This window comes from Shewanella sp. SM55 (assembly GCF_025654025.1).
GTDB lineage: Bacteria > Pseudomonadota > Gammaproteobacteria > Enterobacterales > Shewanellaceae > Shewanella > Shewanella oncorhynchi.
The window spans coordinates 55558-111797 of record NZ_JAKKRS010000015.1; the positions used below are offsets into that span (position 1 = coordinate 55558).

A 56240-nucleotide genomic window follows, 5' to 3' on the forward strand; every position below is an offset into this window, starting at 1 on the left:
CGCGCACCATTTCGGTGTTGAAAATAATAGGGCGCTGTTTCATGCTTCACCTCTGTTCCACTCGTGCTCAGGGCTTGCATCCCAGTGACAATAATCAATGAAGTTTTCAAAGGGATCGCCGTACTCTAAATAGCGCTGATAACGCTGTTGTGCCTTTGTCTGTTTGCGGATCTTGCCAATGCCACCGTATTCAACCTCCCAAGTTGGGTGGCAATGACGAATAACGCCTGGCTTATCGTCGTCAAAATTAACGCCAAGGTGATGGCCGCAATTTTTGATTATCACGCCAGCGCGGCCATTCACTTTAACTAAGCGGCCTATTTCGGCTGGAACAGCGTAATGCTGTTTGATGTAGTCAAATTGACTCATGCTGATTTCCTTATCTTTTAACCAAGAAACGGTGCAGACCTTTGGCGGCACGAATGGCGACAGTGCGGTCGGTGGTAAACTTGCCACCGGGCAACATCCAACCTTCCTTAAACGCGACAATATGGCCAACGCCGATTTTGATATCGCTGTGTAGCGGTTTGTCATCAATTAACATGCTGCTTTCCTTCTCTCGTCATCACACACCGCAGTTCTAAGCTGCGGCTTCGCCGTTAAACACCACCAGATTGATGATGGGTTTCTTGGTTTTGGGGTTCACCTTGTCCGAGAGCTTGTGATAGCGAATATGCACATCGCGGTGGGCTTCTTGGGTCATGGCTAACACGATATATTGCTGGCACAGCGCGGGCTCGATAACGAATGCGACAGGCGTTGTGGCTTCATGGTTTCAAACAAGTGCTGCGCCATATCATTCAACTTAGCTTGATACTCGTCGGGGCTTAGTTGACGGCGGTTAGGGTGCGCGCCCACAGAGGTGCTGCACTTTTTGGCCGCTTGATTTTTCGCTAAGGTCATGGACACGCCGTAAACAAAAAACATAGATACCTCCCCACTGAGCCGCTGATTACGCTAAGTTGATTTGATCTTGCTTGGCGGCGTCGCGTTGCTTGTCGAGGTATTCGGCAAGGTCGGTGACATTGACCATCCAAGGCGCTTTGTTGCTGTTACTGGTGCGAAAGGCGGCTAAGGGCAAGCGGCCGGCTTTGGCATAGTTGGCCGCGGTACGGGGTTCGAGGCCAAAATACTCTTTGCTGATTTCATCCAGTGGCACTATCACTTTGTTGAACTGGGCCATAAGCAAAAACGCGGTGTTGATGCCTTTCATGTTGGTTGCTCCGCTTGGGTGAGTTGCAGCGGATGCACGTTAGTGGCCGCCTGTTCGTTACGCCACACCATCACCTTGCCGTACAAACCTTGTTGGGGCTCGGTAAAGCGCAGGCAGAAGTTGAGCCCAAGTTCGCCTGTATGGCGAATGAACTGGCGGTAAAACGCAGGGCTGGGGTGGTGATAGGCAAAATGCTTTACCAGTTCGGCGCATCGGTATTGCACCCGTGGGCAATCCATCGGGTCGGTGTGGCCCTTGGCCAGCGCCATCAAGCAGGCAAAACGTATCGCAACCAGTAGACGAAACTCATCGCGTTGCTTAGGTGTGGTGTGAACTTTCGCTAGAATCATTTCCCTGTCCTCGGTAGTGGGTTAAGTTTTCTTAAATTTAATTTAGGATAACTTAAGTTTGAGGTCAAGGTTAAACTTAGGAAAACTTAAATTATTTTTGGGTGTTTTTGTTTTGATGGTTTTTTGAAGTTATTGAATGATGCAAAACCTAATCAGTCGAAGATTAGCAAACGGAACTAAATTACTTTATCACTGTACAAAGTTAGCATTCTCGGTGTTTATTTGAGCAAGTATATGCGAATGGTATGTGTGAACTTAAAAAGCATTTGTGGCTACGAGGTGTTGTTGAACTGAAAACTAGCCACAAAAAATAACTGTATAGATCCACTTATATCTGGTTATTTTTCGCGTCAGTGACTACAATCGTAAAATTATTGCTAAGTAGTCACTATTTATCTTGCTGCTGGCTGTGCTTAAAAGCTATAGGGTTTTACAATGAATTCAGAACAAATCGTTAACATTGCAAGGTTGTCTCTTGAAGGGAAAGAATCTGATGTGAGGTTATATGTTGCAAAATTAGTTAGAACCATGAGAAAAACTGAACCGGAAACAGCTATTGCATTAGAGAATCTTCTTAAAGTCGCACCATCAAGAAGTTCATCAGTGTTACGCAAGGCATCACCAATACATGGTGATATGAGTATTCCATCAACTGATGAAAATTTGACTCTATTAAAATCTTTCGAAGGTATATCCGTAGAAGAGCCATTGCTTGACCAAGCAATGAGTAGTTGTTTAGAGCAAGTAATATCAGAAAGACAGCATTCTAGTGCATTGTTAGAAAAAGGATTAAGACCTACAAGCTCTTTGATTTTTCAAGGGCCGCCAGGTGTAGGTAAAACTATAACTGCACGATGGTTATCTTCAAAACTGAATCTACCATTTTATGTACTCGACTTAACATCTGTTATGAGTAGTTTTTTGGGGAAAACAGGTAATAATTTGAGAGCTGTTATCGAATTTGCTAAAACACATCCTTGTGTATTGTTGTTGGACGAAATCGATGCTATCGCAAAAAAAAGAAGCGATGAAGCTGATGTCGGAGAACTTAAACGCTTAGTTACAATCATGCTTCAAGAGCTTGAAAATTGGCCTTCAGATGGCCTTTTAATTGCGGCAACAAATCATCCAGAATTAGTCGATCCCGCTCTCTGGAGGCGTTTTGATATGGAAATATCATTTGAAAACCCTAATGACGAGCATGTTAGGCTAGCTGTGAATAAGTTTTTAGGTCAAGACTTGAGTGATTTTGGTCAATGGGTAGAGCTTTTAGTTGATAGCCTTAAGGGGACGTCGTACAGTAACATCAAGAGGACAGTTTTGAAGCTGCGTAAACTTAAATTGATAAATCCTAAGTCATTTGAGGAAAACGCATTAAATTATTTGTTGCCTGATGTCACAAAAATAACTCGTACAGAGCGCATTAGTTTAGCTTTAAAATTAGTATCAGACTTTGGAATTCCAAAACAAAAAGCGGCGAAGTTAACCCAAGTTAGTAGGGATACGATTAGAAAAAAAATCAATGAAGTAACTATATAAGATAAAGGAATATCCAATGACTAAAAAGAAAAACTATCTAATAGGAAAGGCAGAAGCTTTAACTAAGACAACTCCGCCTCCCAAAATGAAGATGGATAAAGTTAGTTTATACACTTGGGAAGAGGTTGTTAGTCGTTTACAACATCAATTCATTAACGTTAGTAATGAATTAAAAATGTTGAATGATGATTTATGCCCCAAAGATTACTCTGTAACTAAGCTAACGTTACATCCTTCGTTTATCTCAAAAGGTCATTTTCCTAAAGCTTTGTTTCGTCAAATGGGGGTGCATTCGATAGGAAGTAAGGCCACAGAAGTAACTCCTGATAAGTGGACCAAAAAAGGTGCACCAAAGGCTTCACCATCAACTTCAATCTACATTGCAGGGAAAAGAGAGCAATTAGCTAGCTTTGCAGAACAGATCAGTAGCATGACATTAGCAACTCCGGGGGCAGATGACCTTATTAGAATTTGGAGTTTAGAAAATATAAAGCCAGAGACTAAAATTAAAAAGGGAATTGGTGAGGTAAAAAAATTTTTTGAAGCAGGTATTCAACTAATTCCTGATAGCCCATCTGAGTTTGTGAAGTCTTCATTTACGAAGTATGCGAAAAAATTAGGTTTCGAAGTAAATGAAGAACTCTCAATTGAGGTTTCAAATTTGTGGTTTGTACCTATTACAGGTAGTTCTGAACAACTCAGTAAATTGGCTGAACACTCATTCATTCGAGTTATTAGACCGATACCTCAACTTCGCTCTTTTCAACCATTAGTGCGTGGTTTACCTATAGCTTCCAATGCAATACTTCCAACGGATCCACCTTATGCTTCAGACGTGCGAGTCGCAATTTTGGACGGCGGATTACCTAAGTCGCATGCACTTATGCCGTGGGTAAATGACTACAAAATATCAGATTTAGCCGCAAGTGATCATTTAGGTGGAGCAGAACATGGATTAGGTGTTACCTCTGCTTTTTTATTTGGTCCATTATATCAAGGGCAGGCAGCATCAAGACCTTATTCATATGTAGACCATCATCGTATACTAGATAGCTTAATCTCAACTGAGGATCCATTAGAGCTATATAGGACGTTAGCACATATAGAAGAGATTTTACTTTCAAGACAGTATGAGTTTATTAATATTAGTTTGGGGCCTGACTTGCCGATTGATGACGATGAAATTCATCCTTGGACATCATTAATAGATACATATTTGGCAGATGGGGACACCTTTTTAACTATTGCGGCTGGCAATAATGGGGAGAATGACAGCATCACGATGCTAAATCGTGTTCAGGTTCCTTCTGATTGTGTTAATGCAATTGCAGTTGGTTCAGCAACAACAACTAACGCAAATTGGAATAGGGCATCTTATAGTGCGGTAGGTCCTGGTCGTTCGCCTGGAAGAGTAAAGCCAGATTTATTAGCATTTGGTGGTTCCCCTACAGATTACTTTCATGTAGTAAATGATTCTAATCCACCGAAGTTAATTCCTCAGTGTGGTACTAGTTTTTCTGCTCCATACCTACTACGTAAAGCTGTTGGCATAAGGGCTATGCTTGGTTATAGCATTTCTTCTCTAGCGATAAAGGCGTTACTTATCAATAATGCGCAAACAGATAAATATGCTCAATGTGATGTTGGTTGGGGGAAAGTGCCTGAAGATATCAATCAGTTGATAGAATCTCCTGACGGAGTTGCTAAGATTTTATATCAAGGTGAGCTTTCGCCAGGGAAATATTTACGAGTGCCATTACCGCTTCCTTCATCGGGAATTCAAGGAAAAGTCAACATAAAGGCTACATGCTGTTTCTCGACGTCGGTCGATCCACAAGATACTTCAATGTATACGAAAGCTGGAGTAGAAATTATATGGAAGCCAAAGTTTGGAGGGAAGGCTGAGGCATTTTTTCAACAAGTTAAAACTGCAAATGAGTCAGAGTTAAGGCGTGATGCAGCTAAATGGGAGTCTACCTTACATAAAAGTAAGGTTAAATTTGGTAATAAATTAGAGTCACCAGCATTTGAAATTCATTATATGGCAAGAGATGGCGGTGGAAATATCAGTGGCTCTAAAGCTCCAATAATAAAGTATGCTTTTGTAGTTACACTTGAAGCACCTAAACATAAAGAAATATTTACTGATATTCTAGAGGCTTATTCAGAGATCTTAACTGAAATTGAACCAAGAATAATCATTCCAGTACCAGTGCCAGTTACTGTATAAAAGTTGTAATAGATAAAAGTGGATAGCATTTAATGATATCTACTTTTATCTGATTTATTGGGGAGTTTTGAATGTTCTATTTAAATAAGTACAGAATACCAGAACACTTTGCCAATCACTTTAATGTTTTTAAGTTGTTCGTTATTGATGTGCTCGTCTGGCCACTCATCCGTGTTGTAGCTGCGTAGACGCAGGCCACCACCGGGGAGTTTGTAGAGCATTTTGACCCGCATCATGCCATCGTGGTTAATGGCGTACATTTTACCGTCGATGATCTCGGTGGCTGAGGTATCTACACCCACTGTTGAACCGTGGGGTAATACTGGCTCCATGCTGTTGCCATTCACTTTGACACAGGCCGCATGATCTGTGTTTACACCTTGACGCTTCAGGCTACTTTTGGCAAAGCGTAGCTTAGGGCCTTTATACTCAACACCTTCTGCAATACCTTCGCCTGCTGAGAGTTCGATATCCACGTAAAAGGGGATTTCGACTTCATCCTCACCCAGTGGACTATCGTTGTCCCATAGATCAAAACCGCCTGCCCATTCAGCATTCGATTCTGGTTTCTTCGTGTTTTTACTATCGCCAAACATCAACCAGTCGGGTGAGCACTGAAGTGCTTGAGCCAACTTGTAGAGGTTTTCACCTTTTGGAGATGTATCACCTGATTCCCATTGTGAAATGGTAACGCTTGAAACTCCGACTTTTTTACTAAGTTGGAGTTGAGTCAGGTTGATTATCTTTCTTCGCTCTTTAGAGCGTTCACCGAGTGTTTTCATATAAGTTATCTTAAATCAATTTGACTTAGGTTTTATTTATACCGATACTTAGGAAAACTTAAGTTTAGGGTGGTAAAAATGAAAACTCAGCTTGCCGTCGAATATTTTAAAGGGAAATCGAAACTAGCGAATGCACTAGGTATTAATCCAGCTTCCGTTTCTCAATGGGGTGAAGACGTTCCCGAACTCCGCGCTTATCAAATCGAGCGCCTAACCGATGGCGCACTCAAAGTTAACCCCGTCGTTGTTTTAGATAATCCTGAGCCGGCGAGTGTGGCTTAGGTTCACTTTAGGTTGAAGGAGGACAGTACACATGAAAACCCATTCACGTAAAAATGACAGCCGTTTGAATTTGTTGATGAAAACGATTCATCGGGTGTTGGAGCTACCCAAGATGACACGCTTTGCGCTGGCGATAGATTTTGTTGCGGCGGTTGAGCGCCTTGGGCTGAGTGAGGTGTTGGCGGCGGAGGGCATTAGCTTTGCGAGCACGCAAGACGTGCACAACGATGCGCGGATTAATGCCCAAAAGCTGTTCCGTTGGCTTGGCCAGTACGAGGGCCAACACCCGCAGGTTGATCGCTTGTTTCATGTTGAGCAAGCACTGGTGGCGGCACTGCCTGAGCATTTGCGGGTGCAGTATCTCAACGATGTATTTGGTTGCACTGGGGTGACGGTGATTGCTGACCGCATGAATGACGGCCATGTGTTGCATGTGGCCGATATGGCGGCGTCGCTCACCAAAGAGAACGCCGAGGCGCAAGTGGCGGTGATCCATTTGGGTCCGGCACCGAAGCGCGAGCAGTTAGTGGCGGCGCACCGTGAGTTAAAAGAGTCGGCGGCAACCACGCAAGCGAGCATGGCGGCGTTAGAGCTGGCGTATCCGTATTTAGCGAGTCATGGCGGTAAGGCGGGTTGTTGATGACGGTACACGAACACGCATCGATTACTTATCGAGAATAAGAAAGCCCGCAAAAGTTTGGCGACAGGCGCGGGCTTAATACCTAAGAGAGGCGATTACATGTTACGTATACATGATGATTTCGTCAATTTTGTGCTGGCTGTCGCGCAGTTAGGCGGTGGCTTATGAGCATGGAATTGATGGTAAAAGCGATGAAGGCCAAGGTGGGTAATCCACTGCGTAAGCTGGTGTTGATTAAGCTGGCCGACAACGCGAACGATAATGGTGAATGTTGGCCGAGCCATCAGCATATTGCTGACCAGTGCGAGATTGGTCATAGCACAGTGAGAAAGCATATTGCGGCCTTGGTTGATATGGGCTTTGTGACGATTAAAAATCGTAAGGGACCTAAGGGAAATTTAACCAATATTTACACGATTTCAATCTGCTACGAGGTAGCACCCCCTGTGCTAGCAGATAGCACCGAAGGGGTGCCACCAGATAGCATAGATATGCCACCAGATAGCACACCCCCTGTGCCACCAGATAGCACCGGAATCTATCACTCTTTTGAACCTATCAAGGAATCTTTAAAAGATAGTTGTCCAGCAACGAGTGCTAAGTCGGTTTTCAATGCGTTTTTCAAAGCGTATCCCGCCCATCGCAAAGGCGGCTCGGATTCGGCTGCGTGGAAAGCGTGGAAGGGTGAAAAGCTGACCGACGCCGATTGCGTGTTGGCGGTGACTTGGTTGAAGGACGCTGCGGCGCTGGATGCGAGTTGGGGCTTTAGCGCTAACGGCCAGTTTGTGCTCGGTATTACCAAGTTTATCCGTGAACGCCATTGGCTAACGCCGTTGCCAAGACCGATGGCAACAGCGGTTGGGCAAGTGGATTGGCGCCATGCGGTGTATGACCCTGAGGACCCCTTGATATGACTGCCAAGCAAAATGCGAGCATGAAATCACTGCAGACCTTAATCCGCCAGCCGCTGGTTGGGCAGGGCGAACGGGTGATGCAACCTGAGCCCACGGCAATGGATATGGCGATTGTGGACAGCGTGTTTAGCAAGTTACGGGTGTTGTTCCCTGTGAGTGCGCCGCGGCCGGAGGATGAAGCAACCCACAAAGGTGAGTGGCTTAAAACCTTGGCGGCGCAAGGGATTGCGAGCCGCGAACAAGTGCAAGCGGGGCTGAATCGCGCGAGACGCGAGCAGGGCGATAGGCAGTTTTGGCCGACACCACGCCAGTTTGCTTTGTGGTGCCAACCCACTGCCTGTGATTTGGGGCTGCCTAAGTTAGAGGCGGCATTCAAGGAGGCAACCCGCCATTACCATCACCCCGACAAGCATACGTGGAGCCATGATGTGGTGCGCTTAGCGGTGCGCGAGACGGGCAGTTGGATGTTTGCGACTGGGCTTGAAAAGGACGTGTTGATGACCTTTGAGCGCAATTACACAGTGTTATGCAGGCGCTTTAGCCGTGGCGAGTTGACCGATGTGGAATTGCCAAAGGCATTACCTGAAACGGTGACGCGGCCCACTGAGGCGGCAAAGGCGAAATCGATTATTGCTAATTTACGGGCAAACCTTGGGCTTAAGGGGGCAAACGATGGCTGCTAGCGGGGTTGAGATTGGTAAGTTGAACGATGCCGCGCTGCGCCGTTGGTTACGTGGCGGTTTGACGCGGGATTTTAGGGACCCGCAGTTTCCTGAGCTGCGTTTACGGGCTACGGCGGATAGGACGAAGGCGAGTGTGCATTTGGTGATTAATGAGGGCGATAAGACGGTTTGGAAGAAGCAAGGCGTGTGGCCGAGCATGTGCATTAAGACGTTTTTAGCGGATTTACCTGTGATGCTGGCTAAGCGCAGTGCGGGCGCGGATGTGTTGCGCGGTGAGTTTGCGACTGTGACTGATTTGCTGTTGTGGTATGGGGATTATTTGGATGGTAATACGACGTTAAGCCCGAGCTGGCGCGATAACTGTAGGTCGATTATGCGTAAGCAGTTGTTGCCTAAGTTGGGGGATGTGGCCTTGGCTGAGTTGTCGTTTTTGGTGGTGGATAGTGCGTTGGTGAAGCTGATGCTGAATGAGGGTTATGCGCCGCATTATATTCGTTTGAGTGTGAATGTGCTTAAGCGGGCGTTGAGTTTGGCGGCGGATTTTAGGTTGTTATTGCTTAATCCTCTGATGGGGTATCGAGTGACGATGAGTTTAACCTTATCACCTAAGCCTGATACGCGCTTGATGGAGTCGGACTTAGGGCCGTTGTTTATCGCTTTGCGGGATGCATTTATGCCGGTGGCGATGTTGTTTATGTTGATGCTGATGTTTGGCACGCGCATTGGTGAAACCCGTTTGGCACGATGGGAGCATTTTGCGGGTGAGTTTTGGTTTATTCCTGCGGCGAACGCGAAGAACCGCCAAGAGCACCGGCTACCGTTAACGCCTACGGCTAAGGCGTTGATCCAACATTATTTACAGTGGCAACTTAAAAATGTGGGTAAGCGGGCGTTTTTGTTTGCGGGTGATGTTGGTGCTATTAGCCAGCGCACTGCGCATTATTGGAGTGAGACGATTCGGTTTAAGGAGTTTACCTCGCATGATTTGCGTAAGCTGTGCCGGACGATTATCCAAGACATGGGCGTGGATACTATGGTGGGTGAGCGGTTGCTTAATCATGCCTTGCCTGTGCTTTTGCGTACCTATGTTCATTCGACGTTGGATAAGGGTATGTTGAGTGCGCTTGATGCGTATCACGCGCATTTAATTTCGCTCGGTTTTAGTGAGGTTGCGCCCGAGATAATCCCTAGATCGTCTGCGAATGTTGGGAGTGCTCAAACCCTTGGTGCGAGTGGGTGGCTGTGATGATCGTTGCATCAGCCTTACAAGAGTATGCAATGGCACAAAATAAGGTGGTTTTATGAGTCATCCAGCTGCAAAAATTCTAAAAACAGGCAGGGCGATTAAGGGACTTTCTCAGGACGAAGTGGCGGCGTTTTACGGGATAAGCCGCCGAACGTATCAGCGATGGGAGAATGGCAAGAGTAACGTGCCTTATAACCACCTGCGCTCAATAGTGGATGATGTATTCCATTTATCGATAGACCAGATCACGGAGGTGGCTAATGCGAGTATGTGATGCGCAAGAGCAGGTTATTAACATGAAAGCCCTTCGTGCTGGGCTCAATGCCTGGGGGCGTTATTGGGCGTTCCAAGAACTCGGGAAAGGTTTCACTAATCGCAGTGCTTGCGATAAGTTAGGTGAGGTGCAGGTTTATGGATGTGCGTTGGTTAGGGAGTTGAGCGTTCCTAAGCAGGTGGTCCAGTTCGATAGGATGATTGAGCGGTTATCGCCAAACTGTATTCGGGCGATTCGCACCTGTTACGTGTGCAAAGGCCAGTGGGCATTGATGGGGTTCGATAGCAAGAAGTCGTATGTGTATTGGTTGAGAAGAGCAGAGATTCAATTAGCAAAGTGAGGTGGGTGATGGAGCAATTCTTTTTGTTTGGTGATTTAGAAACGGGTGGACTTAACGGCCGCTTAGACAATGGGATGCTGGGTATGGAGTATTACCCTATCTTTGAGCTGGCCTTTATCGTGACTGATAGTGAGTTAAACCAAGTGGGTGAAGCGCTGCACATTGTTGTGCATCAAGACGATGAACACATTGCAAGGTCACATGAGTGGGCGATAGATGTGCATACCAAGAGTGGGTTGTTAGCTGCTGTTCGTGCCTCATCAGTATCGTTAGCACAGGCTGAGCAGATGGTACTCGAACACCTGAAAGCACTGGGAATACCTAAGCATGACCGTAAAGCTAAGACTGGCGTGGTGTTTGCGGGTAACTCAATCATGTTTGATCGTTCGTTTATCATGTGCCAAATGCCTGAGCTTCATGAGTACATGCATTACAGGCAGCTAGACATATCAGCACTAGGGCTCGCAGCTAGAGCTTGGGCGCCTGAGGTTGAGCGTAATGCGATTAAGGCTAAGCAGTATCAGCATGAAGCCTTAGCCGATATTCGGGAGTCGATAGCGGAACTCAAGTACTATCGCGACGAGTTGTTTGGTTGTGAAATATCATCTTTGTCAATAGGTTAGGCGCGGTCTTTTCAAATGAGAATGGCTATCATCAGAGCTAGATGCGACCTATTATCATCACGGGTCCTTCCGGCTCGATTCACTGCGGGGGCGGTGACGCGCAATGCTTCACTACATATGAGAATTTTGGGGAGGTTGGTTGTTGTTTTATGAGCATTGATTAATGCTAAAAAAAAGCTCTCTTAATTTAGATTGTTATTTACTGATTTTAAAGGATTAACCTACAATGTAGTTGGTAAGGATTTAGCGCTTCGATCTATGATCGAATACCACAACTTTTAGATCTTTTGAGGTGGACTAGATCGTAGTTCAGTAAGATTTGATTGGTGAGAGATGCTGTTACTGAACTATCACTAATCACCAGAGTTATAGATTAGCTTTGAGATCAATATGATCTGTTCATCCGCAGGCTTGGCAAATGACAATTCACATCCAGATTTCAATCTGTATAAGACTCTAGTACCGCCTTTATCTGTCGTTTCTTCATGCATATCGAATATCTCAGTTGCAAGGATGAGACTCTTTAACGATTTATGTCCATACTTTTCTTTTAATACTGCAACCTCTTCAGGTAGATGTTGCTTTAGTAGTTTTCCTGCAGTGTTTATTAAAGTCCAACCATCTGCTCTCTGTATTTGAACGGAAATACACCCTAGCATTATGATTAAGTCACTGTTTATTAAATAGAAATGTTCCATGATTTTTTTGCTTTCCTCTGAATTGAGAAAGCTTGCAAGAAGATTTTTAGCCTCATCTAAGGCATTCACATTGGCTTTTAAGTCTTCAATTTCTTCCCGTATTTCTTTACTCTGCTCGTCAAGTTCATCTCCAATAATCCGACAACAGTCTGCAGAATTACTATCAAATCTCGGTAGTAAATGATGGACCAGCTTATTTCTATTTGAAACTAAATTGGCTAAGCGTACTTTTTTTGCTTCATAGTTTGTAGCGTCGCATTCTAAGTGAAAACGAAAAGATAAATATGCGTCATCGAGAACCTCGGGTTCTGATGAGATAGCTTCGCTATCAAGGTTGGTATTTTCAATATACTGTCCAACCAACGTCCCCATCGTTTGCTTGCTGATATTCTTAACCCGTGCTGCTTTTATCTTCTCTAAATCTCTTGAAAATCCTGATAACTCTCCATTTACAACAATAAACTTTAATAAATGTTCAAGTTCTTGGAAGAGCATTATATTTCTTCCAATTTTCCTTAATACTTCGTCTACAGAGTCCTTTAATGACATACCTTTTCCATGTTGTTTTGGTCGGTGGCTTAAACAATTTGGCCACATAATAAAAAGTTTGTCAGCATCTAAAGCAGATCATTACCAGTTGAAATAATCCTTGATTGGTAGTTGTTTATCACTTAAGTGATAAGTAAAACGATAAATCCTCTGTGATTAAGTTTTCACGTATCACATATTTACAAATTCCGAAACGACACTTTTGTCGCTTTTAGCGACACTTTTGGCGCTTTCAAGCCCCTTAAAATCGAGTACATTTGTATACGCTTGCTAAGGTTACATTTATTCAGTCGCACGTTATTTCTCTGCCAAGGGCTCCTTTTAGGGGCCCTTTTTATTTGGCGCTATTTCTTGTTCGCAAACATCCAAATAGCTGTTCGTTAGCTAACCCCCGCTGAAAAAAAGCGGTCGCTGCAATGGTGGTCGTGGTGGGTATGTGTTGCCGTGGTGTTCGACATTGCCGCTACGGACGTTGAAAGACACTAAAAACATCAGCTGTTAGAGGCGGCTACCTCACCGTTGATCTAACCGTTGGCCGCGCTAAGGCTAACCTCATTTTAAAGGAGACTGACCTATGTCATTAAAGCAAAAGCTCATGGCACTGGGGCTTTCTTCTGCTGTCGCGCTGGCGGGGGCTAATTTGATTGCCCCCGCCGAAGCGCCGAACGGCGAGCCCATTTTGCACACCTATCTGGATCCGGTGGATATTATTACCGCTTGCTTTGGGCACACTGGTCCTGAGCTTGAGCTCAACCAGTTTTTTAGCGAGCAGCAATGCATTGAAATGTACGCCAAGGATTTAGGCAAAGCCGATCGGCAGCTGCGGCGGCTAACGTATCCGGTGCAACTTACCGAAGGTGAGCACGCTGCTTATCTCAGTCTGATTTATAACTTTGGCGCGGGTAACTTTCAAACCTCCACCTTGCGCAAATTGTTACTGCGCGGCGAACGGGTGGCAGCTTGTCACCAGCTCACCGAGGCCTGCGGTAAACACGGCTGTAATGGTTTTGTCTATGCCGCTGATATCAAGTTGCCTGGCTTAGTCGAACGCCGCAAAAAAGAACGTAAAATCTGCTTAAAGGATTTATATGTGGAACAAAATCATTAATGCCACTGGCTCGCTGCACCTGTATTTAATCGCAGCGCTCATCATAGTGATAACGCTACTTGGCCTTAGCCTTACCGCAGTTAAAGCTGATCTCGCGTTAAAAACCTCGCAGATTGAAACGGCCGCCGTTAACCAGCGAATGCTGCAAGATGATCTCACCGTCGTTACCGATGAACTGCAAGCGCAGGCCAAAGAACGTGACAGGCTCGCTAAGGATTACGCCTTTGCCTTAGCGCTCAATGAACAAACCGCTAAAGCTAAGGCTGAGATTGATCGCCAGCTTGCCGATCAGCGAGAAGCCATTAAAAAACTAAGGACCTCAGCCAATGAACAAACCCGAAGTTGGGCTAATACTGCTGTGCCTGATGATGTTAAGCGGCTGCTCAAGCACGCCGCCTATTGCGCGCACCGTAGTCACCAAGCAGACCCAATATGTGTTACCGCCGCAATCATTAATGAGCCAGTGCCTGCCAGCCGAATGTAGTTCAGACGCTAATGCCGATCTGCCCGATTGCATCATTCAACTTTTAGCCGTGATCACCAAGTGTGATACCGATTTGCATAACATCGAAACATGGCGAACGGAAAAACAGCATGAACAATCCATACATTAATGATGTGACCACTCAAAAATCGCTGACGTTTAGCGCTTATGTATCGTCGCTCATGAGCACAATTGGAGGTGCGTTTACGTTGAATGAAATCGCCATTTTGCTCGGGATATTCTTCGCGCTCGTCACCCTATTAGCCAACGTTTTTTATCAGGAGTTGCGCCGCCGCCGTGAGCAACGTCAAACAGATAAGGACGAACTACGCGCCCAAGAGTTACACCGAGCGGAGATGCAGCTGAAAGCAGCACTGTTAAAACAGGTAGATGAACACCATGGCACGCATTCAACCATCACCACCCGAGCCTGTTCTACTGAGTAAAACCGACCTATGCAAAAGCCTTGAGATCAGCACCCAAGCGTTTGATAAGTGGGACGTGCCAGTGCACAGCAAGCTCGGTCGCGTGTGTTTATACAAAATGGCCGATGTGGTGGGTAACAGACTTGCCAACGAGCGCAAAAAAACCATCACTAAACCAGATGAAGATGATCCAGATGCGCCAAATATCGACTTCGAACGCTGGCGCTTAACCAGAGCACAAGCCGACGGTCAAGAGCTTAAAAACGAAAAAGACCGTAAAGAAGTGGTAGAGGTTCTGTTTGCCACCTTTGTGCTAAATCGCATTGCTGCGCAAATTGCCCCAGTGCTCGATCAAATACACATACGGGTAAAACGCAAATTCCCCGACATTCCAGAACGCACAATCGACGCTATCAAAGCGGAGGTGATTAAAAGCCAAAACACCGCCGCCGATCTTGCGGAGGGCATTGAGGGTTTATTAGATGAGTATATCGGCCGCGCAGATTAAAAATCTGAAAGCTGCCGTTGCTGCTGGGCTGCGTTCGTTCTATCGCCCACCCATGCTCACTTGTTCTGAATATGCCGACGAGCACTTTTACATGTCGTCTGAGTCCTCTTACACCGAGGGCAAGTGGGAAAGTTTACCGTTTCAAATTGGCATTCTTAATGCCATGGGTAACGACCAAATCAGCACGCTTAACTTAATGAAGTCAGCGCGTGTCGGTTACACCAAAATGCTGATGGCTAATGCTGCTTACAAGATTGAGCACAAAAAGCGCAACGTGTTGATCTATCAACCTCGTGATGGTCAAGCCAAAACCTTCATGAAAAAGCACGTTGAAACGGCGATTCGTGACATCCCTGTTTGGCGATCGCTTGCACCTTGGATGGGGCGCAAACATAAAGACAGCACGCTAGAAGATAAGATTTTCACCAACGGCAAAACGCTGATGGTGCGCGGTGGTACCGCTGCAGCGAACTATCGAGAAATCTCCACCGATGATGTGATCTACGATGAGTTAGCGGGTTTTGATGAATCCATCGAGCACGAAGGTAACGCCACATCGCTTGGTGATACTCGTATCGAACTGTCGATGTTTCCTAAGTCGATTCGCGGTTCAACGCCTAAAGTGCTCGGTACCTGCCAGATTGAAAAAGCCTGCAGCGAATCACCGCACTATTTTAGGTTCAACTTGCCTTGCCCGCACTGCGACGAACTGCAGGATTTAAAGTGGGGCGGCCCCGAAGAACCCTTTGGTATTAAGTGGCGCAAGAATGAGAAGGGCGAGCATGACCCAAGCACCGCATATTACCTATGCGAGCACTGTGGTTGCTGCATCGAAAACAATCAGCTCGACGATATGGAGCTGCACCAAAGCGCGGTTTGGATATGCGAAAACACCGGCATCCGCACCGGCGACTTTTTAGATTTTTATGATGCCGACGGAAACGACATCACCACACCACCCAATATCTCGATTCATATCTGGTCGGCCTATAACTCGCTCAACAGCTGGGCGAAACTGGTTACTGAGTTCTTTAAAGCCAAAGGCGATAAAGAAAAGCTGCAGACTTTCGTCAACACTAAGCTAGGCCAACCGTGGGATAACGACAACGGCGAGCGTTTAGAGTGGGAAGATTTAGCTAAGCGCCGCGAAATGTACCCGAGTGGCAAAGTGCCTAACTGGGTGGTGTATTTAACTTGCGGTATCGACACCCAAGACGACCGTTATGAAGGCCGCATTTGGGGCTGGGGCGCGGGTAAAGAGGCGGCATTAATTGACCGATTTATTTTATATGGTGAACCTGCAAGCCAAGTATTAACAGACAAAGTGGCTGAGCGTATTGCTAAAAGCTATGCCCGTGCCGATGGGGTAATACTTAATATCGGTACAACATGTTGGGACTCAGGCGGTAACTATACCGATGAAGTCTACAGTATGAGTAAAAAGCTTGGACTGATGCGGGTGATACCCATTAAAGGTGCCAACGTTTACGGCAAGCCGATCGCCAACTTCCCCCGCAAGCGAACCGCCAAAGGCGTGTACTTAACGGAGGTCGGCACCGACAACGCCAAAGAGCTGTTGATGTCGATGTTGCGAATTGCCCCTGATGTGGATGTGCGCAAACCTGGTGCGATTCACTTCCCGTTAAACGAAGCGGTATGTGATGACGTTGAGCTGCAGCAGCTCACCAGTGAACGCAAGGTGCCAGTGCGCGACAAAGGGCGCGTTATCTATAAATGGTCTGCAGGCAAGCGCCGCAACGAGGCACTAGATTGTTTCGTTTACGCCCTAGCCGCGCTGTATATCGCGATAGAGAAATTCGGCATCAACCTCGACAAGCTTTCAAAAGTTACCCCGATCGCCATATCAAGCGACCAACCCAAAGAACCTAAACCCAAAGCCGCAAAACAGGCCAATGCGAATGCTGCTTACCTAAACGGTGGCGGTGGTGGCAGTTCTGGCGGTTGGCTGTAGTTAATGCCAATAAAGCCAAGGATAACAGCATGACCAAAACCCAATGCCAACTGATGATCGATGCGTACTTTCAGGCTGAGCTTGATGTGTTGGCAGGCAAGCAAACCACGATCAACGGCAAGACGATGACCACAGAGGACCTAGGCGAAATCCGCAAAGGTCGGCTTGAGTGGGAGCGCCGATTAAATGGCTTTAGTCGGCCACAGGGCGGGGTTAAGTACGCCAGTTTCAACAACTAAGGCCGCATTAATAGGGCACTTCTAAAAATATAAGTCGGAGCAACACATGAGCATTATCAATGATGCGCTGGCGATATTTGCCCCGCGTTTAGCATTACAGCGTGAAGCGGCAGCAATGAGCTACCGCAACCTGAAAGGGTATGAAGCTGCCAGCCCAAGCCGCACGCATCGCGCTAAAAAGGAAAGTCGCGGGGCAAACCAAGCGGTATTTGCAGCAGGTAAAAGCCTGCGTGAGCAAGCGCGCTGGTTAGATGAAAATCACGATCTCAGTATCGGTATTCTCGACCGCATGGAAGAACGGGTGATCGGTGCCCAAGGGATTGTAGTTGAACCCCAGCCACGCAGTATTAGCGGTGAAATCCTAGATGACTTAGCCAACGACATACAACGCCGTTTCGGCGCATGGTCGCTTAAGTGTGATGTGACAGGCCGCTTTAGTCGCCCTGAATTAGAGCGCCTAGTGTTACGTAGCGCCCTGCGTGATGGTGATGTGTTCGGCCAGCATGTGATGGGTAAAGTGCCTAAGTTCGGCCACCCAAACGAGCAAGGCACTCAATACAGTATTGAAGCCTTAGAAGCAGACTTTATCCCCTACGAGTTAAACGAACCAGCAAAGCGGGTGCGCCAAGGGCTTGAGGTGAACGGCTGGGGCCAAGTAGTTAACTATCACGTATTGCTGGATCACCCAGCGGATCAGGTTGGCTTTCGCTACAAAACTAAAGCGGTACCCGCATCGAGCATGATGCACTTGGGATTGTTCAAACGCTTGCACCAGCTGCGCGGCGTGTCGTTATTCCATGGCATTTTAACTCGCCTCGGCGATATTAAAGACTATGAAGAATCCGAGCGCGTAGCCGCAAGGATTGCCGCTGCGCTGGCGTTTTACATCAAGCGCGGCGATGCGACTATGTTTCAAGCCGACCAAAGCGGTGAATCGTCAAGTCGTGAAATTCCTATTGCACCTGGCATGACCTTCGACGATTTAAAGCCCGGTGAAGATGTCGGGATGATTGAATCTAATCGGCCTAATGTGCACTTAGTTGAGTTTCGCAATGGGCAATTAAAAGCTGCTGCAGCGGGTAGCCGTGGCAGTTATTCCAGTATTTCCCGTGACTACAAAGGCAGTTATTCAAGCCAGCGCCAAGAGCTAGTTGAGCAAGACGAATCGAACCGCATTATGCAGCAATGGTTTTGTGCTGGCTGGTCGCGGCCTGTGTTCCGCAACTTCTTAAAAATGGAAATGCTCAACAAGCAGGACCCATTAGTGTTGCCGCCTGATCTCGACATGCGCACCTTGTTTGATGCCGTGTACTACGGCCCCACCATGCCATGGATTGATCCACGTAAAGAGGCCGAAGGCTGGGAAATGATGATAGCCGGCAACGCTGCTACCGAGGCCGAGTGGGCGCGAGCCCGTGGCCGTAATCCTGCGGAAGTGAAACGCCAGCGTAAACGCGAGGTGGAATACAACCGCCAAAACCAAATGGTCACGGCCAATGACCCCGACCCGACACTTGGAGAACAAACCAGTGAAGAAAACCAAGATAGCAATAGCGGCAGCAGCGCTAAGCGCAATGCTGCCAAACGGAGCGCTGATCGAGCCGCAAGGCAACAGTCAGACAACGAGTAATGAAAAGCGCGGCTTCTACAGTATGAAAGCCGCTGCTGGCGGCGTGGCTGAATTGATTTTATATGGTGATGTTGGCTGGGACTTTACCGCCAAACAAATTGCTACAGATTTACGGGCAATGGGAAAAATCACCCAGCTCAAAGCCTACATCCAATCCGGTGGCGGTGATGTTATTGATGGGATGGCTATCTATAACATCCTCGCACGGTGGCCTTGCCAAAAGTCAATTTGTATTGAGTCCATCGCCGCGTCAATGGCCAGTGTGATTTGCATGGCTTTTGACACTGTGATCATGCCATCAAACGCCTTTTTGATGATCCATAGCAATTGGGGCGGTGCAGTTGGGACCGCAGAGGACTTGCGCGAATACGCTGATTTACTAGACAAATGGCGTGCCAGCATGGGTAAGGCTTATCAAGACAAAGCCAAGGGCAAATTGAGTGAAGAACAGCTAGCCCAATTCTTTAAAGAAGACACTTGGTTAAGTGCTCAAGAAGCCGTTGCGCTTGGGTTGGCTGACCAAATTATTGAACCTTTGCAGCTAGCTGCATCCATTGATACAAAACGACTCCAGGAGTATGAAAACATGCCTGACAAACTGAAAGCACTATTTGCAATGCAGGGTAATACCTCTATTCCTGCTCCTGCGCCAATTGCTGCACCTAATGCTCAACTTCCTGCACCTGCACCGCTTGCAGCTCAACCTGATGCAGCAACCATTCAAGCGGCTGCGATTGCGTTTAATACTCAGCGTATGACCGGCATTAATGCTGCGTTCGCTGCGTTCCCGCAATTGACTGATCTGAAGAATGAGTGTTTAGCGGATGCCAACATCAATGCTGAAATTGCCAAAGACCGCATTTTGGCAAAGTTGGGCGAAAACACCACGCCAGCAGCGACCATGCCAAACCGTACTATTATCCACTCGGGTAACGGCAATATAGTTGGTGACTCGATCCGCGCTCACTTAATGGCACGCTCAGGCCACGCCAAAGTCGAATCCGAGAATGGTTATTCCAGTTATAACCTGCGCGAACTGGCGCGTGCGTCATTAGTGGACCGTGGCATTGGTATCGCCAGCATGAACCCAATGCAAATGGTCGGATTAGCCTTTACCCACAGCTCAAGCGACTTTGGCAATATCCTGTTGGATGTGGCGAATAAGTCAGTGTTAATGGGCTGGGAAACCGCCGAAGAAACCTTTGAACGCTGGACCAAGAAAGGCCAGTTAGGTGACTTTAAGATTGCCAAGCGTGTCGGCCTTGGTGACTTTAATAGTCTGCGCCAAGTGCGTGAAGGCGCTGAATATCAGTACATTACTGTAGGCGACCATGCGCAACAAATCGCACTGGCTACCTATGGCGAGTTGTTCAGCATTACCCGCCAAGCCATCATTAACGACGATATGAGTATGTTGACTGATATCCCAATGAAAATGGGCTTTGCTGCCAAGGGCACCATTGGCGACTTAGTGTATGCAGTACTCACTCAAAACCCCAAAATGGCTGATGGCATAGCGCTGTTCCACGCAAGCCACGGCAACTTAGGCAGCGGTGCACCAAGTGTTGCTGCGCTCGATGCTAACCGCCAGTTGATGCGTAAGCAAAAATCAGGCGATCGCACCCTGAATATTCGCCCTGATTTTGTACTGTGTCCTGTAGCGCTTGAAACCACCATGAACCAGATCATCAAGTCCAGCTCAGTTAAAGGTGCCGATGTTAACGCGGGTATCGCTAACCCCATCCAAAACTTTGCCGAAGTGATTGCCGAGGCTCGTTTGGATGATCATAGCGATAAAGAATGGTTCCTTTCCGCTGGACAAGGCCGCGACACCATTGAGGTGGCTTATCTTGATGGTATCGACACGCCTTATATTGAGCAGCAACAAGGCTTCACTATCGACGGCGTAGCGACCAAAGTACGCATCGATGCGGGTGTTGCACCGCTTGATTACCGTGGATTGTCGAAATCAACAGGCGTGTAAACAGCGCTAAACCGACATAAATGGGCTATCAAACGATAGCCCTTTTTTATTCAGTTTTGTTTTTAAGTAGGAACACTCTCATGAAAAATTATGTGCAAGATGGCAAGACCATCAGTTTTACACCCACTGCTGCTGTTGCCAGTGGCGAGGCCGTATTACTGGCCACATTGCTAATTGTGGCGATTGGCGCCATTGCCGCCGATACCGAAGGTACAGGTGTAACCGAAGGTGTGTTTGAATTGCCTAAAAAATCCACGGATGCGATTGCCAAAGGCGCGAACGTGTATTGGGACAATACAGCCAAAAACATTACCACCACCGCCACCGACAATACCCTAGTTGGTAAGGCGTGGGCTGCTGCGGCTAACCCATCTACCAGCGTCTTGGTGAAAATCAATGCCTAACGTTGGCAACCACTTTGCCGATCGCGTGCGGGGTAAAATGGTGCGGCTGTTTCAGCGTTTGGCTGATCCGTGCCTTTTTACCCCAAGCGATGGTTCAGCGCCATTTACTCGCCTGGTGAGTTTGGATGATAACGGCGCTGAAATTGCGGCCTCGTCTAATGAATATATTCCCGAGCTAATCAGTCGTGCCGAGTTTTTACAATCCGAAGGGGCGGTAAATTCTGGTGATGAGTTTGCGATAGGTGAGGGCATTAGCGCCCAGCAAGGACGCCTCACCCAACGGGTAAGCATGGATTCGGTCAGCGTGACCTTTATCTATATTCCGCTTGAGGCCTAGCCAATGGCACGCATAAAGATTGAAGGCATGGAGGCGGTAACAAAGGAACTTAACCGCATTCGTGATGCACAAGTGCCAGCAATTAATAGGGCAATTGAGGACGCCGTAAAGTTTGGTGAAAAGGCGGCTGTAGATGCCATATTTGCTCGTTATGGTTTCCGTTCCCGCAGTTACATTGAACAGCATTTGTCTGTCAGTTTTGACCCACGCAGTTTAAAAGGTTTTATCACCGCTCGTTATCGTGCCAGCACTTTAACCCGTTATGCCAGAGCGTTAACCCGAACCGGAAAGAACGGCGGATCTCGGCCTGACGGTCACATGATCAGTGCGCTGCGCAATCAACCTACATGGTTTAAAGGCACCTTTACCCTGATTGGCCGCAATGGCAATCAAATCATGTTCCAACGCCAGAAAGGCGATAACAGTTGGCGCAAGCTTAAAGGACAAAAAGCGATGTACGGCCCTTCAGTGGCAGGCAGTTTTAGCAAAATCCGCGACGATATTGAGCCGCCGATTATTGCTCATCTGCGAAATAAATATGGCCAGTACGCTAATCGTTAATGCCTAAAGGATAAATACCGAAAGGACAGTCCCATGATCCAAGCAATTTTAGACCGCCTCGCGCTGGTTGACGGCGCAACTGTACGTGAAGGTTTTTATGTGCAATCGGTCGCATCTGAAAAGAAGTTTATCTTTTTGCAGCCGTATACCGATGGATTTGATAGCAAAAATGGCATCGATAAATACAAAGATGATCTAGTGCTGCAAGTGGTAGCGGGTATCAATCTAACCAAGTCAACCAAACCGACAGCCGATCTCATTAACTTGGTTCGCGCCATTCGCAGTGCGTTCTATAAAGATGAACGTAATAGCGAGAAACCCAGTTGGTTGCCATTGGTGATCAGCTTTAAAGAGTCTGAGCCCTGCAAGTACATCATGCCCGAAGCCCATGAAAAACATGGCCTAGCGGTTATCACCCTATCCCTTGTTAATACCGTTAAATTTGGAGACTCACTATGAGTGAAACAGTAACCGAAAGTTACATCGGCTCAGGCATCGTGTATGTTGCTGGCCGCGATGTTGGCAACGCCTCAGGCGTTAAAATTGCCATTGAACAAGATACAAAATCCCAACCAAACTACCGTGGCGGTGGCGGTAATGCCGCTGAAATTACCAAGGTAAAATCGGTAAAACTATCTTTCACCATGAACGATTTTAGCAATGCCAACATGGCGATGGCTCTGCGTGGCAAGGTGGAAGTGCTTACTGCTGGTGCGCTTTCTACACCTGAAACCATCAACGCAGTGTTGGACGGCTTAGCCGATACCGCCTTTATGATTGATACCACTGTTGACCCAGTTGTAACTGATACAACTGCCGCAACAACGTATGTCAAAGATACCGACTACGTTGTGAGTGCTGGCGGTATCCGTGCGCTATCGAGCGGTGATATCACTGAGGGTGAAGCGCTTAAAGTGACTTACACCAAAAAAGCCGGTAACGCGATGCAAGCATTAACCGAGTCAGGTGCCGTGGTGCCTGTGGTGATTGATGGCGTAAACGATGCCACAGGTAAACCTTGGGTGCTTAAGTTCTTCAAGTGGAGCCCAAGCCCTACCGCAGGCATGGACCTCATCGGAGAAGACTTCGGATCCTTCGATATTGAAGGCGGAGTATTAGCCGATACGTCAATCGTTGCCACGGGTAAGTCTAAGTTCTTCGTTCGTAGCGCTGCATAAGTCGAAAGATTTTCCCCTATAGCCCACAGCATGTGATCCATGTGTTGTGGGCTTTTTATTTTGGTTTGTTAATTCCTATCAATCGGTGATGCCATGAGTTTTAAAGATCAAGTAATCAACCTGATCATCCAAGGCCGCGACTTGTTCTCAAGCGAGGCGGCTAAATCAGAAAAGGCATTGCAAGAGTTAGCAAACCAAAGTGAAGTCTTAAACGAACGCCTAGATGATTTAAAGCAGCAACAGGCTGCAATTAAGGCGATTGATGATCTCACCGCCGCCATCACTAAAGGCGAAAAGGGGTTTATCGATGGCTCGCGCGCGCTCGAACAATTCAGCAAAGAGCAAAAGCAAGCCGCGCAGAATTTAAAGCAGCTCGAGCAGGCGCAAAAAGAGGCGGCAACCTCAACCAGTAAGCTTGAAACTGAATACAGCCAAACCGTTGCTGAACTAAGCAAATATGATGAACAGCTTGCTGCTGCCCGTGCTGAGGTGGATCGCTTAACCGCGACGCAAGATAAAGGCGCACAAGCCAGTAAAGATCAAGCGCAAGCCCTTGCTGCCGCGAATGCCGATTTACAACAACTCGAAACGGCGCAAAAAAACACCGCTACCAGTGCTAACCAACTGGCGAGCGAGCTTGAGCAAGAACGCATTGAGCTTAAGCAATTAAGTGGTGAAGTTGATCAGGCTGGCCAGAAAAAGGCCGAGTATGCACTTAAGGTTAAAAGCGCGCGCACTGAGTTAAATCAACTCGGATCTAGCCTTGGCCGCAATAAGGCGGAGCTAGACAAACAACAAACCGTGCTCAATAAAGCCGGTATTGATATGGGTAAGCTGGCTGATGCCAGCAAAGACTTAAAGACCCAGCAAGCCGCCGCTGAAATCGCGGTAAAGGGCGTAAACGATAAGCTTGCTCGTCACAATAAATTGCTTGATGAAAGCAAAAAATCATCAAGTGATTTTGGCGGTAGCATTAAAGCCGCCACGGGTTCATTGCTTGCCATGGCTGGTGCCTATGTTGGCGTAGATCGCCTATGGGAAAGCCTAAAGTCAATCCTCACTGCAGGCGATAAAGCGGCATCTTTCAGTGCTCAAATGACTTCCATGATGGGCAGTATTGCGGGTGGTGAGCAAGCAACTTCGTGGATCAAGGATTTTGCTAACCGCACAGGTACCCAGCTCGATAGTGCTAAGCAAGCTTTCGCCTCGTTAAAAACCTTCGGTATCGACCCCATGAATGGGGCCTTGCAATCGATGGTTGATTACAACGCTAAGCTAGGCGGTAGCCAAGAAAAGCTAGAAGGTATCATTCTCGCCACAGGCCAAGCGTGGGCAAAGCAAAAGCTGCAAGGTGAAGAAATCCTGCAGCTGGTAGAGCGCGGCGTTCCTGTGTGGGATTTGCTGGAAAAAGTTACAGGTAAAAATACCGTCCAACTGGGCAAGCTGAGTGAAGCGGGCAAGCTTGGCCGTGATGTGATGCAACAACTGTTTGACGAAATGGGCAAGCAAGCCAATGGTCAAGCGGCATTAAGTCTTGATCGGTTAAGTGGTCAGTTAAATCTTCTCTCGAATAAGTGGGAGTCATTCAAGCAGATCATTGCTGATTCTGGCGCCTATCAAGTGGCGATTGATTTACTCAAAGACATTAACACGAGTTTTGATCAGTTAAATCAAAGCGGCAAGATTAAGGCTGCAGCACAAGATATCAGCGACTTTTTTAAAACCATCTTGCGCGATGGTGGCGAAAGCCTCAAGGCGACGATGGAAAACATCACAGCCTTTACCACTGGGCTTAATGTCGTTGTTGGTTCCATAAGGTTAGTTTTCAATGTTTTCACCTCTGTGGTGGCTACATTTGGTGCCGCAATAAGTGGTGTGTTCGCCCTCATTCTGCAAGGCTGGGCTACGGTCATTAGCACGTTTGGTGGTGATGAGTTAGCGCAAACATTTCAAACCAAAGCGAACGCGCTTAAGGCTGTTTCTAAGGCTTATCTTGATCAAGTCGAGCAAGATTCCCGTGATGCAACCGCTGCACTTAAACAAATGGGTGTGGATATCCGTTTAGACTCGGATAGCACCACTCAGACCCAAGTTAATAATGCCGAGAAGGTAAAAGCGGCGGTTAAAAGCCAGCTTGAGCAACAGATAGAAGCGAGTCAACAAGCGGTGGCAGCGGCCGAAAAAGCCAATGAAGCCGCAACTAAAGAAGTTGATGCATGGAAGGCTCGCGAACAGGCGGCTAAAGAGCATTACACCGCATTAAAAAACTCAGGTACAGCAACCCTTGCTGAACTTGAGGCCGCGCAGATCCAACTTGAAAACGCCACATTGCGCCTCGGTGATGTGCAGTTATCGCAGCTTGATAAACAAAATCAACTCGCGGCCTCAAATGCTGCCCTCTCAACGGCGACGGTTAATCTTCGCAACGAGCAAAATCAGCTAGCGCAAGATCAACTCACTAAAGTGCGTGATGCATTTATTGCGGGTGAAGCATCGGTTGAGGACTATAAAACAGCCCAAGACAACGCCAAGAAAACGGCCGCTGAGTTGGCAAAAGCACAAACTCAGTTATCTACTGAAATTAAAAAAACCTCCACAGCTGCCAACGATTACGAATTGGCAATGGCAAAGGCTGGCATCACCACACTTAAGGTTTTGCGTGACCAAGCTGCCGAGGCTAAAAAGACATTTGATCAAGTTAAACAAGGCGCTAAGGATGGCACTGCGTCAACCAATGAGCTAAACCAAGCGTTTTTAAAATATGCTGAAACCGCGCTTAAGGCTGAACAAGCCTCATTAAAAGTAGGTCAAGCCAGTGATGGGCAGGTTGAGGCTAGCCTAAGGCAGCAAGCTGCGACTATGGGGCTTGCTGGCGATATCGATAAACTGATTGCGCAATATTCTCGTTTAAAAGATGCCCAATCTGGCCTAGGTGATAACACTCAACAAACGGCTGATAATGTAAAAAAAGGTTCTACAGAAATAGGTACCACCATATCTAATACCATGGATACGGTAGAAAAGTCAGCCGAACAAGCTGGCATTGGCTTGCAGTCTATTGCTCAATACTTTGCCGATATTGGTACCGCCGTTTATGACAACGTTAAAGCCTTAAGTGATGGCGCTGCGCGTTACTTCAACACCATTGTTTATGGTGTGCAGAACGTGAAAAAGGAGTTTGGTGATCTTGGCCAAGTCGAAAACGAAATAGAACGTTTAACGGGTGTTATCTATGAGCTTGATAACACGTTAGCTAAAACGGTTGATTTTGTCGGGCTTCGCACCTGGGCACTTGAAACAGAGAAAGCCGGCAAGGTTGCCGAACGTGCCTATTACCGCCAAAAGCTTGAACTGCTTAATCTAGTGGATGCACTCGATAACACTGATAAAGCAAATCTCAGTATTATCAACAGCGCAACACGGGCAACTAAAGCGCTTGATCTGGTGAATGATCAAGATATGTCTTTGCTCACTTCCGCACTGGACAGCGCCAAACAGCGCATGGACTCTCTGCGCGATAGTGCCGAGTCTACGCTTAAGTCGCTACAGGATGAGCTTGATGGCTACCTTGGCCGCCAAGATGAAATAGAAAAACGCCGCTATCAGGAACAAGTTGCCGACCTAAAGCAGCAACTTGTTGCTGCTGAACGTACAGGTGACCAGCAGCTTATTGCCGATTTGCGCGAAGCAGAACGAACGTTAAAGCAAGTTTATGAGTTCCGTACCGCTGAAATTAAAACCCAGCAAGAAGCCGATAAGCAAAGCGCTGCCGAGGCGAAGAAGCAAGCCGAAGCCAGTGCTGCGACTGCTAAGGCTCAAACTCAAGCAACCGCTACCGTTAACACGCAAGTCAACACTCAAACCAGCACGCAATCTGTGGCTAACACTTCAGATATGCAAGTGCTGCAACTGCAGGTTGGCAATAGCACCTTTAACGCTCAAATGAAGCGCAGCCTCGTCACCGAATTGATGAACGAGATCAAACGTCTGCAATCTGTTGGCGGTTAGCCAATCCTGTTATTCGCCCCATTTAATCAAAGGTCCCTATGACAACCATCGATGAGAACGATATCGCGGTGGATTTGCTGTGGCTAAACCGCGACAACACGCCCCGCGTTGCGGCCAACATGAAGCGCGCCTTAAACGGCGCGCCATTGGTGCAGCAAACCATTATCCCAGCCGGTATTGCCATGGAGTTAGGCACCAAATCTGGATGGATGCTGCGCACTGAGTTTGAACAATTAAAAGCCCATGCCGCCATTACGTTAACCGCCTTCACGTTGGCCTATGAAGGCACCAGTTATAACGTGGTTTGGGATAACACCGCAGGCTCACCCATAACGGGTGAGGATTTATTTGACGAAGTTGGCGGGTTTGAAAAGCTCACTAACGTGGTTCTTAAGTTTCTGACTTTATAGGCTATCTATGGCAATCTCTCGCGCTGATTTAAAAGTATTCAAACCAGAGCAATTGGGCTCAAGCGATGATGCGGGTGGACAACGTACAAAGCTGGCGGTTGAGTCTGGCAAGCTAAACGAACTGTTTCGCGCCATTTCAGACATAGATCACGCGCAATCTGCGGTTGATATTGTGAAGTGTTATCCCGCACTTGATACCCCTGACACATCAATTTTGCTCGATGGTCATGTGTTTATCAGCCAAAAGCCCACCGATGTTCTGGTCAGTTTATTGATTGCCGAGGCCGCTACGTTAGACGACGCCGACCGCATGACCGATATGGTGGAGATTCTAGAATCATCCGTTCGTGCTGGCCAGTTGATCCGCAATCGACTGATTGGGCTACTTGCGGGTCAGGATACATTTCCTCGGCCATATTTGCAGAGCATATATCAATTCAATGGTGTTGATTTTTATGAAAATATAACACTTGTGCAAGGCCAGACCGTTGTTATATCTGTGGAGTACCCAGGTGCCGAGAATGCGCTATATCCTCGATTCGAACATTTTTGCCAAATTCAAAAAACAGTGACTGGTGGTACTGGTGGATTGGTGCATTTTAAACCGGCAATACCGTTTGATACACCTAACTACGATATAACAATCAATGGTGAGTCAGGTTGCACAAAACTACGTTATACATCTGAAAACGATGGTATTAGGTATCATGGTGTTACCAAGCTGACGGCTGCTGCAAATTCATCACTGTTGGCTGTTGAATCCACATCTGTTGAACTGCTACCGAAAGTGAAGTCTGTATCCGTCAGTGCTGGTAATGCTTTGGAAGGTGTTGAAGATTCACAGGGTGGTGTGGTGGGTGGCGCGAGTACATTACCATCAATGTATTATAAGACCGTATCATTACCATCTGTTTCAGGGCAAAGCACATACATTTTCGAACTAGCCGACCTATTAATATCGAATTGGTTTAATGACAGTGGTGTGCAGAATGTCAGATACACAGGTGCGTGGGCTCAAAACGCTAGTGTTAGTGTTGTTGGTACAACTGTAACTGTGATATTCACCGGATACACACCACCAGTTGGTTATAGTATTGGTGTCAGTTATATAAGTGATGAAAAGTACGACACCTATTATAGTACTGCTCCATTTCCAGCCAATAGACTGATGGTTAACGCGCAATTGCGCGGTAGAGTCACATTTGTAAATACAGCATATGGTGTGAGTGACATTCGGATGGGTGGTGGTGTTATCGTATCAGATATCACTGCCGTACCGCTGATTGAAAGCAACAGTAATGTCATTGCATACGTGGATGCGACTACAGGTGTGGTCACTAAAAACCCCGACTTTCGTGGTGATTTTACCTATACATATAACTGTCTATTAGTCGAAACTGTACCGGGTGAAGTAACACCACCGGGCGACTTGACAGTTGAATTTATCCTCAAGACAAACGAGCCAATCCTCGACACGTTTTATGTTACCGTTGCCGCAACCGATGACACAATAATGAGTGCAAGCTCTGACAGTGCGGGTGTCGTCACAGGTGCAGGTGTAAGCGGTAACATCGTTAATGGTGCTGTATCACTGACATTCACTAAACGTGTTTACCTGTCATCACTACGGTACGATATTACTGAAACAGTCACACTATCACCGCCACCCGAACTATACGGGCTTAATCCACTGCGGATTAAAAACGGCGGTGTGGTGAATGCGTTTACTGCGTGGAACACCGTATCTGTACAGCACACTGAATTACAAGTGGTGAGCAGTCCCGCGCCAGCCCAAACCTACAACGCTCGCGCTAATGCGCGCTTTGTCGATATTACCGATGCTGAGGGTAAATCACTTTGGACGCTGACTAATACCCATTACACATGGGTTAAAGCAACAGGTGTTGTCACTCTCAATAGCGATTTTACGGGCTTTACCGCGCCATTCGTTCTGACCGATACCATTGGCGAAATTGCGCTAGTGACAGACGTACAAGCACAGGCGCTAATACTGGCATCGCCATTAAGCCAAACTTATCCAATCGGTGCCAATGTATCGAGTGTGCAAAATTTGGGTGACTTACAGGCCCGTATCGGCACGGTGCGGGATATGAGTGCGTGGGCTAACAATTGGGACCTCGATGGTTCACCCGCTACAGGCAACATGAATACCGTTGATTTCCCCATTGAGGTACGCAACGACACTGCAGTAAATGAGGACTGGGTGTTGATCTTCACCTCAGCAACTGCATTCCGCTGTGTTGGTCGTCGCCTTGGTCAAATTGCCACGGGCGATACGATTAATGACTTTGCCCCCGTTAACCCACTAACCCTGCAGCCGTACTTTATTATTCGTGCTGGCGCATTTGGTGCGGGTTGGCAACAAGGTGAAGCCATTCGTTTTATGAGTTACGCCGCGAGTAAACCCGTGATGTTATTACGCACAGTGCAAAGCGGTCACAGTCAAATCACCACCGACCGCGCCGTGCTTGCGTTCCGTGGCAATGAATCTTAATAGGGGGATGCAATGGGATTACCAGTAACTGTTTATCGAAATACGGATGCGGGAGCACCTGCAATTCCGACTAAACCAAGCGGTTGGATTACTGTACTGAAAAAGTGTTTAGTCGAGGGGTATGGTGAAAAACAACCACTTGGTTGGACACTTGACTTTGAAGATGCTGCAAACAATAAAGTTGTCTTTAAAAACAACGTTGCCGATGGTGGTTCTGGTGGGGCTGTTCAGTTTCAACCCCATTCAGGCAGTGATGCTATTAATGCCGCATTGCGTATAACGTGTGCAAATTCAATTACAGCAATAGACGCTTTTTTTAAAAAGGCAGGTTATCGCGTAATGATGACCTCTAATAGTCTGGGAACTGTCCGTGGGTGGATGGTTGTTGGCACCAGTAAAGGTTTTTGGTTGATACAAGAATCAGGCGAGACTCTTAATAATTCGTCAACGACGAGTGTACTTGCATATCGTGAGTATTTTTTCATTGGTGATATAGAGTCGTTTGTACCAAATGATATGGGGATATTTACATTAGTAACATGTGGCGATCCTACACTTGACAGTACTTATACTGGTTATGAGGTTAACATCGGTTCGTCACAAAGCACACCTAGATGTGCTCTATATGAGAGCAACGGTGGCTCAACTGTTTTCGGATATTCAACAGATTGGCTACCCGATGTTGGTTATGCATATCAGGGTAATGTAATTGACCCACAACAAATTGGTGTACCCGTTAATTTAGTAAAAGTGTCAATTATTCATAGCTCTTTTGGCTTAGTTACGAACCCTGCGTGCAGAGGGACTATCCCTGGATTATTTAAGACACAATTTAGTGGTTATAAAGATGCAGCATTACCAGTAATCAGAACATTCGAAGGTATTGATTATCTTCTTGTTACCGGAATGCAAAAGGCGAATGCGTTTATATCACTGGGTGGTGAATGGTATGTCTAGTATCGTTATAAACGTAATCGGTGGCTTACCAACTGTAATGACACAAGCATTGCTTGAGGTTGATGTGGATACAGATGCCGAGTGTGTGATTATATTTGATAGACATTTTACAGATGGTTTCTATCAAATATTCAGTACAAACGGTGGGACATTCAAAACCATTGTACCTGTTAAGTATGCCACGAGTAGTGAATTGATTGTGGGTATAACAGACCGTGACCGTATCTATAATGCCAAGTTCGTTGATGGTGTAAAGGCTGAATTAATAGACGGTAATCTTGTGAATATCAGATCATGACAGCGACAATAATACGGTTTGATACACCTTGGTTAAATGCGGTCAGCCCAATAACAATAAGGTTTATTGACACACCAGTTGTTGTTGATAATTCATTTGGTATCGAGTGTGGGTTCAGTTGGTTCACGCTTGATGCAGCCGAACAAGCGTTATTGTTGGCTGAGTTCTCAAGTGATATTGAATCTAAAATTGAATCACCGTGGGAAAACTACAACGCTGATGAAATTGCAATTGATTCAGTATGGTTATCCAACATTGCAAACGATTCAGTTTTATCAATCCATTGGTTGTTCAATCTAGATACCCAAACAAACACCAGCATTAATTGGTCGCTGCCAATCGATCATCAAGTCACATTAAGCGTTAACTGGGTTGTGCCCGATGAGCATCAAATACAATCATCAATTAACTGGCTGGATATTGCCGCGCACCAGTTGCAGACTGCAGTCGTGTGGATAGACGGTCAAGACCAAGAAAGCCTATTGATTATTCAGTACCGTGGTTTTGTGGTCGATGAAGAAAAGTCGATTAAATGGGGCTTCCACGAACCGCGCTGGGTTTGCTCTACCAAGTACCGCCCTCCAGTTGGTAAGGTGACGCTTCGATTTAATGAGCCATTATCTACACAACCAAACCCAATTGTTTTACGGTTCACGGCCTCACCGAACTATTGCTACTGGGACGATGGCGGCGGCCTCATCGATGGCAACCCGACATTACCCAATATCGATTTTAAAATCCCGATTGAACCACAAATCCGCAGGTACTACTTAATGCAGCCAACGATCACATGCGTGCGAGTATCAGACAGTTTACCGATTGTGATCACCAGTGTGAGCATTAGCCAAAGCCGTGGGCAGTGGGCGAGGTCGGTTAGCCTTGAGTTCTCAAGCCGTATCGATGCGCAGCGTGCCCACAATGAGCTATTGCTGATCACCATCAACGGTTATGAGTTTTATGCCATTGCCGAGCAGCCAAGCGCCAGTAAAGCCTTTGGGATTGAAACCCACAGCAGCACAGGCCGTTCGCGTGCCGCAGAGTTGTCATCGCCTTATCGTTTGCCTATCAGCTACACCAACACTGTCTTGCGCAGCCTTGGCGGTATTATTGGTGATCTGTTGCAAAACACAGGCTGGACTGCAGAGCTAAGCGGGATACCAGATTTTAGCGTCCCTGCAGGCGCGTTCAGCGTGGGTAACAAGTCACCGATCGACGCGATTAATGAAGCAGCAAGCCAATTGGGCTGCATGATCTTAGCCGATGATGCCACCCGTAAATTGACAATCATTCCCCGCTGGCCAACAGTGCCGTGGGAAATGGCAACAGCGGTACCGGACCTGACAGTGCACGATGCCGTGATCACCAATTACAACGAATCAGTCTCCCGCAATCCGTTGTGTGATGTAGTGTGGCTGCGTGGTGAACAACAGGGGATTAGCGCCAAGGTGAAACGCACTGGCAGCGCGGGCAATATTCCCGCAGCTGATATTAGCGCTCAGTTGATCGTAGATAACCAAGCGGCGCGCATCGCTGGCACCAATGCGCTGGCAGATACAGGCGACAAGCTCAACGTCACGCTATCCTTGCCCGTTATGGTTGATTTGCCACCCGCAACGCCTGGCATGTTGATTGGTATCCGCGAAGGCGCCGAAGTCTTTAAAGGAACGTGTGATAGTTGGAGTATTCGCGCTAGCGTCAGTGATCGCGGTGATATCGATATCGAACAATCCATTACAGTGATCCGCTCAATCACGTAATTCTGCTAATAGTCAGCGAGGCACCATGCTTAAACAACTTCAAACAGCGTTAGTATTGCCACGGATGATCATGACAGTAGCTGCCGTAAACGCCGATGGCACTGTCACCGCCAGCAGTGCCAGCGGTCACACTATCCGCGCCATTGGCTCAGGCACCATTGGCGATCACATCTACGTACAAGATGGCAGAGTGCTAGGAACAGCACCCGACTTGCCATTTGTGGAGATAGAGGTTTAGTTATTAATGGAAAATACTTGAAACACCACTCCAATTTATGCCCAATAAGTTTCTTTACACTTATTTACATTTTGATTTTCGGTCATCCAGAAAAGCGCTCACAAAGGATCAAAATTTTTGCATAACAATCATTAACAAAGACATATGTATTTTGTGCAAAATTAGGGTGTTAATTAATTTTCTCTGAAATTAATCTCACTTTATTGTAATGCACTAACAATAAATCGATTTAATAGTGGATAGTAGTCCTATGGACTACTAATTGTTTTAAAAAACAATACCTTAATATTTTTATGAATTGACAGGATGAGTTTGAAATCGTATCGTTTCTAACATGAAATACGACTACATATTCTGCATAGTCGAAATCATTAGGAGCTGATATGGACAGTCTGAAACTTGTAGTAACAGTAAAAGATCGTCACGAAATAGACGTTAACAGCGTTCAGTATCTGGACGGACTCAGAACTGCGGTTCGATATCTAAAATCCCGTTCTGGAGTGTTAGATAGCGGAGTTTCATTGTATGAAATTTCTCGTGAGATGGAGCAGTCTGATAACGATGTCAGAGCCGGATTTTTTAACACAATAGACACTTTTATCGCTGGTCGTGAAATTATTATCAGACAAGTTTGAATATCTTACTCTGAAACTATTCAAACATCTTTATCATGCAACCGCTTCGGGAATAGCTCTGTATACACTTGCCACAGAGTATTTATATTCCTATGGCCTGTGACCTGCGCCACTTCATCAATGCTATATCCCTTCTCAAATAGCCGGCTGGCACCTTCACGCCTTAGGTCGTGATAACGTAAATCTTCAATGCCCAATTCGTTACGCACCCGCTGAAACCCTGCAGTAACGCTGCGCTCATTGTAGGGGAAAATCCGCGCATCATTCCGAGGCTGCTTTTGCAGTATCTCCCAAGCCCCACCTAGCATAGGCACCAACATGTGGTTGCCTGCTTTTTTACGCGGATCCTTACGGTCACGAACGATCACGGCCTTTTGTGCCTCATCTACATCGTCCCATGTTATCCGGCACACTTCACCAATACGCATGCAACTCAGTATCGAGAAATCCAGCAAATCAATATAAGGGATGTGTGCAGCCCGTTGATCTGCTCTTTCAAGCAAGCCTATTTTCAACTTCTCAATTTCAATTGATGTTGGCCTGCGCGAGCGGCGTTCTGACTTGCCGATAAGGTTTTGGCTATGTAAAGTCTCATAAGCTTCGATCACAGGTATTTCTGAAGAAGCATAGCCATAGTTTGGCTTAGCCATTTTCAAGCACCAACGTAAATAGCTGACATCATGATTCACAGTAGATGGCCCTGCACCAGCTTCGCGTCTTAATTTACAATGCTCAACAATGTGATGTGATTTGATATCAGCAATATGCAACTTACCAATATCGCTATCAGCTAACATATTAAGCACATAAAGCTTAGTGCGGCCTAAGCTGATATGCGGATCATCAACATACTTAGCGATTAATGCCTGCAGTGTTATGCCATCAGCCAATGGAACAGGCACACCGCCGGACTCTAGTTTGGCAACTTCTTGCTTCGCCCACGCCTCAGCCGCCGCTTGCTTTGTAAAAGTCTGGTGATCGCTGTAAACTATCTTACCTTTTTTCTTCACCCTAACTGTGCATTTGTAGCGTGTAGTTCCATCAGCGCGAGTTCTAGGATCAATTACATAGAACGCCATTTTGGGTACCCAGTCCTATAATTTTGGATACCTCTCAGGATACCTGACAACGTTAAAATGTGCAAAAATGCGTAAAAATTAGCAAAAATATCAAATTTTCGGATTATAATGAATTTAGATAAAACCCAGCAGCACCAAGGTTTGGCGCCTAAAACCCTCGATAGAACCTTTTCCATTGCGCCCATGTTGGATTGGACAGACCGGCATTATCGTTATTTTGCACGTTTGATGTCGGCTAATGCTTTGTTGTATACGGAAATGGTGACAACAGGAGCGATATTGCATGGTCGCGGTGATTACTTAGCGTATAACCAAGAAGAACATCCTTTGGCGTTGCAGTTAGGTGGTTCTAATCCCTTAGATTTGGCTCGTTGCGCTAAACTCGCTGCTGAGCGTGGCTACGATGAAGTTAACCTCAATGTGGGTTGTCCTTCCGATCGAGTGCAGAATGGTCGCTTTGGCGCGTGTCTGATGGCGGAACCTGAGTTAGTGGCTGAGTGTGTTGACGCCATGAAACAAGTCGTTGATATTCCTGTGACTGTGAAAACGCGTATCGGAATTGATGAACAAGATAGTTATGCGTTTTTAACCCAGTTTATTGATGTGGTCAGTGCAAAAGGGTGTACGGATTTTACTATCCATGCGCGTAAGGCGTGGCTTCAAGGGTTAAGCCCAAAAGAGAATCGCGAGATCCCGCCGCTCGATTATGAGCGTGTGTATCAACTTAAGCGTGATTATCCTGCACTTAATATTGGTATTAATGGCGGCGTAACAACTCTCGAGCAAGCACAAGTTCATTTAGTGCAGCTCGATGGAGTAATGATGGGGCGCGAGGCTTATCAGAATCCTTATATTCTGGCGCAGGTGGATCAAATATTGTGTGGCAGTCAAAAAGCAGTGATCAGCCGAGAGGCTGTGATTGAGGCTATGTTGCCTTATATTGAAGCGCATTTGCAGTCTGGTGGCCGGCTCAATCATATTACTCGTCATATGATAGGTTTATTTCAAGGTTTACCAGGTGCCCGCGCTTGGCGTCGTTATTTGAGTGAAAATGCCCATAAAAACGGCGCTGGGATAGAAGTGGTAAAACAGGCTTTTCAGAGTATTCAAGCTGAAGTCACTGAGTGATTTCTAATCAACTTAAAAGATGGTGAAATTTACTAGTTTGAGTAGTATTTTTCACCACTTGTTATTTCCCAATTCATTCCTATATCTCATCCTGTTCACTTAAAATACTTTAAAGTGATTAGAATCATGCTGTTAAGAATGTTTTTATAAGTTGGCACGCAGTTTGTAATACTCCTTTCGTCAAGTTAATTAATCGAAAGGGATGCCATCATGTTTATGTTAACCATTAAAAAATCAGTACAAATGAGTGTGTTATTAGGCGCGTTAGTCGGTAGCGTTGCAGCACACGCAGAAGCCGCACCAATATCAGATGTTGTGGGAACTATTGAGCAAACATTAACTGTGCAGACACAAGAATTGTTCGTCAGTGTAAAGCGTGAATTTGTGATGTCATTGCAAACACAACTGGCTGAAAGTATGTATGACTTCAACAGTCAACTTAGCTTAAACGCTGAAAATAAAGGTGAATCGGCAGGTGCCGATGAATATAGCGCTAAGTAAAGGATCTGCTTATGTGGTTTGTAGCACCTTTGATGACATTGCTACTGTTACCTGTAATTAGTCTTGCGTTGTTTTCAGGCATTATTTGCTGGTTTCAGTGGCATAGTGTTAATGATAAATAAGTTAGCGATCAACTGAGCCGAGGTTTTAGATGAAACGATTAAAAGTGCGTATGGAGAGTCCAGAGCGATTAGTGTGTGGTGTTGCCGCTGGTATGGCGTGGAAATTTGATTGGTCTTGTTTTTGGACTCGTGCGGTGTGGGCTGGTGCAGTTGTATTTATGCCGGGTGTGAGTTTGCTAATTTACTTTGTTTTAGCATTGTTAGTTGACCAATGGAAAAAACCAGCCTAAGCATGCAGTGATGGCTGGCGTTGATGAGCTAATAAGTGGCTTGTTTTGATTTAAAATGATGCAGTTAAACCTATCAACAAGAGGGCACTTTGACCCTCATGCGAAAATGTATGTGCATACTGCCTTGCAGACTACTTTTTCAAAAAAGCTTGAAATCTGCTTTTGGCTTCATCACTTTTTAGCCTAGCGCTAAATTGTTCAAGTTCTTGGTGCATTTGGTGTTGTACACGATTTTTATGCGGACGCATTAATTGACGTGTGATTTGTAGGGCTTGTGGCGGTTGATTTGCCAATTTTTTTGCCTGAGATAGTGCATAACTGAGTAAATCTTCATGGGCCACAATTTCGTTGATCATATTGAGTCTATGGGCCGTCTCGGCATTAAAACTTTCACCAAGTAGCAGTAACTCAGCCGCTTTTTGATAACCAATGAGTTCTGGTAAGAGTAGGCTAGCCCCCGCTTCCGGCACGAGAGCCAAGTTGACGAAGGGAAGTTGAAATTTCGCCGTGTTGTCAGCGTATACCAGATCGCAATGTAGCAGTACGGTTGTACCTATACCGACGGCGGCACCAGAAACAGCAGCCACCAGAGGTTTTTTGAGTTCGAGCAGACAAAATAAGAAACGTACTGCGGGATGATTTGGCCCTAAGTCACTATTTTTCAAAAAGTCAGCAACATCATTGCCTGAGGTGAAACAATTATCTTGGCCATGGAGCATAAAGGCACGAATGTCGTTGTCTGCTTCACCTTCGATCAGGTATTCTGTCAGTTGTTTATACATATTAAGATCAAGTGCATTGCGTTTATCAGGGCGATTAAAGCTAATAATACGCACGCCCTGATCATCCTGAACCTGTATATGACTCATGGGTTGTTTCCTTTACGACGACATTGGGTAGACATGGAGTTTAAGACATTGAAACCAATATTCAAACAGCTGTTTAATTGTCTATTTTTATCTTGTGCATCATTTTCAGCGTTGGCGAACGTAGTCATGACTGAAGGTCATATACGCGCCATGCCTGAGACAGTACCAAATACTGCCGCTTACTTTACGCTTGAAAACCACACAGATAAAGCGATTCGTCTTATCGGTGTCAGTACGACTGTGGCAAAGGATGCCCAATTACACACGATTATCGAAGACCAAGGCATGGTGAAGATGCGCCATGTTGAAGGTTTTGACATCCCCTCCCATGGCACATTAACGTTAACGCCGTCAGGGGATCACGTCATGTTGCTTGGCTTAAAAGCGCCATTGGTGTTAGAGCAACAAGTTGAACTGCAATTAGAGTTTGACGGTGGCGAGAAAATGGCAATTACCCTGCCTGTTAGTAAAGCAGTAGAAAACGCCGCAGAGCAAGAGCATCATCACCATCATTAAGGAGTCGCTTGATGCAAATTACATGGAAAAAAGTTACCGGGGTCGGTTTATTTTTAGTATTAATCGGTTATGGCGTGAGTGTATGGTGGAGTATCGAACCGGATCCAATTAGCCCTCAACAATTAACAGCATCCAATAAGAATATTGTTGGGTACGCTACTACTACATCGCTAATCCTCACAGTCGAAAATTTACTCGATAAGCAAGGTGGTTGGCTATCAAACGATGTGATGCCACCTTCCATCTTTATGGATAACATGCCCGCATTTGAATATGGTGCTTTGGAGCAAGCCCGTGATTTAGCCTTGATTATGCGTAAAGAGTTTAGCCGCTCACAGTCACAATCTGCGGCGGACAAAGATTTAGGCGAAGCCCAATCTAAGCTCAATATTGACCACACAAGCTGGTTAGTACCGAGTGCCGAAAGCGAATATCGCGATGCAATCAAATTGCTGAAGCTTTATCGTGCCCGCATGATGGACCCAAATAATCAAGATGCACAGTTTTATGCCCGTGCTGACAACCTTAATGAATGGTTGAAAGAAGTGCAGAAACGTCTGGGCAGTATGTCGCAGCGTTTATCTGCCAGCGTTGGCCAAGAGCGCTTAAATACAGACCTAGCCGGTGATAATTCGGCGCGTCAATCAACTCCAAATTTGACCAGCCATCAGGTAAAAACCAGTTGGTGGAAAATTGATGATGTCTTCTATGAGAGCCGTGGTGCTTCATGGGCGTTGTTGAACTTTATGCGCGCAGTTGAAGTTGACTTTGCTGACGTATTGAAGAAGAAAAATGCTGAAGTAAGCCTAAGACAGATCATTCGTGAGCTGGAGGCGACTCAGCAAACTGTCTGGAGCCCTGTTGTGCTGAATGGCAGCGGTTTTGGCTTAGTCGCTAATCATTCATTGGTTATGGCTAACTATGTATCCCGTGCGAATGCCGCGGTGATTGATTTAACGAACTTGCTATCTCAAGGTTAATTATGAAAAAAACTCTCCTCGCCAGTGCGGTATTAGGATTCTGTATGGCCTCATCTGCCCAAGCGGCAACTGTGGTTGGTTTTACTATTGGTGGTGATTACTGGCGCGCCGATACTAGCGGTACTTTTGCTGATAAAGGTCAACCACAACAAACATTTGATTACAGTTCATCTGCTCAAGGCAGTTATTGGATTGCAGTTGAGCACCCATTGCCATTTGTCCCTAACATTAAAATCCGTGAAAATAGCTTAGATCAGAAAGGCGGCATGTCGGATGCTGATTTCAACTTCAATGGTCATGATTTTAAAGGTAATGTTACTGCTTATACTGATTTGAGTAACACAGACTTCGTGCTGTACTACGAAATATTGGACAACGACATAGTGTCGTTGGATCTCGGTGCAGCATACAAGTTAATGAATGGTTCACTGCGTGTTCAAGATCCTGGCCATCCAGAAGAGAAAGATGTCGATAGCGGTATTGTGATGGGTTACGCCAGTACGCATGTAGGTATGCCTGGCTTAGGCTTGTACGGTTTTGCTGATTTGATGCAGGGCGTCAATGAGTCAAGCGTGCACGACTATGCAATTGGTTTAGGTTGGCAATTTGATGGTTTGGCCGTCGATACGCGTGTACGTGTAGGCTACCGTGAATTTTTATTCGATGTGAGTAATTTCTCGGGTGTGAGTGCTGATACTAAATTTAAAGGTTATTTTGCGGGTGTTGAAATCAACTTCTAATTTTGTTGATTTTAACTTCTAAGCATAAAAAAACCGCCAAATGGCGGTTTTTTATATTTAATGACTGAGAGTGTTGTTACTGTGCAATCAAGCCATTATTGATGGCGATAACATCATCTTCATTCAATGTACCCGCAGCTTGCTTTAGTGCAACAACTGAGTTGATGTAGCTATAGCGCGCATCGGATAATTTACGTTTTGAGTCGTACAAGTCACGGGTACGGTTCAAAACATCAACGATAGTACGAGTACCCACTTCGAAACCCGCTTGAGTGGCTTTTAGGGCACTTTCTGATGAAATAACAGATTGCTCATAAGCTTTGATTGAGCTGATAGAAGCACCTACGTTGTTGTAGTTATTACGAACGTTTTTCACTACACCACGGTAAATTTGCTCAAGCTTTTCACTTGCTTCAACATACTGGAATTGTGCTTCATTAACTTGTGAGCTGACTTTAAAACCTTCGAAAATCGGAATGCTTAAGTTGACACCAACGCTGACATTATCAAAATCAGGTTCGTTGAGATTACCCATTTTTTGCTCAAGACCTTTGTTGTAACCGGCATTTAAGCTTAAAGACGGCATGTGGCCTGCTTGATAAAGCTTAATAGTCTCTTGGGCAATATCTTTACCAATACGTTGAGTCATTAAATCAACACTATTGGTTTCAGCAATTTTTAACCATTCGCTAGATGACGTTGGCGCTGGTGTAACGGCTGAGAAACGGTTGGTATCTAGCACATTAATCGTCTTGTGATCGATGCCGGTGATTTCACGTAAGGCTTCATAACTATTGGCGAGCGTGTTTTCGGCTAAAATTTCAGTGGCTGAGGCTAAGTCATATTGCGCTTGAGCTTCATGCACATCGGTAATCGCGGTTAAACCCACTGCGAAACGTTGTTTAGTTTGTTCAAGTTGACGCTCGATTGCGCGTTTTTCTGCACCTTGGAACTCGTAGTTGTCTTTCGCCGTTAATACATCGAAATAGGCTTTAGTGATACGAGTAATCAAGTTTTGTAATGCGGAAGCATAAGCGGAATCAGCTTGAGAAGCGGCTTTCTCAGCAAGACTTAAACCAACCCAAGCACTGTGATCATAGATGACTTGATTTAATTTCAGGCTACCTACTAGACCACTTGCATCATCCTTCGGATCATTCCAAGCTTTGTCATAACCGACGTTTGCACTAATGGTTGGCAACAGCGGAGCGCGGTTTTGCTCGATTTTCTCAAACAAACCATTACGCTGGGCTTGGGCTTGCAATACGAGCGGGTCGCTGGTCAGTGCTTGCTGATAAATTTGCAACAAATCATCTGCTTGCACCGCTGAAGCGGAAGCCGCAAGTGTTAATGCTGCGCATAAATTATGGATCTTAAATTTCATTTGCTGTCCTTATTAGACAAAATCCCCCCACGGAGGAATATTTTAACTTCGTTTAGACTAAGTAATGCCTTTACCAAGGCGGTTTGCGCTTCCCGACGCTTCCCGATACAGCTAAAACTTAATGACCTAGAGTCTAAGAACTCTGACACTTTCAAGTCAAATTCGAAGTGTAACAGATTTTATTTTAAAAATGTGCTCAAATTGCCTTGATTATAGGCGCAAATTTAACTTTTAAGGATAGAGTATGAAACCCCCTGTTTTTTCGCAAACGGATATTGAGATCTTAGGAAAAAAATCCCTTTATCAAGGTTTTTTCTCAATGGACGAATACACTTTCAAGCATAAATTATTCGCTGGTGGCTGGAGTAAGCCTGTCACTCGCGAAGTGTTTGAACGGGGTCATGCTGTGGTAGTCCTTCCCTATGATGCCAAGCAAGATAAAGTCGTACTCATCGAACAGGTACGCTTTCCTGCATTAGCAACCGCTAAATCTCCTTGGCTTCTTGAGTTAGTCGCGGGTATGATTGCGCCCGCAGAAACGCCTCTGGATGTTGCACACCGAGAATTAATGGAAGAAACAGGCTTAATGGCTAAGCAAATACACAGTGTGAATAGCTATTTAGCGAGCCCAGGTGGTAGTACAGAACGTTTCTATTTCTATTGGGCTGATGTCGATTCAAACAACGCCCGTGGATTGCATGGATTAGCTGAAGAGCACGAAGATATTCGATTGCATGTCATGAGCCGCGAGCAAGCTTATGAGCGAGTGGTTGCGGGTGAGATCGATAATGCGTCGACCGTTATTGGATTACAATGGTTACAATTGAACTATCAGCAACTGGTTTAAGTTGGGATGAATTTGGCTACTTCGAGTCTAAAACGGCGCTATAAACCCAACGTCAGTGATTTTTTAGCACTGTGCGGGCGTAATTATGGTTACATGTTGAAATGGTTACCGTTAGAGATAGCTATCGGTGAGTCATGGCGACTCGAAGGTGAGTTTGGTATATTAGTAGTGCGAATTTTAGAAAATACCAAATATACTCAGCTAGTTGAGATATCTCGTCCCATCGAAATCAAGGAGTTTATCAATACTCCCAAGGTGTTAGTGAGAATTTATCACGATGCTAAATTAGCAGAAGTGTTAACTGGCCAACAGATTTACCAATTACGCCCAGTGTATGATTATCCCAATGTACGCATGTATCAAAGTGATGAAAAGTACCAGGTGAATGCATTCCTGGAAGAGTTATTAAAGATTGGTTACCAACACAGTGTCGTGTGCCAGTCTTAGAATTGGGTATTCAATGTGCTGAAAGAGGCTGTCTCTTACTCCATAGCTGAAGGGGAAAGCGTGCGTATCGTGCAAGTCACAGATCCGCATCTTTTTGCCGATCCTGAAGCTCAGCTATTAGGAGTTAATACTAGCAAAAGTTTTGCTGCCGTATTAAATACGATTAGAGCTGTGGACTATCCTGCTCACTTGATGCTCGCCACGGGCGATTTGAGTCAAGACTATTCGGCTGAGTCCTATCAGCAATTTGTGAAAGCAGTCACCCCCGTTGGCTTACCTTGCCATTATCTTCCTGGAAATCATGACGATCCACGGATCATGTATCTGCACATGCAGGGTGAACAGATTTTTGGGCAGCAGCGTATTCTGGCGGGAAACTGGCAAATCCTCATGTTAGATTCAACCGTGCGGGGAAAGCCTGGCGGCAATATGGCCGAGACTCAGTTCGAATTAATTGATGAAGCCATTGCCGCACATCCTGAATGCCATACTTTACTGGTGATGCATCACAATCCCATCGTTGTGAATTGTACTTGGCTGGATCAGCACTGCATGGACAATGGCGCCGAGTTTATCGCGCGAGTGGCAAAGTATCCGCAGGTCAAAGGATTGCTCTGGGGACATGTGCACCAATGTATTGATACCCATCATAATGGGCCCCATGGCACGTTGCAGTTGATGGCGACACCTTCCACTTGTATTCAATTTAAGCCGTTATCGCCTTATTTTGCCTTGGATGGCGTTCAACCGGGTTATCGTTTGCTGGAGTTGAAAGCCGATGGTAGCATCAATACTAAAGTGTATCGCGTACCGGGTAACCATTTTTCCCCCGACAACAACTCTAGCGGTTATTAACGCGAATAGCCGCAGCCTGAGGAAATATGCTGCTTTATATTCACGGTTTTAATAGCTCTCCATTTTCAGATAAAGCTGTGATGACGGCTAAGTACATGGCGCTGCATCACCCTAGTGTGGCCTTCCATCAGCCCCAATTGCCTAATACACCTAAGGCTGCGATGGTGCTCTTAACCGCTTATGTTGAGGCGGCGATTGATGCCAAAGAGCCATTAGCTTATATAGGCTCATCTTTAGGTGGGTATTTCGCCAGCTATTTAGCCGAAACCTATGGTGGCAAAGCGGTGTTAGTTAATCCTGCGGTAAAACCCTTTGAGTTGTTCGATGAGTTTATGGGGCCGCAATTCAATCCTTACACTGAACAGCATTATCTTGTCTTATCTGAGCATAAGTCTGAAGTCGCTGAATTTAATACGGCTGTGATCCGCAATCCGGATCGTTTTTTGGTATTATTGCAGACAGGTGATGATGTGCTGGATTATCGCGAAGCGGTCAATAAGTATCATCACTGTCAATTGCGAGTTGAAGCGGGTGGTGATCACAGCTTTGTTGGTTATGAGTCGCATCTGCAAACTGTAAGCCAATTTTTACACTTACCTTGACAAACTGACATGCCGAGCCGCAACATGGCCGGATATAACAACCTATAGCGTGCCCTATGACAAATCAATACACCTCTGACGCCATTGAAGTTCTCAACGGACTCGATCCTGTTAAACGCCGTCCAGGTATGTATACCGACACCTCCAGACCGAACCATTTGGGCCAAGAGGTCATAGATAACAGTGTCGATGAGGCATTGGCTGGTCACGCGACAAAAATTGAAGTTGTTCTACATACTGATAACTCCCTCGAAGTCACTGATGATGGCCGTGGTATGCCAGTGGATATCCACCCAGAAGAAGGCATTCCTGGGGTTGAGTTGATTCTGACCAAATTGCATGCCGGCGGTAAATTTTCGAATAAAAACTATCAGTTCTCCGGTGGTTTACACGGTGTCGGTATCTCGGTGGTTAACGCTTTGTCGCGCCGTGTCGAAGTCACGGTTCGCCGTGATGGCCAAGTGTATGACATCGCTTTTGAAAATGGCTTTAAGGTTGAAGATTTACGCCCAACAGGGACCTGTGGTCGTCGTAATACGGGGACTCGAGTGCATTTTTGGCCCGATGCGAGCTATTTTGATTCAGCTAACTTCTCAAATTCAAAACTGATTTATCTACTTCGTGCTAAAGCGGTACTGTGCCCAGGTTTACGGATCAAATTCACCAATAAACAGACAAACGAAGTCCATGAATGGTTCTATGAAAGCGGCCTAACTGATTATTTGAAGGCAGCGATTGGCGACAATTTAAGGTTGCCAGAAGAGCCGTTTGTGGGTTGCTTTAAAGGCCAACTAGAAGCCGCAGATTGGGCCATTACTTGGTTGCCTGAAGGCGGCGAATCTATTGGCGAGAGTTATGTTAACTTAATTCCGACTCCGCTCGGTGGTACCCATGTGAATGGTTTTCGCCAAGGTTTATTGGAATCTATGCGGGAGTTCTGTGAGTTCAGAAATTTAATTCCCCGTGGTATTAAACTGTCACCCGAAGACATTTGGGATCGCGCCGCGTTTATATTGTCGGTGAAGATGCAAGAACCGCAATTCGCTGGTCAAACAAAAGAAAAGCTTTCTAGTCGCCAATGCGCTGCTTTTGTGTCTGGCGTTGTGCGTGACGCATTCTCACTCTGGTTGAACTCAAATACCGAATTAGCTGAATCCTTAGCCGAAATGTGCATTAATAATGCCCAGAGTCGTTTAAAGGCCGCCAAAAAAGTGGCCCGCAAAAAGGTGACTTCGGGACCTGCACTGCCGGGTAAGCTGACAGACTGTAGTGGCCAAGATCCGATGCGCGGAGAGTTATTCCTCGTGGAAGGGGATTCTGCGGGTGGTAGTGCTAAACAGGCCCGCGATCGTGAGTTTCAAGCCATCATGCCGCTGCGTGGCAAAATCTTGAATACCTGGGAAGTCGATGCTTCACAGGTGTTAGCTTCACAGGAAGTCCATGATATTTCGGTCGCGATTGGTTGCGATCCCGATAGTAGTGATATCTCTGAATTACGTTATGGCAAGATTTGTATCCTTGCGGATGCCGACTCAGACGGACTGCACATTGCTACCTTGTTATGCGCGCTATTTTTGAAGCATTACCGTATCTTAGTTGAGCAGGGTCATGTGTATATTGCTATGCCGCCGTTGTTCCGTATTGATATCGGCAAAGAGGTTTATTACGCCTTAGATGAGGCAGAAAGAGCGGGTATTTTAGACCGTATTGCCGCTGAGAATAAAAAGGGTAAGGTACAAGTCACCCGCTTTAAGGGCTTGGGTGAGATGAATCCTTTACAACTTCGTGAAACAACGATGGATCCAAACACTCGTCGTTTAGTACAGTTGACGATAGATGACATCGAAGAAACGGATGCTTTGATGGATATGTTGCTCGCTAAGAAGCGTTCGCCGGACCGTAAAAACTGGCTTGAAGATAAGGGTGACATGGCTTTACTTTAATGTTGTGCACTATTGCCGATAACAATAAAACATAGGCATAAAGAAAATTACAATGTTGTATATTAAAACTAATAATTATAATTGCTTAAAGGTGTTTTCTGCCGGTTTTACGCTCTTAGCGAGTGTGACGTTATTGCTCTGCAATAGCGCCTTTGCGGGTTCCCAATCGATCATGATTACCGTCGCTAAGGGGTTTGGTTTATCGCTTTATGCCTCGGATATTGGCGATGCTAAGCAGATGGCGATGGGGGCTAATGGCACTTTATTTGTCGGTTCCAATAAGAGCGGCACTATCCATGCTCTCGTTGATAGTAATCAAGATGGTCGTGTCGATAAGCGCTATGTGATAGCCAAAGGGCTTGAATCACCCGATGCGATTGCATTCCACAATGGTGATTTGTTTGTCGCCACTGAAAATCAAATAGTGCGCTTTGTTGATATTGAGCAAAGATTGCGCCGCCCGAGTCGACCCAAAGAGATTTACAGTGACTTACCTTACTCAGAGAAGAAAAGTTCTCGGGCAATTAATTTTGGCCCAGATGGCCGTTTATATGTGTCTATTGGTGCGCCCTGTAACGTCTGTGAAGCGCCAGTGCCTTACAGTAGTATCATAGCGATCAATGTTGATACTGGCGCGAGTGAGCAGATTGCGGCTGGTGTGCGTGATGCAAGTGGATTTGATTGGTCGCCAATAGACAAAAAATTATGGTTTGCCGATCAAGGACGTGATTGGATGGGGGACAACTTGCCACCCGATGAGATTAACCGCATCGATGTGATAGGGAGTCATTATGGCTTTCCTTATTTACATGCCAGTAGTGTTGTCGAACCTGCCTATGAAAAACCGAAAAACTTAAAAATCACTCTGCCAATGTATGAGTTGCCAGCCCATGTTGCACCCACGGGACTTGCATTTTATCGCGGCAGTCAATTTCCCGATATTTACCATAATCAGTTGTTTGTCGCCGAAAATGGCTCGTGGAATCGTTCGAGTAAAGTTGGCTATCAAGTAGTTATGCTTAAGATTGAAGATCAAAAAGTGGTGAGTCGTGAAACGGTTGTTAGTTTCCTTGACGGTGAATTTCCCGTTGCTCGACCCTTTGCGCTGTTATCGGCATCCGATGGTGCTATGTACATCTCCGATGATTTAAAAGGTAACGTGTATCGCTTGTTTTATAAGGGCGATAGTACTGAAGAAACACAGGAACTAGAAGAAAATGAGTGACGCTATCAAGTTAAGTCTCGATGGGGTAGAGCAAATGCCATTGCGGCGCTTTACCGAAGAGGCTTATCTGAACTATTCCATGTACGTCATTATGGACCGAGCCCTGCCACACATTGGGGATGGACTTAAACCGGTACAGCGTCGAATTATCTATGCGATGAGTGAGTTAGGTTTATCGGCTCAATCTAAGCATAAAAAGTCGGCCCGTACGGTTGGTGACGTATTAGGTAAATACCATCCTCACGGCGATAGTGCCTGTTATGAGGCTATGGTATTGATGGCGCAGCCATTTTCATATCGTTACCCGTTAGTCGATGGCCAAGGTAACTGGGGGGCCCCTGATGATCCTAAGTCATTTGCGGCTATGCGTTATACCGAAGCTCGTCTCTCTAAATTCTCTGAAGTGTTACTCAGTGAACTGGGACAAGGTACGGTTGAATGGGGTGCTAACTTCGATGGCACTTTGAAGGAACCTAAAGTACTGCCTGCACGTTTACCGCATATCTTACTCAATGGTATTACTGGTATTGCCGTAGGTATGGCGACGGATATTCCGCCGCATAACGTGAGAGAATTAGTCTCCGCCTGCGTAGCATTGCTCGATGATCCTAAGCTTGAACTCGAGCAATTGATGGCCTTTGTACCGGGCCCTGATTATCCAACTGAAGCCGAGATTATTACCCCGTCTGCCGATATTGCAAAAATTTATGAGTCGGGCCGTGGGTCATTAAGAGCACGTGCGGTTTACACTGTCGATGGCGGTGAAATCATCATAACGGCGCTGCCGCATCAAGCCAGTAGCGGTAAAATTTTAGAGCAAATCGCTGGTCAAATGCAGGCGAAAAAATTGCCTATGGTGGCCGATTTACGCGATGAGTCGGATCATGAAAACCCAGTGCGTCTTGTGGTGGTGCCGCGCTCCAATCGCGTCGATTGCGATCAACTGATGGCGCATTTGTTTGCCACCACGGATTTAGAAAAGAGCTTTAGAGTTAACTTAAACGTGCTGGGTCTCGATGGACGTCCGCGAGTTAAAGGGTTGAAAACTTTATTAACTGAGTGGTTAGAGTTCCGCGTTGATACGGTTAAACGTCGTTTAGAATATCGTTTAGACAAGGTGGTATCGCGGTTACATATACTCGAAGCCCTAATGATCGCTTTCCTCAACATTGATGAAGTGATCGAGATTATTCGTTTTCACGATGATCCTAAAGCCGAGTTGATGGCCCGTTTTTCACTCAGTGATAAACAAGCTGAATCAATCCTCGAGTTAAAGTTACGGCATTTAGCTAAGTTAGAAGAATTTAAGATCACGGCCGAACAAAATGAGCTTGAAGCCGAACGCGAAAAACTGGAGCAGTTATTGGGCTCAGAGCGTCGCTTGAAGACGTTGATCAAGAAAGAATTAATTCAAGATGCCGAAACCTATGGCGATAATCGTCGCTCGCCAATCGTATTGCGTAATGAGTCCAAAGCATTAACTGAACAAGAGTTAACGCCGACAGAAGCCGTGACTGTTGTCTTATCTGAAAAAGGTTGGGTGCGTTGTGCTAAGGGCCACGATATCGATCCTTTGTCGCTCTCCTATAAATCTGGCGACCAATATCTATGTAGCGCGATGGGACGTAGCAATCAGGCCGCAGTGTTTATTGATTCGTCTGGGCGGGCTTTTGCGACGGATAGCCATACTCTGCCATCGGCCCGTAGCCAAGGTGAGCCTATTACGACTCGCTTCAATATGGCACCTGGCGAAACCATGCAGCATGTGTTGATGGGTGAAGAAGACCAATGTTACTTGTTAGCAACGGATGCGGGTTACGGTTTTATTTGTTCATACAACGATATGGTGTCGCGCAATAAGGCAGGTAAAGCCTTGCTGAGTCTACCAACAAACGCTAAATCATTAACGCCTAAGTTGATCGACCGCACTAAAGAAATGTCACTGCTAGCGATCACAAACGAAGGGCGGATGTTACTGTTTTCGCTAGAAGCGTTACCGCAATTATCCAAGGGTAAAGGTAATAAAATTATTGGCATACCAACCGAAAGGGCCAAGAATCGGGATGAACTTATGACGCATTTACAATTAGTGCCGAGTGATACGCCGGTTACCTTGTGGGCAGGTAAGCGCAAACTCACACTGAAGCCAAGCGATCTTGAGCATTATCGAGGTGAACGTGGACGTCGTGGTGCAAAATTGCCTAGAGGATTACAACGTGTCGATAGCGTTGAATTAGGTGACGGTGGTGATGCTTTAGCGAGCATCTAATGCTTTGTAATGGTTTCAATGCTGTAAAGAATTAAATGGGTTAACTAAAACCACCTCAGTTTGGCTTAGGTGGTTTTTTATTTTTTGCGTTTTGGATTAGATTTGAGGCATAAAAAAACCTACTGTATTACTACAGTAGGTTTCTATTATCTCTTAGGTAAGAGATTAGAAGTCGTAACGTACGCCTACAGAGAATACGTTGTCATCTTGTAGATCTGTTTTAGCATTAGCAACAGTAAAATCACCACGGTACATAGCGTATTGACCATAGATCATAGTTGATTTCGCTAAGCGATAATCAGCACCAATGTTGAAGTTTTGGAAGTTGATGTCATCAGCACCTTTTACGCCGCCCAGTTTAGTGTAAGCGCCACCTAAACCAGCTTCATCAATGCCGTATTCAGCCTTCAGGTTTACACCGTTCAGATCATAAGAAACGTTAACAAAGTAAGTGTTACCTTCGATGTCATTGTTCACAATATCTTCAGAGTTTTGGAATAAACCACCAACTTTGAATTGACCGAATTTTGCTTGGCCAACTAAACGGTATGCATCAACACCAGCAATGCCTTTGTTATAGGCTACTGCAGCATAGTAATTCTGTTCTTTAAACTTGCTGTCACCTAGAGTTGCGCTTAATGCATATAGGCTTTCAGAAGTCTTAGCTGTAGTGTCGTTATCATCAAATTGATAGTTAGCGTTTAATGTCACTAAGCCTGCAATTTTTGGTGAATAGTACCAAGCACCATCGGCAGTACGAGTTTGGGCACTGACTAAACGGTCGATATCGGCGTTAGTGTTACCGAAAATATCCACAGCACCTTCGGCTTGTTTGAATACTGAGTCATTACGACCCACTAACACAGTACCAGCGTTAGTTTTTAAACCTAAGAAAGTGTTACGTGCTTTGAAAACATCACCTGCACCAGAAGTGTTTTCAACTTGGAATTCCATTTGGTAGATAACGTCAAAGCCATCAGCGATTTTTTCTGAACCTTTAACACCTAATAGAGAGAAGTTGTTTTCTAAATAAGTACCTGCGTTATTCTCATCGGCATAGTTTGCTTCTAAGCCGTTAGTACCTGATTGTAGAGTGGCACCTGTGTCAGTATGGGTTAGAGCAAGCTCTAAACGACCATAGAAGCTTGGGCCTTCGGCTAGCGCACCGAATGAAGCCAATGCTAATACTGATGCAACTGATGCAGAGATGAATGTCTTTTTCATGTTTTGTGCTCCCTCGAACCTAAGTTCTTATCCATTTTTCATGGTTTTTGTGTGGTTTAACGCATTTGCTACCTGAGTCGGTAACAAAGTTGCCGCCGATTTTTACAGTTTTACGACTCGCAGGCTGTGGCGCAGATCATGTTTTTGGCTCTCCTTGCCTATATTCGGGCCATTTCTGGGATCTTTCCTTATATCTTGACTGCAAATTTACCTGAAAGGGGTAAAACTCTATTTTTCACTTACTACTTAAGTGGTAGGTAAGGCGGATTGCCTTAGATAGTGCGTCGGCGAGGGTAACTGTAGCATATACTAATGCTGTAGCAAGTCTGTCATATTGGTTATAGATTTGTGTTTGGGGGCGATATCTAAGCAGAAAAAGCGGCCGAAGCCGCTTTTTTATCAATAAATAACCTTGGGGTTAGTTGATTAATCTATTTAAAAATCAACGCGTAAACCGACAGTAAAGATGTTGTCATTCAGGTCTTGCTTTACATCGGCCAACATAAGATCACCATCGAAGCGCGTGTAGTGGCCATAGACCATAGTCTTAGTGCTCAGGCGGTAATCTGCGCCCACACTGAACTGTTGCAGGTCAACATCACGGACCTGTTCTAGGCCACTGTTGTCTTGGTCACCAACATAACGGCTCACGTACTTGCCTAGACCTGAGTCATCTTTGCCGTACATCATCTTTAGTTTTAAGTCGCCAATTAAGTAGGCTGCGTTGACAAAATAGGTATCGCCTGAGAGATTGGCAAACTTATCATCCACATGCTCACTGTGTTGATATAAGGCACCTAAGATTATGTCACCGAATTTAGCTTGGGCCACACCACGATAGGCTTCAACGTTATCAATACCATCACTATAGGCGGCAGCGACATAGTAGTTTTGTGCTTTAAAGGCTTTATCCCCTAAGGTGGCGCTCAGAGCATACATTTGATCTTTGCTATACACGTCGTTGCCATTGCTATCCACTTGGTCATAGTTATCACTCATCAGATAAGTGGCATTAAGCATCACGAGATCGGCAATTTTAGGTGAATAGTAAGAAATGCCATCGGCGGAGCGTGTTTGGCCTGCAACTAGTAAGTCGATATCAGCATTGGTATTACCGAAAAGATCGAAGCTACCTTCAGCTGCTTTAAATACGGTATCGTTACGACCCACTAAAGCCGTACCTGCGGCACTTCTGATACCTAGGAATGTATTACGGGCATTGAAGGTTTTATTTGAGTTGTCAAAGTTTTCGACACCAAATTCCATTTGATAAATGATGTCAAAGTAAGGGCTTACAGCTTCAGAACCTTTTACGCCTAACCAAGAGAAGTTGTTTTCAAGAACAGTGCCCTCCTTTTGGTTTTGAGTTGCATAACCTGTGTCTGAATTGGTAATGGCAAGATCAGCATGGCCATAGAATTCAGGGCCATCGGCGAGTGCTGTGAATGAATAGAGTGTGAGGCTAGAAATAATAGCCGTCGTCAGTAGATTCTTTTTCATCTTCATTTTCCTGTGCTTATCGCTGTTATATGCATTGATAACTTCAGTATCTATGCATGCTGTTGAGCTTTTATGCGGTAAAGTCTGCACAGACTTGAAATGATAAAGTGTGATCTTGATCAAGTTTCATATAAAGGATGGCTTATTCAACATATTGTTTTACAAGTGAAATACATGTTTTTATTAAGTCGATTACCAAATGACTCGGTGGTAAATGATGGGCCTTTGCTTTTATTACACTCATTTAGTATTCGTATCCCTTTGCATCTAGTGTTTGGTGGCTGAGGATCTGATTTCGGTTTATGTCGATATCGTTTAGAATCCACGGCACATTTCTGGTGTTGCTATTAAGCTGCCCCTGTTGGCATCCATTCGATGCTAGGGCAAGCGCTCCTGCTGTTATTGGGTAATATAAGGTAAGTATTTATGACTGAGGCCTATCTAAATCGATTTGGCGGAATTGGCCGTTTGTATGGACAAAAGGCGTTGGCTAAATTTGCCACATCCCACGTGGTGGTGATTGGTATTGGTGGCGTAGGTACTTGGGCGGCAGAGGCCTTAGCGCGAAGCGGCATCGGACAGATAAGCTTGATGGATTTAGACGATATCTGTGTCACTAACACTAACCGTCAAATACATGCTCTTAGCTCCACCATCGGCGGTTCTAAAGTTGCTGTGATGGCACAACGGATCCGTGAAATTAATCCTGATTGTCAAGTGAATGAAATTGAAGATTTTATTACATTGGATAATCTAGGCGAGTATTTGCTTGGAGCTAAAGAGGGTGGCAATATTGATTATGTTATTGATTGTATTGATGCCGTTAAGCAGAAGGCTGCGTTAATTGCTTGGTGTAAACGTCAAAAAATTAAGATAGTGACAGTGGGCGGTGCGGGCGGGCAGACAGATCCGACGCAAATTCAGTTAACTGATCTCGCTAAAACCTACCAAGATCCTTTGCTAGCCAAAGTGCGTAATATTTTGCGCCGCGAGTATAACTTCTCTAAAAACGTGCAACGCCGGTTTGCTATCGATGCTGTTTTTTCCAGTGAGCAGTTAGTGTATCCCCAAGCCGATGGCTCAGTGTGCGGTACTAAAGCGGCGGCTGATGGCAGCATGAGGATGGATTGTGCTTCTGGCTTTGGGGCTGTGACTATGGTCACTGGGACATTTGGTTTTGTGGCGGCAAGTCGCGTGTTAGCGCGATTGGCACAGCAGGCTCAAGAGGCGGTTTAAACTCTTAACCTAGATTCAGTCAAGATATCACCGCTTTCAAGGGCGGTGATGCCCCTTCAATATTATGTAATTTCATTAGGTTATACCTAGATATAAAAATCTTGTTGATTATTGACTGGTTCATATTGAGTGTATGGAAATTTAATATCAAATTGTGGGCCGCCTAGTTTTGAGTCTGCGCGATAACTCATAGTGCCTTTCAACAGTGTTGCGGCATTAAAGGCCGCTGATAATCCTAAGCCAGTACCACCTTTATTACGATTTGTCGTAAAGAAGGGTTCGAACATGTGCTCAGCAACATCGGCTGGAATGGCTAAGCCATTATTTTGAATGCTGATTTGAATTGATTCTTCATCCAAAGTCGCACTAATGTGGATAAGATTGTCTTCATGTCCTTGGAATGCATGGGTGAAGGCGTTCGAGAGAATATTACTAACAATTTGATTTAACAAACTGATATTGGTTTTGATATTGAGTGTAGGCTCCACGTTGATCTCCGTTGAGGCGTTAACATTGGGATGCATAATTAATGTCGACTCTAGGATTTCATGTAGCTGCTGGTTTAGATTACAGCATTGGTGTTCTTCATGACTGCGATCGATGGCGATCGTTTTAAATTTTTGAATTAAACTACTGGCTTTAGTGATATTACGGACAATGAGTTCACAGCTTTCTTGGTACTCATTAAGTATTTCATTTATCTCATCTAATGTGGCTTGATCGCTGTGGATCAGGTCGATCAGTTCTTCAATATGGCTGAGCTGCGCACTCGCCGCCGTCAAACAAATGCCAATTGGGGTGTTTATCTCATGGGCAACCCCTGACACGAGTCCACCCAAGGCCGCCATTTTTTCTTGCTCAACTAAAACCTGTTGTGCTCGTTTTAGTGCGCTAAGGGATTGTTCTAACTCTAGTGTTCTTTCTTTAACTTGTCTTGCTAGCTCTTCTTTATAGCTACGTTCGAGCTTGAGTAGCCGCTCTCTATCTTCTAAGGCTATTTGCAGTTCCGTCTTAGAATTCTTTAAGGCGCTAAATGAGCTTCTAAGTTGTACTTGCATGCTATTGATGGAATCGGCGACTTGTTTGAATTCATCAATTTTTTCATGACGGACAAATTGTAGTGGCTCATATTCATGGTCTATGTCGATATTTTTGCAGTATTGGCTGAGTTTATCTAAGTGTTTAGTAATGTTGAACCACACTAAAAATAGAATAAACCCAGCCACTAAGAAGGTTTTAATGCCATTAGAAAGCAGAATGATAATGGCCTTATCATACAAGCGTTGATAGATAGCATCGACATCGACTTGTATTTCGAGTGTGCCGACATTGATGTTTTCAGTCGGTGATTTATAGACTAAAGGAAAGGTTTTATCTAAGGAGTGTTCTTGTTTTTGCTCGCCTGCATTCCATGCTTGGCCGCTGTCATCTTTAATCGAAATATAGTTAATATCGGGCAGCTGAATTAGCCCATTGAGCTGAGTGTTAATGAGCCGCTCGTCAATAACCCAAATACTGGCGGCGAGCACATCTAAGTTCACCTTTTCCATGTTGGAAAATACTCTATCGATACGCACTACATCATTGCGATAATCACTGATCAACTGATACGCTGTGGTGATTAAGGTGATAACAGAACTAAAAAGTACAATAGACAGGGTAAGGTGCCTGCCTATGGGGCTTTTGATAAGTTGGCTAAAGAATGTCAGCATCTTAAATTTTCTTTATGCAATAGCGGCTTGAGATGCTTATAAGCATAGACCTACAGATCCAGAAAGTGCATTTTCTCGCAGATAAAATCAACGAAATATGTCTTAATTTGTGGCATTAAATTTGCTTATTAGCCGATAAGTTCAATTTTTTGTCACTGGGATAGCACTATGTTTAAACTCAAGCTGGATTCAGTTAAGTTTTTTAGCCCGAAGAAAATGATGTTTAGAGTCATGCTGTGGCTTATGGTGAGTTGTTCTGTCTTACTTCTTATTCCTCCTAATGTGCTGGCAGTGCTGGCGCTCGATAAATTTGTGCCAGAACATGCACAGTTTGTTGGATTAGGTCTAATCGTTTCTATCGCTTACTTTTTGAGTCAATTAATTAACTTAGGCTTAGATGAGTCTATCCGTCATTTAAGTGATAAGCGCGTTATTGAGACGATTGAAGCTAAAGTGAATCTACTTGATCCCGCTGAGCGAGCTTTAGTGAGGGAATTCTTTCTTCAAGGCGCCACGATTTTGACTCTGCCGCAAAATGAACCCGCTGTAAAAAGTTTAGTGAATGCCTGCATCTTAGAAAAGCTCGGTAACGAGCGCCATTATGCGATTCAGGGACCGACCGCCGACTATAAGATTGCCATGAAAGCGCGTATGTACCTTAACCGTGATGTGCTGCGTTTGCCAGCAGGTGAGCCGAGCCAAGAAGAAATGCAGTCGTTGATTAAGGCGCGTCCGCAATTTTTGAATGGATTAGTACAAAACAGAAAACACGCAGCATAGGCGTGTTCTACCTCACTCGGATGAGTGCTAGCGATGTTTT

60 protein-coding genes and 1 pseudogene (1 of these 61 running past the window's edge) are annotated in these 56240 nt (G+C 45.6%); 47 read left to right on the forward strand and 14 right to left on the reverse strand.

Features of this window, described 5'->3' with window-relative positions:
* The 6 genes and pseudogenes from L5L91_RS17410 to L5L91_RS17440 all read right to left on the reverse strand — a co-directional run.
* On the reverse strand, positions 1–43 hold the beginning of the coding sequence (locus L5L91_RS17410; protein WP_014357906.1) for a hypothetical protein. 602 nt of this gene lie to the left of the window's left edge; the window shows 43 of its 645 coding nt (coding positions 1–43); it begins with the start codon at positions 41–43; its stop codon lies off the left edge, out of view.
* Positions 40–369 carry a hypothetical protein gene (locus L5L91_RS17415; RefSeq protein WP_263237264.1) on the reverse strand — a complete coding sequence of 110 codons (330 nt, stop codon included), beginning with the start codon at positions 367–369 and terminating at the stop codon, positions 40–42. Before L5L91_RS17415 ends, L5L91_RS17410 begins: the two co-directional genes overlap by 4 nt.
* A gap of 10 nt (positions 370–379) precedes the next feature.
* Positions 380–544: a DUF1317 domain-containing protein gene (locus L5L91_RS17420; RefSeq protein WP_263205741.1), complete on the reverse strand. Its 165-nt coding sequence runs from the start codon at positions 542–544 to the stop codon at positions 380–382.
* 36 nt (positions 545–580) lie between these two features.
* Positions 581–927: pseudogene (locus L5L91_RS22695) on the reverse strand (hypothetical protein).
* A 25-nt stretch (positions 928–952) separates the two neighbouring features.
* Positions 953–1213 carry a pyocin activator PrtN family protein gene (locus L5L91_RS17435; protein ID WP_106649452.1) on the reverse strand — a complete coding sequence of 87 codons (261 nt, stop codon included), beginning with the start codon at positions 1211–1213 and terminating at the stop codon, positions 953–955.
* On the reverse strand, positions 1210–1563 hold the full coding sequence (locus tag L5L91_RS17440) for a hypothetical protein (protein WP_263237269.1): 354 nt from the start codon (positions 1561–1563) through the stop codon (positions 1210–1212). Before L5L91_RS17440 ends, L5L91_RS17435 begins: the two co-directional genes overlap by 4 nt.
* Positions 1564–1998: 435 nt before the next feature.
* Here L5L91_RS17440 and L5L91_RS17445 point away from each other — a divergent pair, with 435 nt between their 5' ends.
* Positions 1999–3102, forward strand: a complete 1104-nt coding sequence (locus L5L91_RS17445; protein WP_220778032.1) for an AAA family ATPase — start codon at positions 1999–2001, stop codon at positions 3100–3102.
* A 16-nt stretch (positions 3103–3118) separates the two neighbouring features.
* A complete protein-coding gene (locus L5L91_RS17450) occupies positions 3119–5332 on the forward strand; it encodes a S8 family peptidase (protein WP_263237271.1) in 2214 nt (737 codons plus the stop codon).
* A gap of 80 nt (positions 5333–5412) precedes the next feature.
* Here the strand turns inward: L5L91_RS17450 and L5L91_RS17455 are convergent, their stop codons facing one another.
* Entirely contained in the window at positions 5413–6114 is a 702-nt protein-coding gene (locus tag L5L91_RS17455; RefSeq protein WP_263237272.1) for a helix-turn-helix transcriptional regulator, read from the reverse strand.
* Positions 6115–6192: 78 nt separating this feature from the next.
* On the opposite strand from L5L91_RS17455, the gene L5L91_RS17460 reads away from it, so the two are divergent.
* The 8 genes from L5L91_RS17460 (at position 6193) to orn (ending at position 11116) form a co-directional block, all read left to right on the forward strand.
* Positions 6193–6396 (forward strand): Cro/CI family transcriptional regulator, encoded by a 204-nt coding sequence (locus tag L5L91_RS17460; RefSeq protein WP_263237273.1) that lies wholly within the window; start codon positions 6193–6195, stop codon positions 6394–6396.
* Between the two features lie 31 nt (positions 6397–6427).
* Positions 6428–7036, forward strand: coding sequence for a hypothetical protein (locus tag L5L91_RS17465; protein ID WP_263237275.1), 609 nt, complete (start codon positions 6428–6430; stop codon positions 7034–7036).
* Positions 7037–7200: 164 nt separating this feature from the next.
* Positions 7201–7950, forward strand: a complete 750-nt coding sequence (locus L5L91_RS17470) for a helix-turn-helix domain-containing protein (protein ID WP_263237276.1) — start codon at positions 7201–7203, stop codon at positions 7948–7950.
* Positions 7947–8633 carry a replication protein P gene (locus L5L91_RS17475; protein WP_263237277.1) on the forward strand — a complete coding sequence of 229 codons (687 nt, stop codon included), beginning with the start codon at positions 7947–7949 and terminating at the stop codon, positions 8631–8633. The genes L5L91_RS17470 and L5L91_RS17475 overlap by 4 nt, the downstream gene beginning before the upstream one ends.
* On the forward strand, positions 8623–9879 hold the full coding sequence (locus tag L5L91_RS17480) for a tyrosine-type recombinase/integrase (RefSeq protein ID WP_168826628.1): 1257 nt from the start codon (positions 8623–8625) through the stop codon (positions 9877–9879). The genes L5L91_RS17475 and L5L91_RS17480 overlap by 11 nt, the downstream gene beginning before the upstream one ends.
* Before the next feature lie 55 nt (positions 9880–9934).
* Positions 9935–10153 (forward strand): helix-turn-helix domain-containing protein, encoded by a 219-nt coding sequence (locus L5L91_RS17485; RefSeq protein ID WP_011847783.1) that lies wholly within the window; start codon positions 9935–9937, stop codon positions 10151–10153.
* Positions 10140–10493: a hypothetical protein gene (locus L5L91_RS17490; RefSeq protein ID WP_012196674.1), complete on the forward strand. Its 354-nt coding sequence runs from the start codon at positions 10140–10142 to the stop codon at positions 10491–10493. The genes L5L91_RS17485 and L5L91_RS17490 overlap by 14 nt, the downstream gene beginning before the upstream one ends.
* Before the next feature lie 8 nt (positions 10494–10501).
* Positions 10502–11116 (forward strand): oligoribonuclease, encoded by a 615-nt coding sequence (gene orn / locus L5L91_RS17495; protein WP_105251440.1) that lies wholly within the window; start codon positions 10502–10504, stop codon positions 11114–11116.
* 353 nt (positions 11117–11469) lie between these two features.
* Here the strand turns inward: orn and L5L91_RS17500 are convergent, their stop codons facing one another.
* Positions 11470–12363, reverse strand: coding sequence for a hypothetical protein (locus L5L91_RS17500; RefSeq protein WP_263237280.1), 894 nt, complete (start codon positions 12361–12363; stop codon positions 11470–11472).
* A gap of 574 nt (positions 12364–12937) precedes the next feature.
* On the opposite strand from L5L91_RS17500, the gene L5L91_RS17505 reads away from it, so the two are divergent.
* From L5L91_RS17505 to L5L91_RS17605, 22 genes are all read left to right on the forward strand, one after another.
* The gene (locus tag L5L91_RS17505) at positions 12938–13471 is read left to right on the forward strand and encodes a lysozyme (RefSeq protein WP_263237281.1); all 534 of its coding nucleotides are present in this window, start codon (positions 12938–12940) and stop codon (positions 13469–13471) included.
* Complete coding sequence (locus L5L91_RS17510) at positions 13452–13955, forward strand: hypothetical protein (RefSeq protein WP_263237282.1); 504 nt, start codon at positions 13452–13454, stop codon at positions 13953–13955. The genes L5L91_RS17505 and L5L91_RS17510 overlap by 20 nt, the downstream gene beginning before the upstream one ends.
* Complete coding sequence (locus L5L91_RS22745; RefSeq protein WP_371135012.1) at positions 13840–14085, forward strand: hypothetical protein; 246 nt, start codon at positions 13840–13842, stop codon at positions 14083–14085. Before L5L91_RS17510 ends, L5L91_RS22745 begins: the two co-directional genes overlap by 116 nt.
* Positions 14066–14401 carry an HP1 family phage holin gene (locus L5L91_RS17515; protein WP_012586805.1) on the forward strand — a complete coding sequence of 112 codons (336 nt, stop codon included), beginning with the start codon at positions 14066–14068 and terminating at the stop codon, positions 14399–14401. Before L5L91_RS22745 ends, L5L91_RS17515 begins: the two co-directional genes overlap by 20 nt.
* Positions 14355–14888, forward strand: coding sequence for a terminase small subunit (locus tag L5L91_RS17520; protein WP_263237283.1), 534 nt, complete (start codon positions 14355–14357; stop codon positions 14886–14888). The genes L5L91_RS17515 and L5L91_RS17520 overlap by 47 nt, the downstream gene beginning before the upstream one ends.
* Positions 14863–16860 carry a phage terminase large subunit family protein gene (locus L5L91_RS17525; protein WP_263237284.1) on the forward strand — a complete coding sequence of 666 codons (1998 nt, stop codon included), beginning with the start codon at positions 14863–14865 and terminating at the stop codon, positions 16858–16860. Before L5L91_RS17520 ends, L5L91_RS17525 begins: the two co-directional genes overlap by 26 nt.
* A gap of 29 nt (positions 16861–16889) precedes the next feature.
* Positions 16890–17099, forward strand: coding sequence for a hypothetical protein (locus L5L91_RS17530; protein ID WP_263211251.1), 210 nt, complete (start codon positions 16890–16892; stop codon positions 17097–17099).
* 46 nt (positions 17100–17145) lie between these two features.
* Positions 17146–18729, forward strand: coding sequence for a phage portal protein (locus L5L91_RS17535; protein ID WP_263237285.1), 1584 nt, complete (start codon positions 17146–17148; stop codon positions 18727–18729).
* Entirely contained in the window at positions 18629–20713 is a 2085-nt protein-coding gene (locus L5L91_RS17540) for a ClpP-like prohead protease/major capsid protein fusion protein (protein ID WP_263237286.1), read from the forward strand. Before L5L91_RS17535 ends, L5L91_RS17540 begins: the two co-directional genes overlap by 101 nt.
* Positions 20714–20793: 80 nt before the next feature.
* The gene (locus tag L5L91_RS17545) at positions 20794–21117 is read left to right on the forward strand and encodes a DUF2190 family protein (RefSeq protein WP_263237287.1); all 324 of its coding nucleotides are present in this window, start codon (positions 20794–20796) and stop codon (positions 21115–21117) included.
* Entirely contained in the window at positions 21110–21454 is a 345-nt protein-coding gene (locus L5L91_RS17550) for a hypothetical protein (RefSeq protein ID WP_263237288.1), read from the forward strand. The genes L5L91_RS17545 and L5L91_RS17550 overlap by 8 nt, the downstream gene beginning before the upstream one ends.
* Positions 21455–21457: 3 nt before the next feature.
* Positions 21458–22015 carry a hypothetical protein gene (locus L5L91_RS17555; protein WP_263237289.1) on the forward strand — a complete coding sequence of 186 codons (558 nt, stop codon included), beginning with the start codon at positions 21458–21460 and terminating at the stop codon, positions 22013–22015.
* A 33-nt stretch (positions 22016–22048) separates the two neighbouring features.
* Positions 22049–22474 (forward strand): hypothetical protein, encoded by a 426-nt coding sequence (locus L5L91_RS17560; protein WP_263169052.1) that lies wholly within the window; start codon positions 22049–22051, stop codon positions 22472–22474.
* Positions 22471–23193, forward strand: a complete 723-nt coding sequence (locus L5L91_RS17565; protein ID WP_263169051.1) for a hypothetical protein — start codon at positions 22471–22473, stop codon at positions 23191–23193. Before L5L91_RS17560 ends, L5L91_RS17565 begins: the two co-directional genes overlap by 4 nt.
* Positions 23194–23286: 93 nt before the next feature.
* On the forward strand, positions 23287–27201 hold the full coding sequence (locus tag L5L91_RS17570; protein WP_263237290.1) for a tape measure protein: 3915 nt from the start codon (positions 23287–23289) through the stop codon (positions 27199–27201).
* Between the two features lie 38 nt (positions 27202–27239).
* Positions 27240–27611, forward strand: coding sequence for a hypothetical protein (locus tag L5L91_RS17575; RefSeq protein WP_012196693.1), 372 nt, complete (start codon positions 27240–27242; stop codon positions 27609–27611).
* Between the two features lie 7 nt (positions 27612–27618).
* Positions 27619–30126, forward strand: coding sequence for a hypothetical protein (locus L5L91_RS17580; protein ID WP_263237292.1), 2508 nt, complete (start codon positions 27619–27621; stop codon positions 30124–30126).
* A gap of 12 nt (positions 30127–30138) precedes the next feature.
* Positions 30139–31083, forward strand: a complete 945-nt coding sequence (locus L5L91_RS17585; RefSeq protein ID WP_263237294.1) for a hypothetical protein — start codon at positions 30139–30141, stop codon at positions 31081–31083.
* Complete coding sequence (locus tag L5L91_RS17590; RefSeq protein ID WP_263237295.1) at positions 31076–31381, forward strand: hypothetical protein; 306 nt, start codon at positions 31076–31078, stop codon at positions 31379–31381. The genes L5L91_RS17585 and L5L91_RS17590 overlap by 8 nt, the downstream gene beginning before the upstream one ends.
* On the forward strand, positions 31378–33138 hold the full coding sequence (locus L5L91_RS17595; protein WP_263237296.1) for a hypothetical protein: 1761 nt from the start codon (positions 31378–31380) through the stop codon (positions 33136–33138). Before L5L91_RS17590 ends, L5L91_RS17595 begins: the two co-directional genes overlap by 4 nt.
* Positions 33139–33163: 25 nt before the next feature.
* Complete coding sequence (locus tag L5L91_RS17600; RefSeq protein WP_263211224.1) at positions 33164–33376, forward strand: hypothetical protein; 213 nt, start codon at positions 33164–33166, stop codon at positions 33374–33376.
* A gap of 383 nt (positions 33377–33759) precedes the next feature.
* The gene (locus tag L5L91_RS17605; protein ID WP_263237298.1) at positions 33760–34011 is read left to right on the forward strand and encodes a hypothetical protein; all 252 of its coding nucleotides are present in this window, start codon (positions 33760–33762) and stop codon (positions 34009–34011) included.
* A gap of 20 nt (positions 34012–34031) precedes the next feature.
* Here the strand turns inward: L5L91_RS17605 and L5L91_RS17610 are convergent, their stop codons facing one another.
* Positions 34032–35090 (reverse strand): tyrosine-type recombinase/integrase, encoded by a 1059-nt coding sequence (locus L5L91_RS17610; RefSeq protein WP_263237299.1) that lies wholly within the window; start codon positions 35088–35090, stop codon positions 34032–34034.
* Positions 35091–35198: 108 nt separating this feature from the next.
* Between L5L91_RS17610 and dusA the strand changes: the two genes are divergently transcribed.
* The 3 genes from dusA to L5L91_RS17625 all read left to right on the forward strand — a co-directional run bounded on the left by dusA (position 35199) and on the right by L5L91_RS17625 (position 37071).
* Positions 35199–36218 (forward strand): tRNA dihydrouridine(20/20a) synthase DusA, encoded by a 1020-nt coding sequence (dusA, locus tag L5L91_RS17615; RefSeq protein WP_263237300.1) that lies wholly within the window; start codon positions 35199–35201, stop codon positions 36216–36218.
* A gap of 210 nt (positions 36219–36428) precedes the next feature.
* Positions 36429–36719, forward strand: a complete 291-nt coding sequence (locus L5L91_RS17620) for a hypothetical protein (RefSeq protein WP_263164672.1) — start codon at positions 36429–36431, stop codon at positions 36717–36719.
* 151 nt (positions 36720–36870) lie between these two features.
* The gene (locus tag L5L91_RS17625) at positions 36871–37071 is read left to right on the forward strand and encodes a PspC domain-containing protein (RefSeq protein WP_113941528.1); all 201 of its coding nucleotides are present in this window, start codon (positions 36871–36873) and stop codon (positions 37069–37071) included.
* A gap of 131 nt (positions 37072–37202) precedes the next feature.
* On the opposite strand, the gene L5L91_RS17630 is transcribed toward L5L91_RS17625, so the two are convergent.
* On the reverse strand, positions 37203–37940 hold the full coding sequence (locus tag L5L91_RS17630; RefSeq protein ID WP_028761866.1) for an enoyl-CoA hydratase: 738 nt from the start codon (positions 37938–37940) through the stop codon (positions 37203–37205).
* Between the two features lie 33 nt (positions 37941–37973).
* Here L5L91_RS17630 and L5L91_RS17635 point away from each other — a divergent pair, with 33 nt between their 5' ends.
* From L5L91_RS17635 to L5L91_RS17645, 3 genes are read left to right on the forward strand one after another with little or no spacing between them, the layout of a single operon-like run.
* Positions 37974–38456, forward strand: a complete 483-nt coding sequence (locus L5L91_RS17635; RefSeq protein ID WP_263237303.1) for a copper chaperone PCu(A)C — start codon at positions 37974–37976, stop codon at positions 38454–38456.
* A gap of 11 nt (positions 38457–38467) precedes the next feature.
* A complete protein-coding gene (locus L5L91_RS17640) occupies positions 38468–39436 on the forward strand; it encodes a DUF2333 family protein (protein WP_105251468.1) in 969 nt (322 codons plus the stop codon).
* 2 nt (positions 39437–39438) lie between these two features.
* On the forward strand, positions 39439–40176 hold the full coding sequence (locus L5L91_RS17645; RefSeq protein ID WP_131524113.1) for a TIGR04219 family outer membrane beta-barrel protein: 738 nt from the start codon (positions 39439–39441) through the stop codon (positions 40174–40176).
* 76 nt (positions 40177–40252) lie between these two features.
* On the opposite strand, the gene tolC is transcribed toward L5L91_RS17645, so the two are convergent.
* Complete coding sequence (tolC, locus tag L5L91_RS17650; protein WP_105251469.1) at positions 40253–41560, reverse strand: outer membrane channel protein TolC; 1308 nt, start codon at positions 41558–41560, stop codon at positions 40253–40255.
* A gap of 244 nt (positions 41561–41804) precedes the next feature.
* Here tolC and nudF point away from each other — a divergent pair, with 244 nt between their 5' ends.
* From nudF to parC, 7 genes are read left to right on the forward strand one after another with little or no spacing between them, the layout of a single operon-like run.
* Positions 41805–42407, forward strand: a complete 603-nt coding sequence (nudF, locus tag L5L91_RS17655; protein ID WP_263164698.1) for an ADP-ribose diphosphatase — start codon at positions 41805–41807, stop codon at positions 42405–42407.
* A 6-nt stretch (positions 42408–42413) separates the two neighbouring features.
* A complete protein-coding gene (locus L5L91_RS17660; RefSeq protein WP_105251470.1) occupies positions 42414–42854 on the forward strand; it encodes a DUF1249 domain-containing protein in 441 nt (146 codons plus the stop codon).
* Between the two features lie 15 nt (positions 42855–42869).
* Positions 42870–43709 (forward strand): 3',5'-cyclic-AMP phosphodiesterase, encoded by an 840-nt coding sequence (gene cpdA, locus L5L91_RS17665; RefSeq protein WP_105251471.1) that lies wholly within the window; start codon positions 42870–42872, stop codon positions 43707–43709.
* A 26-nt stretch (positions 43710–43735) separates the two neighbouring features.
* Positions 43736–44311 carry a YqiA/YcfP family alpha/beta fold hydrolase gene (locus L5L91_RS17670; RefSeq protein WP_263237305.1) on the forward strand — a complete coding sequence of 192 codons (576 nt, stop codon included), beginning with the start codon at positions 43736–43738 and terminating at the stop codon, positions 44309–44311.
* Between the two features lie 56 nt (positions 44312–44367).
* On the forward strand, positions 44368–46254 hold the full coding sequence (gene parE, locus L5L91_RS17675) for a DNA topoisomerase IV subunit B (protein WP_105251473.1): 1887 nt from the start codon (positions 44368–44370) through the stop codon (positions 46252–46254).
* 52 nt (positions 46255–46306) lie between these two features.
* Positions 46307–47479: a PQQ-dependent sugar dehydrogenase gene (locus L5L91_RS17680; protein ID WP_105251474.1), complete on the forward strand. Its 1173-nt coding sequence runs from the start codon at positions 46307–46309 to the stop codon at positions 47477–47479.
* Positions 47472–49748 carry a DNA topoisomerase IV subunit A gene (gene parC / locus L5L91_RS17685; protein ID WP_198573784.1) on the forward strand — a complete coding sequence of 759 codons (2277 nt, stop codon included), beginning with the start codon at positions 47472–47474 and terminating at the stop codon, positions 49746–49748. Before L5L91_RS17680 ends, parC begins: the two co-directional genes overlap by 8 nt.
* A gap of 165 nt (positions 49749–49913) precedes the next feature.
* On the opposite strand, the gene L5L91_RS17690 is transcribed toward parC, so the two are convergent.
* Both L5L91_RS17690 and L5L91_RS17695 read right to left on the reverse strand, forming a co-directional pair.
* Positions 49914–50972: a porin gene (locus L5L91_RS17690; protein ID WP_263237306.1), complete on the reverse strand. Its 1059-nt coding sequence runs from the start codon at positions 50970–50972 to the stop codon at positions 49914–49916.
* Positions 50973–51407: 435 nt separating this feature from the next.
* Positions 51408–52472 (reverse strand): porin, encoded by a 1065-nt coding sequence (locus tag L5L91_RS17695; RefSeq protein WP_263237308.1) that lies wholly within the window; start codon positions 52470–52472, stop codon positions 51408–51410.
* Positions 52473–52898: 426 nt separating this feature from the next.
* Here L5L91_RS17695 and tcdA point away from each other — a divergent pair, with 426 nt between their 5' ends.
* Complete coding sequence (gene tcdA, locus L5L91_RS17700; protein ID WP_263237311.1) at positions 52899–53708, forward strand: tRNA cyclic N6-threonylcarbamoyladenosine(37) synthase TcdA; 810 nt, start codon at positions 52899–52901, stop codon at positions 53706–53708.
* 86 nt (positions 53709–53794) lie between these two features.
* Here the strand turns inward: tcdA and L5L91_RS17705 are convergent, their stop codons facing one another.
* Positions 53795–55420: an ATP-binding protein gene (locus L5L91_RS17705; protein WP_263237312.1), complete on the reverse strand. Its 1626-nt coding sequence runs from the start codon at positions 55418–55420 to the stop codon at positions 53795–53797.
* A gap of 168 nt (positions 55421–55588) precedes the next feature.
* Here L5L91_RS17705 and L5L91_RS17710 point away from each other — a divergent pair, with 168 nt between their 5' ends.
* On the forward strand, positions 55589–56200 hold the full coding sequence (locus tag L5L91_RS17710; protein ID WP_105251480.1) for a superinfection exclusion B family protein: 612 nt from the start codon (positions 55589–55591) through the stop codon (positions 56198–56200).
* Positions 56201–56240: the final 40 nt, after the last annotated feature.

Bases quoted from the DNA above. Each gene is read 5' to 3' on its own strand.
- L5L91_RS17705 (WP_263237312.1), bottom strand. From the start codon at position 55,420: ATGCTGACATTCTTTAGCCAACTTATCAAAAGCCCCATAGGCAGGCAC.
- L5L91_RS17590 (WP_263237295.1), top strand. From the start codon at position 31,076: ATGTCTAGTATCGTTATAAACGTAATCGGTGGCTTACCAACTGTAATG.
- L5L91_RS17550 (WP_263237288.1), top strand. From the start codon at position 21,110: ATGCCTAACGTTGGCAACCACTTTGCCGATCGCGTGCGGGGTAAAATG.
- L5L91_RS17605 (WP_263237298.1), top strand. From the start codon at position 33,760: ATGGACAGTCTGAAACTTGTAGTAACAGTAAAAGATCGTCACGAAATA.
- L5L91_RS17625 (WP_113941528.1), top strand. From the start codon at position 36,871: ATGAAACGATTAAAAGTGCGTATGGAGAGTCCAGAGCGATTAGTGTGT.
- L5L91_RS17510 (WP_263237282.1), top strand. From the start codon at position 13,452: ATGTGGAACAAAATCATTAATGCCACTGGCTCGCTGCACCTGTATTTA.
- L5L91_RS22745 (WP_371135012.1), top strand. From the start codon at position 13,840: ATGTTAAGCGGCTGCTCAAGCACGCCGCCTATTGCGCGCACCGTAGTC.
- dusA (WP_263237300.1), top strand. From the start codon at position 35,199: ATGAATTTAGATAAAACCCAGCAGCACCAAGGTTTGGCGCCTAAAACC.
- parE (WP_105251473.1), top strand. From the start codon at position 44,368: ATGACAAATCAATACACCTCTGACGCCATTGAAGTTCTCAACGGACTC.
- L5L91_RS17450 (WP_263237271.1), top strand. From the start codon at position 3,119: ATGACTAAAAAGAAAAACTATCTAATAGGAAAGGCAGAAGCTTTAACT.
- L5L91_RS17415 (WP_263237264.1), bottom strand. From the start codon at position 369: ATGAGTCAATTTGACTACATCAAACAGCATTACGCTGTTCCAGCCGAA.
- L5L91_RS17565 (WP_263169051.1), top strand. From the start codon at position 22,471: ATGAGTGAAACAGTAACCGAAAGTTACATCGGCTCAGGCATCGTGTAT.
- L5L91_RS17660 (WP_105251470.1), top strand. From the start codon at position 42,414: ATGAATTTGGCTACTTCGAGTCTAAAACGGCGCTATAAACCCAACGTC.
- L5L91_RS17600 (WP_263211224.1), top strand. From the start codon at position 33,164: ATGCTTAAACAACTTCAAACAGCGTTAGTATTGCCACGGATGATCATG.
- orn (WP_105251440.1), top strand. From the start codon at position 10,502: ATGGAGCAATTCTTTTTGTTTGGTGATTTAGAAACGGGTGGACTTAAC.
- L5L91_RS17680 (WP_105251474.1), top strand. From the start codon at position 46,307: ATGTTGTATATTAAAACTAATAATTATAATTGCTTAAAGGTGTTTTCT.
- L5L91_RS17485 (WP_011847783.1), top strand. From the start codon at position 9,935: ATGAGTCATCCAGCTGCAAAAATTCTAAAAACAGGCAGGGCGATTAAG.
- L5L91_RS17440 (WP_263237269.1), bottom strand. From the start codon at position 1,563: ATGATTCTAGCGAAAGTTCACACCACACCTAAGCAACGCGATGAGTTT.
- L5L91_RS17465 (WP_263237275.1), top strand. From the start codon at position 6,428: ATGAAAACCCATTCACGTAAAAATGACAGCCGTTTGAATTTGTTGATG.
- L5L91_RS17595 (WP_263237296.1), top strand. From the start codon at position 31,378: ATGACAGCGACAATAATACGGTTTGATACACCTTGGTTAAATGCGGTC.
- L5L91_RS17505 (WP_263237281.1), top strand. From the start codon at position 12,938: ATGTCATTAAAGCAAAAGCTCATGGCACTGGGGCTTTCTTCTGCTGTC.
- L5L91_RS17515 (WP_012586805.1), top strand. From the start codon at position 14,066: ATGAACAATCCATACATTAATGATGTGACCACTCAAAAATCGCTGACG.
- L5L91_RS17455 (WP_263237272.1), bottom strand. From the start codon at position 6,114: ATGAAAACACTCGGTGAACGCTCTAAAGAGCGAAGAAAGATAATCAAC.
- L5L91_RS17710 (WP_105251480.1), top strand. From the start codon at position 55,589: ATGTTTAAACTCAAGCTGGATTCAGTTAAGTTTTTTAGCCCGAAGAAA.
- parC (WP_198573784.1), top strand. From the start codon at position 47,472: ATGAGTGACGCTATCAAGTTAAGTCTCGATGGGGTAGAGCAAATGCCA.
- L5L91_RS17525 (WP_263237284.1), top strand. From the start codon at position 14,863: ATGAGTATATCGGCCGCGCAGATTAAAAATCTGAAAGCTGCCGTTGCT.
- L5L91_RS17640 (WP_105251468.1), top strand. From the start codon at position 38,468: ATGCAAATTACATGGAAAAAAGTTACCGGGGTCGGTTTATTTTTAGTA.
- L5L91_RS17480 (WP_168826628.1), top strand. From the start codon at position 8,623: ATGGCTGCTAGCGGGGTTGAGATTGGTAAGTTGAACGATGCCGCGCTG.
- L5L91_RS17545 (WP_263237287.1), top strand. From the start codon at position 20,794: ATGAAAAATTATGTGCAAGATGGCAAGACCATCAGTTTTACACCCACT.
- tolC (WP_105251469.1), bottom strand. From the start codon at position 41,560: ATGAAATTTAAGATCCATAATTTATGCGCAGCATTAACACTTGCGGCT.
- L5L91_RS17645 (WP_131524113.1), top strand. From the start codon at position 39,439: ATGAAAAAAACTCTCCTCGCCAGTGCGGTATTAGGATTCTGTATGGCC.
- L5L91_RS17695 (WP_263237308.1), bottom strand. From the start codon at position 52,472: ATGAAAAAGAATCTACTGACGACGGCTATTATTTCTAGCCTCACACTC.
- nudF (WP_263164698.1), top strand. From the start codon at position 41,805: ATGAAACCCCCTGTTTTTTCGCAAACGGATATTGAGATCTTAGGAAAA.
- L5L91_RS17475 (WP_263237277.1), top strand. From the start codon at position 7,947: ATGACTGCCAAGCAAAATGCGAGCATGAAATCACTGCAGACCTTAATC.
- L5L91_RS17620 (WP_263164672.1), top strand. From the start codon at position 36,429: ATGTTTATGTTAACCATTAAAAAATCAGTACAAATGAGTGTGTTATTA.
- L5L91_RS17520 (WP_263237283.1), top strand. From the start codon at position 14,355: ATGGCACGCATTCAACCATCACCACCCGAGCCTGTTCTACTGAGTAAA.
- L5L91_RS17560 (WP_263169052.1), top strand. From the start codon at position 22,049: ATGATCCAAGCAATTTTAGACCGCCTCGCGCTGGTTGACGGCGCAACT.
- L5L91_RS17420 (WP_263205741.1), bottom strand. From the start codon at position 544: ATGTTAATTGATGACAAACCGCTACACAGCGATATCAAAATCGGCGTT.
- L5L91_RS17570 (WP_263237290.1), top strand. From the start codon at position 23,287: ATGAGTTTTAAAGATCAAGTAATCAACCTGATCATCCAAGGCCGCGAC.
- L5L91_RS17610 (WP_263237299.1), bottom strand. From the start codon at position 35,090: ATGGCGTTCTATGTAATTGATCCTAGAACTCGCGCTGATGGAACTACA.
- L5L91_RS17460 (WP_263237273.1), top strand. From the start codon at position 6,193: ATGAAAACTCAGCTTGCCGTCGAATATTTTAAAGGGAAATCGAAACTA.
- L5L91_RS17530 (WP_263211251.1), top strand. From the start codon at position 16,890: ATGACCAAAACCCAATGCCAACTGATGATCGATGCGTACTTTCAGGCT.
- L5L91_RS17470 (WP_263237276.1), top strand. From the start codon at position 7,201: ATGAGCATGGAATTGATGGTAAAAGCGATGAAGGCCAAGGTGGGTAAT.
- L5L91_RS17490 (WP_012196674.1), top strand. From the start codon at position 10,140: ATGCGAGTATGTGATGCGCAAGAGCAGGTTATTAACATGAAAGCCCTT.
- L5L91_RS17445 (WP_220778032.1), top strand. From the start codon at position 1,999: ATGAATTCAGAACAAATCGTTAACATTGCAAGGTTGTCTCTTGAAGGG.
- L5L91_RS17535 (WP_263237285.1), top strand. From the start codon at position 17,146: ATGAGCATTATCAATGATGCGCTGGCGATATTTGCCCCGCGTTTAGCA.
- L5L91_RS17635 (WP_263237303.1), top strand. From the start codon at position 37,974: ATGGAGTTTAAGACATTGAAACCAATATTCAAACAGCTGTTTAATTGT.
- L5L91_RS17690 (WP_263237306.1), bottom strand. From the start codon at position 50,972: ATGAAAAAGACATTCATCTCTGCATCAGTTGCATCAGTATTAGCATTG.
- L5L91_RS17575 (WP_012196693.1), top strand. From the start codon at position 27,240: ATGACAACCATCGATGAGAACGATATCGCGGTGGATTTGCTGTGGCTA.
- L5L91_RS17580 (WP_263237292.1), top strand. From the start codon at position 27,619: ATGGCAATCTCTCGCGCTGATTTAAAAGTATTCAAACCAGAGCAATTG.
- L5L91_RS17585 (WP_263237294.1), top strand. From the start codon at position 30,139: ATGGGATTACCAGTAACTGTTTATCGAAATACGGATGCGGGAGCACCT.
- L5L91_RS17500 (WP_263237280.1), bottom strand. From the start codon at position 12,363: ATGTCATTAAAGGACTCTGTAGACGAAGTATTAAGGAAAATTGGAAGA.
- L5L91_RS17435 (WP_106649452.1), bottom strand. From the start codon at position 1,213: ATGAAAGGCATCAACACCGCGTTTTTGCTTATGGCCCAGTTCAACAAA.
- L5L91_RS17670 (WP_263237305.1), top strand. From the start codon at position 43,736: ATGCTGCTTTATATTCACGGTTTTAATAGCTCTCCATTTTCAGATAAA.
- tcdA (WP_263237311.1), top strand. From the start codon at position 52,899: ATGACTGAGGCCTATCTAAATCGATTTGGCGGAATTGGCCGTTTGTAT.
- L5L91_RS17630 (WP_028761866.1), bottom strand. From the start codon at position 37,940: ATGAGTCATATACAGGTTCAGGATGATCAGGGCGTGCGTATTATTAGC.
- L5L91_RS17555 (WP_263237289.1), top strand. From the start codon at position 21,458: ATGGCACGCATAAAGATTGAAGGCATGGAGGCGGTAACAAAGGAACTT.